The organism is Bradyrhizobium sp. AS23.2 (assembly GCF_001908185.1).
In the GTDB taxonomy this organism is placed as follows: Bacteria; Pseudomonadota; Alphaproteobacteria; order Rhizobiales; family Xanthobacteraceae; genus Bradyrhizobium.
In genome coordinates, this window is record NZ_LGHM01000077.1 from 1 (window position 1) to 48,170 (window position 48,170).

At 62.9% G+C, this 48,170-nt stretch carries 43 protein-coding genes and 4 pseudogenes; 22 read left to right on the plus strand and 25 right to left on the minus strand.

The genetic code is table 11. The annotated features are described in order from the left end of the window. Together AC630_RS17095 and AC630_RS48340 are read right to left on the minus strand one after the other, a co-directional pair. The coding region (locus AC630_RS17095) for a M10 family metallopeptidase C-terminal domain-containing protein (protein ID WP_502691519.1) at positions 1 to 1,118 on the minus strand (1,118 nt) is incomplete at its 3' end. 166 nt (positions 1,119 to 1,284) lie between these two features. Then, positions 1,285 to 1,503, minus strand: a pseudogene (locus tag AC630_RS48340) (zinc metalloprotease); the annotation flags it as partial. A gap of 472 nt (positions 1,504 to 1,975) precedes the next feature. On the opposite strand from AC630_RS48340, the gene AC630_RS17100 reads away from it, so the two are divergent. Together AC630_RS17100 and AC630_RS17105 are read left to right on the plus strand one after the other, a co-directional pair. Beyond that, positions 1,976 to 2,212 carry a hypothetical protein gene (locus AC630_RS17100; RefSeq protein ID WP_349538750.1) on the plus strand — a complete coding sequence of 79 codons (237 nt, stop codon included), beginning with the start codon at positions 1,976 to 1,978 and terminating at the stop codon, positions 2,210 to 2,212. A gap of 145 nt (positions 2,213 to 2,357) precedes the next feature. After that, a complete protein-coding gene (locus tag AC630_RS17105; RefSeq protein ID WP_074119671.1) occupies positions 2,358 to 3,551 on the plus strand; it encodes a CaiB/BaiF CoA transferase family protein in 1,194 nt (397 codons plus the stop codon). A 59-nt stretch (positions 3,552 to 3,610) separates the two neighbouring features. Here the strand turns inward: AC630_RS17105 and AC630_RS17110 are convergent. The 4 genes and pseudogenes from AC630_RS17110 to AC630_RS17125 form a co-directional block, all read right to left on the minus strand. Further along, a pseudogene (locus tag AC630_RS17110) lies at positions 3,611 to 4,434 on the minus strand (LOG family protein). Between the two features lie 229 nt (positions 4,435 to 4,663). Next, complete coding sequence (locus AC630_RS17115; protein ID WP_074119672.1) at positions 4,664 to 6,181, minus strand: tripartite tricarboxylate transporter permease; 1,518 nt, start codon at positions 6,179 to 6,181, stop codon at positions 4,664 to 4,666. Positions 6,182 to 6,192: 11 nt separating this feature from the next. Next, positions 6,193 to 6,735 (minus strand): tripartite tricarboxylate transporter TctB family protein, encoded by a 543-nt coding sequence (locus tag AC630_RS17120; protein ID WP_074119673.1) that lies wholly within the window; start codon positions 6,733 to 6,735, stop codon positions 6,193 to 6,195. Positions 6,736 to 6,922: 187 nt separating this feature from the next. Next, positions 6,923 to 7,909 (minus strand): Bug family tripartite tricarboxylate transporter substrate binding protein, encoded by a 987-nt coding sequence (locus AC630_RS17125; protein WP_074119674.1) that lies wholly within the window; start codon positions 7,907 to 7,909, stop codon positions 6,923 to 6,925. A 514-nt stretch (positions 7,910 to 8,423) separates the two neighbouring features. On the opposite strand from AC630_RS17125, the gene AC630_RS45460 reads away from it, so the two are divergent. The 4 genes from AC630_RS45460 to AC630_RS17140 all read left to right on the plus strand — a co-directional run bounded on the left by AC630_RS45460 (position 8,424) and on the right by AC630_RS17140 (position 11,003). After that, the gene (locus tag AC630_RS45460; RefSeq protein WP_167561226.1) at positions 8,424 to 8,591 is read left to right on the plus strand and encodes a hypothetical protein; all 168 of its coding nucleotides are present in this window, start codon (positions 8,424 to 8,426) and stop codon (positions 8,589 to 8,591) included. 247 nt (positions 8,592 to 8,838) lie between these two features. After that, a complete protein-coding gene (locus AC630_RS17130) occupies positions 8,839 to 9,780 on the plus strand; it encodes a DUF4357 domain-containing protein (RefSeq protein ID WP_143198100.1) in 942 nt (313 codons plus the stop codon). Between the two features lie 12 nt (positions 9,781 to 9,792). Continuing rightward, positions 9,793 to 10,350 (plus strand): hypothetical protein, encoded by a 558-nt coding sequence (locus AC630_RS17135; RefSeq protein ID WP_074119676.1) that lies wholly within the window; start codon positions 9,793 to 9,795, stop codon positions 10,348 to 10,350. Between the two features lie 158 nt (positions 10,351 to 10,508). Further along, positions 10,509 to 11,003: a hypothetical protein gene (locus tag AC630_RS17140; protein WP_074119677.1), complete on the plus strand. Its 495-nt coding sequence runs from the start codon at positions 10,509 to 10,511 to the stop codon at positions 11,001 to 11,003. 402 nt (positions 11,004 to 11,405) lie between these two features. Here AC630_RS17140 and AC630_RS17145 read toward each other — a convergent pair whose 3' ends face one another. Continuing rightward, positions 11,406 to 11,750, minus strand: coding sequence for a hypothetical protein (locus AC630_RS17145; RefSeq protein ID WP_143198101.1), 345 nt, complete (start codon positions 11,748 to 11,750; stop codon positions 11,406 to 11,408). A gap of 94 nt (positions 11,751 to 11,844) precedes the next feature. Beyond that, entirely contained in the window at positions 11,845 to 12,480 is a 636-nt protein-coding gene (locus AC630_RS17150; RefSeq protein WP_074119679.1) for a hypothetical protein, read from the minus strand. Positions 12,481 to 13,194: 714 nt separating this feature from the next. Here AC630_RS17150 and AC630_RS17155 point away from each other — a divergent pair. Then, positions 13,195 to 13,527: pseudogene (locus AC630_RS17155) on the plus strand (IS5/IS1182 family transposase); the annotation flags it as partial. 384 nt (positions 13,528 to 13,911) lie between these two features. On the opposite strand, the gene AC630_RS17160 reads toward AC630_RS17155, so the two are convergent. Continuing rightward, on the minus strand, positions 13,912 to 14,931 hold the full coding sequence (locus tag AC630_RS17160; protein WP_143198102.1) for a plasmid recombination protein: 1,020 nt from the start codon (positions 14,929 to 14,931) through the stop codon (positions 13,912 to 13,914). 901 nt (positions 14,932 to 15,832) lie between these two features. Between AC630_RS17160 and AC630_RS17165 the strand changes: the two genes are divergently transcribed. The 4 genes from AC630_RS17165 to AC630_RS17180 all read left to right on the plus strand — a co-directional run bounded on the left by AC630_RS17165 (position 15,833) and on the right by AC630_RS17180 (position 18,592). Beyond that, positions 15,833 to 16,789 (plus strand): hypothetical protein, encoded by a 957-nt coding sequence (locus AC630_RS17165; RefSeq protein WP_074119681.1) that lies wholly within the window; start codon positions 15,833 to 15,835, stop codon positions 16,787 to 16,789. A 371-nt stretch (positions 16,790 to 17,160) separates the two neighbouring features. Continuing rightward, the gene (locus AC630_RS17170; RefSeq protein WP_074119682.1) at positions 17,161 to 17,700 is read left to right on the plus strand and encodes a MobA/MobL family protein; all 540 of its coding nucleotides are present in this window, start codon (positions 17,161 to 17,163) and stop codon (positions 17,698 to 17,700) included. 217 nt (positions 17,701 to 17,917) lie between these two features. After that, positions 17,918 to 18,169, plus strand: coding sequence for a hypothetical protein (locus tag AC630_RS17175; RefSeq protein WP_074119683.1), 252 nt, complete (start codon positions 17,918 to 17,920; stop codon positions 18,167 to 18,169). A gap of 9 nt (positions 18,170 to 18,178) precedes the next feature. Further along, positions 18,179 to 18,592: a hypothetical protein gene (locus tag AC630_RS17180; RefSeq protein WP_074119684.1), complete on the plus strand. Its 414-nt coding sequence runs from the start codon at positions 18,179 to 18,181 to the stop codon at positions 18,590 to 18,592. Between the two features lie 789 nt (positions 18,593 to 19,381). On the opposite strand, the gene AC630_RS17185 is transcribed toward AC630_RS17180, so the two are convergent. Together AC630_RS17185 and AC630_RS17190 are read right to left on the minus strand one after the other, a co-directional pair. Then, positions 19,382 to 20,179 (minus strand): enoyl-CoA hydratase/isomerase family protein, encoded by a 798-nt coding sequence (locus tag AC630_RS17185; protein WP_074119685.1) that lies wholly within the window; start codon positions 20,177 to 20,179, stop codon positions 19,382 to 19,384. A gap of 48 nt (positions 20,180 to 20,227) precedes the next feature. Then, a complete protein-coding gene (locus AC630_RS17190) occupies positions 20,228 to 21,427 on the minus strand; it encodes a pyridoxal-phosphate-dependent aminotransferase family protein (protein WP_074119686.1) in 1,200 nt (399 codons plus the stop codon). Positions 21,428 to 21,644: 217 nt separating this feature from the next. Here AC630_RS17190 and AC630_RS17195 point away from each other — a divergent pair, with 217 nt between their 5' ends. The 3 genes from AC630_RS17195 (at position 21,645) to AC630_RS17210 (ending at position 26,483) form a co-directional block, all read left to right on the plus strand. Further along, positions 21,645 to 24,653, plus strand: coding sequence for an FAD-binding and (Fe-S)-binding domain-containing protein (locus AC630_RS17195; RefSeq protein ID WP_074119707.1), 3,009 nt, complete (start codon positions 21,645 to 21,647; stop codon positions 24,651 to 24,653). Continuing rightward, the gene (locus tag AC630_RS17200) at positions 24,646 to 25,074 is read left to right on the plus strand and encodes a GlcG/HbpS family heme-binding protein (RefSeq protein WP_074119687.1); all 429 of its coding nucleotides are present in this window, start codon (positions 24,646 to 24,648) and stop codon (positions 25,072 to 25,074) included. The genes AC630_RS17195 and AC630_RS17200 overlap by 8 nt, the downstream gene beginning before the upstream one ends. A gap of 848 nt (positions 25,075 to 25,922) precedes the next feature. Beyond that, on the plus strand, positions 25,923 to 26,483 hold the full coding sequence (locus AC630_RS17210) for a DUF2939 domain-containing protein (RefSeq protein WP_245330425.1): 561 nt from the start codon (positions 25,923 to 25,925) through the stop codon (positions 26,481 to 26,483). A gap of 1,178 nt (positions 26,484 to 27,661) precedes the next feature. On the opposite strand, the gene AC630_RS17215 is transcribed toward AC630_RS17210, so the two are convergent. From AC630_RS17215 to AC630_RS17225, 3 genes are all read right to left on the minus strand, one after another. After that, a complete protein-coding gene (locus AC630_RS17215; RefSeq protein WP_074119690.1) occupies positions 27,662 to 27,892 on the minus strand; it encodes a hypothetical protein in 231 nt (76 codons plus the stop codon). A gap of 455 nt (positions 27,893 to 28,347) precedes the next feature. After that, complete coding sequence (locus AC630_RS17220; RefSeq protein WP_245330426.1) at positions 28,348 to 28,959, minus strand: hypothetical protein; 612 nt, start codon at positions 28,957 to 28,959, stop codon at positions 28,348 to 28,350. A 2-nt stretch (positions 28,960 to 28,961) separates the two neighbouring features. Further along, the gene (locus AC630_RS17225) at positions 28,962 to 29,798 is read right to left on the minus strand and encodes a metallophosphoesterase family protein (protein ID WP_167561227.1); all 837 of its coding nucleotides are present in this window, start codon (positions 29,796 to 29,798) and stop codon (positions 28,962 to 28,964) included. An 87-nt stretch (positions 29,799 to 29,885) separates the two neighbouring features. Here AC630_RS17225 and AC630_RS17230 point away from each other — a divergent pair, with 87 nt between their 5' ends. Further along, a complete protein-coding gene (locus AC630_RS17230) occupies positions 29,886 to 30,119 on the plus strand; it encodes a helix-turn-helix domain-containing protein (RefSeq protein WP_074119692.1) in 234 nt (77 codons plus the stop codon). Between the two features lie 259 nt (positions 30,120 to 30,378). Beyond that, positions 30,379 to 30,537, plus strand: coding sequence for a hypothetical protein (locus AC630_RS45465; RefSeq protein WP_167561228.1), 159 nt, complete (start codon positions 30,379 to 30,381; stop codon positions 30,535 to 30,537). 178 nt (positions 30,538 to 30,715) lie between these two features. Here AC630_RS45465 and AC630_RS17235 read toward each other — a convergent pair whose 3' ends face one another. From AC630_RS17235 to AC630_RS17245, 4 genes are all read right to left on the minus strand, one after another. Continuing rightward, a complete protein-coding gene (locus AC630_RS17235; protein WP_074119693.1) occupies positions 30,716 to 31,348 on the minus strand; it encodes a hypothetical protein in 633 nt (210 codons plus the stop codon). A gap of 12 nt (positions 31,349 to 31,360) precedes the next feature. Beyond that, a complete protein-coding gene (locus AC630_RS45470) occupies positions 31,361 to 31,519 on the minus strand; it encodes a hypothetical protein (protein WP_167561229.1) in 159 nt (52 codons plus the stop codon). Positions 31,520 to 31,672: 153 nt separating this feature from the next. Next, on the minus strand, positions 31,673 to 32,089 hold the full coding sequence (locus tag AC630_RS17240) for a hypothetical protein (RefSeq protein WP_074119694.1): 417 nt from the start codon (positions 32,087 to 32,089) through the stop codon (positions 31,673 to 31,675). Between the two features lie 396 nt (positions 32,090 to 32,485). Further along, on the minus strand, positions 32,486 to 32,929 hold the full coding sequence (locus tag AC630_RS17245; RefSeq protein WP_143198103.1) for a hypothetical protein: 444 nt from the start codon (positions 32,927 to 32,929) through the stop codon (positions 32,486 to 32,488). Positions 32,930 to 33,269: 340 nt separating this feature from the next. Between AC630_RS17245 and AC630_RS17250 the strand changes: the two genes are divergently transcribed. Then, positions 33,270 to 34,229 (plus strand): MobA/MobL family protein, encoded by a 960-nt coding sequence (locus tag AC630_RS17250; RefSeq protein ID WP_074119696.1) that lies wholly within the window; start codon positions 33,270 to 33,272, stop codon positions 34,227 to 34,229. Positions 34,230 to 34,324: 95 nt separating this feature from the next. On the opposite strand, the gene AC630_RS17255 is transcribed toward AC630_RS17250, so the two are convergent. Both AC630_RS17255 and AC630_RS17260 read right to left on the minus strand, forming a co-directional pair. Continuing rightward, a complete protein-coding gene (locus tag AC630_RS17255) occupies positions 34,325 to 35,107 on the minus strand; it encodes an enoyl-CoA hydratase/isomerase family protein (protein WP_074119709.1) in 783 nt (260 codons plus the stop codon). Between the two features lie 134 nt (positions 35,108 to 35,241). Then, positions 35,242 to 37,332 carry a molybdopterin oxidoreductase family protein gene (locus tag AC630_RS17260; protein ID WP_074119697.1) on the minus strand — a complete coding sequence of 697 codons (2,091 nt, stop codon included), beginning with the start codon at positions 37,330 to 37,332 and terminating at the stop codon, positions 35,242 to 35,244. 234 nt (positions 37,333 to 37,566) lie between these two features. On the opposite strand from AC630_RS17260, the gene AC630_RS17265 reads away from it, so the two are divergent. Genes AC630_RS17265 through AC630_RS17280 form a run of 4 tightly spaced genes read left to right on the plus strand, consistent with a single transcriptional unit; the run spans position 37,567 to position 41,848 of the window. Continuing rightward, entirely contained in the window at positions 37,567 to 38,541 is a 975-nt protein-coding gene (locus tag AC630_RS17265; RefSeq protein ID WP_074119710.1) for a tripartite tricarboxylate transporter substrate binding protein, read from the plus strand. A gap of 15 nt (positions 38,542 to 38,556) precedes the next feature. Next, entirely contained in the window at positions 38,557 to 39,027 is a 471-nt protein-coding gene (locus AC630_RS17270) for a (2Fe-2S)-binding protein (RefSeq protein WP_074119698.1), read from the plus strand. Beyond that, positions 39,024 to 41,153 carry a xanthine dehydrogenase family protein molybdopterin-binding subunit gene (locus AC630_RS17275; RefSeq protein ID WP_074119699.1) on the plus strand — a complete coding sequence of 710 codons (2,130 nt, stop codon included), beginning with the start codon at positions 39,024 to 39,026 and terminating at the stop codon, positions 41,151 to 41,153. The genes AC630_RS17270 and AC630_RS17275 overlap by 4 nt, the downstream gene beginning before the upstream one ends. Then, positions 41,150 to 41,848 carry a molybdate ABC transporter substrate-binding protein gene (locus tag AC630_RS17280; protein WP_074119700.1) on the plus strand — a complete coding sequence of 233 codons (699 nt, stop codon included), beginning with the start codon at positions 41,150 to 41,152 and terminating at the stop codon, positions 41,846 to 41,848. Before AC630_RS17275 ends, AC630_RS17280 begins: the two co-directional genes overlap by 4 nt. Before the next feature lie 15 nt (positions 41,849 to 41,863). Here AC630_RS17280 and AC630_RS17285 read toward each other — a convergent pair whose 3' ends face one another. From AC630_RS17285 to AC630_RS17300, 4 genes and pseudogenes are all read right to left on the minus strand, one after another. Further along, a complete protein-coding gene (locus tag AC630_RS17285) occupies positions 41,864 to 42,670 on the minus strand; it encodes an SDR family NAD(P)-dependent oxidoreductase (protein ID WP_074119701.1) in 807 nt (268 codons plus the stop codon). A 79-nt stretch (positions 42,671 to 42,749) separates the two neighbouring features. Next, positions 42,750 to 44,041 (minus strand): annotated as a pseudogene (locus AC630_RS17290) (TRAP transporter large permease). After that, a complete protein-coding gene (locus AC630_RS17295) occupies positions 44,032 to 44,583 on the minus strand; it encodes a TRAP transporter small permease (RefSeq protein WP_074119702.1) in 552 nt (183 codons plus the stop codon). The pseudogene AC630_RS17290 and the gene AC630_RS17295 overlap by 10 nt, the downstream one beginning before the upstream one ends. A gap of 64 nt (positions 44,584 to 44,647) precedes the next feature. Beyond that, positions 44,648 to 45,619 (minus strand): TRAP transporter substrate-binding protein, encoded by a 972-nt coding sequence (locus AC630_RS17300; protein ID WP_074119703.1) that lies wholly within the window; start codon positions 45,617 to 45,619, stop codon positions 44,648 to 44,650. A gap of 565 nt (positions 45,620 to 46,184) precedes the next feature. Here AC630_RS17300 and AC630_RS17305 point away from each other — a divergent pair. Beyond that, positions 46,185 to 46,961, plus strand: a complete 777-nt coding sequence (locus AC630_RS17305; protein WP_074119704.1) for a cyclase family protein — start codon at positions 46,185 to 46,187, stop codon at positions 46,959 to 46,961. 10 nt (positions 46,962 to 46,971) lie between these two features. Here AC630_RS17305 and AC630_RS17310 read toward each other — a convergent pair whose 3' ends face one another. Next, on the minus strand, positions 46,972 to 47,700 hold the full coding sequence (locus AC630_RS17310; RefSeq protein ID WP_074119705.1) for a Crp/Fnr family transcriptional regulator: 729 nt from the start codon (positions 47,698 to 47,700) through the stop codon (positions 46,972 to 46,974). Between the last annotated feature and the right edge of the window lie 470 nt (positions 47,701 to 48,170).

Genomic DNA, 48,170 nt, shown 5'->3' on the forward strand with positions numbered 1-48,170 from the left:
TAGTTAGAGCCGACCTGAGCGAGTGTCGTCGAGCCCGCGGATTCGATCACTGTCGTGGTGACAACCGGACCGATCGTTCCATCCCCGTTGAGGTCCTGATGGAGAATGTTCTCATAGGATTCTAGCGTCGCGCTCGTGCCCGAGACCACCGGCGTCAGACTGGAGACGTAGTTGCCGTTGCTGTCGGTGCTCCACACCACGTACTGGTCGGCGCTGCCATTCTTCCACACCACGTCATAGCCGGACGAGGTCTGCTCGGCGCCGATCGGCACATACGATCCACATTGTCCCAGAACAATCGCCACACCGCCGGACTTCAGAGTTGGCCCGTTGCCGCTGGAAATCAGCTCCAATACATAGTTGTTGCCAGACTGCACTAGTTCGGTTGTGCCGAATGATTCAATGATGAGAGGCGGTATGTAATTCCAACTGGCAACCGTGCCATCGGCAAACTGGAAATACTCAACGTTCGTGACGGTATCGGTACCGTCGGGTGAACCAGCGCGCTGATCGGCAATGGTGAAGATCTGCGTCGTCGAATTGTACGTAACGGCGTAGTTCGCCCGATTGCCCGAATACACCGCCGTATCGATGCCTGGGCCACCGTCGATGGTGTCGTTGCCGCCCCCGCCGGTGATCGTATCGTTGCCGGCGCCGCCCTTCAGCACGTTGTCGATGGCATTGCCGATGATCGTGTCGTTGCCGGAGCCGCCAATGGCGTTGTCGATGTAGGAGCGCGCATCGCCATTGTAGAGATAGGCGTTGTAGACATTGCCCGAGGCGTAATGGCCGTCGCCGAGATAGGCCAGTTGTACAGTGGAGAACACCGACGACGCGCCGGGATTGAGATTGATGCTCAGATTGGTCGTGTAGTTCGACAGGTCGTAGGTATCGACGCCGCCGCCGTCCCAGATCGTCTCGTAGATGCGATTGGCCGAACCGCCGGCGCCGCCCCCCCGGCGCGAGCTGGCCGACGCCGTTGATGAACTCCTGCCCCGTGGTCGGGCTCCAGGTGTAGACCGTATTGCCGCTCTGGGTGTTGTAGTTCGCGCCGTACATCGTCTGCAGCGCGAGGATATCGTTGGCCATGTAGGTTTGCGGAAATCCGTAGGCCTCATTGGTGTAACCGGTCGTCGTCGACGCACCAACATAGCTGCGGTAGCTCATGACGGTGTATTCGCTGTCGTCATGCGCGCTCGGCACGGCGACGTTGGCGGGGCCGCCCGTCTCCTGGCTGTGCTTGAGGCCGACAGCATGGCCGAGCTCGTGCAGCGCAGTCGTGAAATAGTAATTGCCGAGCTTCGCCTGCGTGTAATCGTATTGGGTCCCGAACCAGACGTCGCCGCCGGCCGCATAGTTGCCGGGATAATAGGCGTAGGAGGTCGGATTGGCCGCCGGCGACTGCGCGATCATGATGTCGGCGCCGTTGGTGCCCGCGTACTGGATGTTGGCGTTGGTGTAGCTGTTGATCAGTCCGACCGCATAGTTGATCGCCGCCTGCATCTGGCTTGGCGCCGGGGCGAAGCCCGAGCTGGTCGGCTCGCTGTTGCCGCCGCTGTAGGGATTGGCGTAGTCGCTGATCGCGTCGGGAAAGCTGTAGGTGATCGTGCCGGTCCATTTAGAGCCGGACAGCAGGCCGTCGATCTCGGCGTTGTTGGTGGCACTGACGTTAACAGAGGTAGCCAATGGTCTCTCCGGAGCAACGCATCGCGCGATTCGGGGCGCAGGTGCGCGATTCTAGCTTGGGAGTCATACGTTTGGCTTAAATTTAGCCGACGCGCACATCCCCCTTCCCTAATGCCGTGTTAGCCATCAAATTCCGTAGTCGTAAGGGCCAGGGGCAGACCGCAGGTTCTGCCTGCGGGTATGATTTGTAAGGGAAATGATGAAACTAGGCCCATTCTCGGCCGGTCTATTCGGCCTCCTTGCGGTGCTCGCGGGGCCGGATCATTTGTCCATCGGAGAACAGCTTGTCATGGTCGGGAAAGCCAACGCGGACGACAGTGCCAAGGAAAGCGTCAAGGAAAGCGTCAAGGCGGGACGCGCCCCCTCCATGCCAATGGCCCGCGATCCTTCCGTCGCGGTGGCGGAGGAGTACGAGGCCGCGCGCAGGAAGGGGACGCGGGAGGCGTTCGAGCTCTTCATTGCGCGCCACGGCGATGACCCGCTGGCCGAGCAGGCGCGCGCCGAGCTGAAGCGCCTGTCGCGCTGATCCGGATTGCGCAGCGCAACAAGCCGCGCCAGGCCAGCCCCCGTCAGACTTGCATTTCGACAGGCGGCATCCGCGCCGGCCCAGACTTGCCGCATGACCTTTCGGCACTATGGTAGGCCCGCAATCTGTCCCGGAGCCTATCACGATGCCCTTTCCGCATGCCTCGGAAGCCCTGTCCCGCTTCACCGTGCTCGATCTGACCCGTGTCCGGTCCGGGCCCACCTGCGTGCGGCAGCTCGCGGACTGGGGCGCCAACGTCGTCAAGATCGACGCGCTGACCGAGGACGCCGGGGGCGAGCAGCCGGGCGGGCCGCGGCGGGGGTCGGACTTCCAGAATTTGCACCGCAACAAGCGCGCGATGACGCTGAACCTGAAGGATGAGCGCGGGCTTGCCGTGTTCAAGCGCCTCGCCGCCAGGGCCGACGTCGTGGTCGAGAACTTCCGACCCGACGTGAAGAAGAAGCTCGGCATCGACTATGAGAGCCTGCGCGAGATCAACCCGCGCATCGTCTATGGCAGCATCTCCGGCTTCGGTCAGGACGGCCCCTATCACAAGCGGCCGGGCTTCGATCAGATCGCGCAAGGTATGGGCGGCTTGATGTCGATCACCGGCGCGCCGGGCGAAGGCCCGATGCGGGTCGGTATTCCCGTCGCCGACCTCACCGCGGGCCTGTTCTGCGCCATGGGCATCCTCACCGCGCTGCTCGAGCGCGAAGTCTCCGGCAAAGGCCAGTGGGTGCAGACCTCGCTGCTCCAGGCGCAGATCTTCATGCTCGACTTCCAGGCCGCGCGCTGGCTGATGGAGAAGGAGGTCGCCAAGCAGGCCGGCAACAACCACCCGACCAGCATTCCGACCGGCGTGTTCAAGACCTCGGACAGCTACATCAACATCGCCACCACCGGTGGGCGGATCTGGGAGCGATGCGCGCAGGCGATTGGCGCGCCTGAACTCTACAGCCATCCCGATTATGCGACCGCGCCTTCCCGCTCCAAGAACCGCGACGCGCTCAACGCCGAGATCGAGAAGCGCACCGTGACGAAGTCGACCGAAACCTGGGTCCGTGAACTCAACGAGGCCGGCGTGCCTTGCGGGCCGATCTACGCCATCGACCAGATGTTCGAGGACGCCCAGGTCAAGCATCTCGGCATCGCGCAGGACGTGCCGAACGACGAAGACCGCCATATCCGCCTGGTCGGCCAGCCCGTGACGCTGTCGCGCACGCCCAGCAAGATGGTGGCGCGCCCGCCGGAATTCGGCGAGCAGACGGACGAGGTTTTGAAGGAGTTCGGCTTCGGCGCCGACGAGATTGCCGGGCTCAGGAACGCCAAGGTGGTGTGACCGCTTCGCTCAACGTCTCCAACGAAAAGCTCGGCGCTCGCGCCGGGCTCTGCTTCTTCCTAGCTAACCGAGCTCACGCTGTTGCTCGCAAGCCCGCGGCGCTTCAAGGAAGCCCACCCGTCTTCCGCGGTCTCCGCAAATTCGACGAGGCCGAGATCGGACACGGAAATCATCCCCTCCTCCACAAGAGCCTCGAAGTTGATGATCCTGCGCCAGTAGCTCTCTCCGAAGAGCACGATCGGTGCCGGCGGTGCCTTCCGGGTTTGCTGCAATGTCAGTAGCTCGAACATCTCGTCCAGGGTCCCGAATCCGCCGGGGAAAATGGCCAGGGCGTTTGCGCGCATGGCCAGGTGCATCTTGCGCATTGCGAAGTAGTGAAAGCGGAAACTAAGCTCCGGCGTAATATAGGGGTTGGGCACCTGTTCGTGCGGCAGGGTGATGTTGAAGCCAATCGTTGGTGCACCGACGTCCGACGCCCCTCGGTTGGCAGCCTCCATGATACCGGGGCCTCCGCCGGTAGCGATGACATTGTCGCGCCATCTATTCTTTGGATCGAAAGCGCCGCCGCGCTCGGAAGCGATACGGCCAAATTCCCGCGCGATCCGTAAAATTCCGATCGCTGCCGTAACTTTTCCGCCCTCTCCCTTTCGGCGTCGGTATGCGCCGCTTCACGCGCCGCCGCGGCCTTCTCCGGCGACGGCACACGCGCACTGCCGAAGACGATGATGGTCGAACGAATCCCCCAATCCCGCAGGGCAAGCTCGGCCTTCGCATATTCCAGGGCGAAGCGGATCGACCGCATCTCATCGCGAAGCAGAAACTCGGTATCTTCAACGGCAAGGAGGGTGCTGCGCGAACGATGAGGCGTAGTCTGGTCGTTCATATCGGTATTGTCCTTCGGACTGTACTGGACACGGAACGCGATTCCGGTGGGATCGTCTTCATCGAGTTTACTATCAGAAGATAGCTCCGCGCGACTCCGGTGGGCACGGGGACGGATCTCCAGTCTCGCGCCCGTAGCTCTCAGCGAGAGCTTCGCTGGTTACAGCGTAGTTGCGGTACCGTTCTGGAGAGTACGGCGTCCCCTGGCCGAGGCGATGGTGCGCTTAGTACTAGCGCGGCGCCGGCCTTGCCCGCTGCGTCCATCCGACCCGGGCAAGCAAACCGTCGATGAGAGGCCAAAACAGCAGCGCGATCGCCAGCGTCGTGATCGAGCCGACCAATCCGTTCGACCAGAACACCTTGAGGTCGCCGCCCGAGCCGATCATCGACAGGCGGAAGGCATCCTCGGCGCGGCTGCCGAGCACGAGCGCCAGGGTGAACGGCGCCAGCGGAATGCCGATCTTCTTGAAGACGTAGCCGACGACGCCGAAACCGAGCATCAGCCAGATGTCGAACATCGCGTTCTGGATGGCATAGGCGCCGATCGCGCAGGACACCACGATCATCGGCGCCACCGCGGCGAACGGCACACGCAGGATCGAGGCGAAGATCGGCACCGTCGTCAGCACCAGCACGAGGCCGACGACGTTGCCGAGATACATCGATGCGATCAGGCCCCAGACGAAATCCTTGTGCTCGACGAACAGCAGCGGGCCCGGATTGAGCCCCCACACCATCAGGCCACCGAGCAGGATGGCCGCGGTGCCGGAGCCCGGAATGCCGAGCGCCAGCATCGGCAGCAGCGCCGAGGTGCCGGACGCATGCGCCGCCGTCTCCGGCGCGAACACGCCCTCGATGCGGCCCTTGCCAAAGCTCTCGGGATCCTTGGCGAAGCGCTTGGCGAGGTTGTAGCCCATGAAGGACGCCGCGATCGCTCCGCCCGGCGTGATGCCGAGCCAGCAGCCGATGAAGGAGGAGCGCAGCAGCGTCACCCAGTATTTCGGCAGGTCCCTCCAGACGCCCAGCACGACGCGCAGCGAAATGCTCGCCGCGTGGCCGCGCAGCGCCAGCCGCTCTTCCATCGTCAGCAGTATCTCGCTGATGCCGAACAGGCCGATGACGGCGACGAGGAAGTTGATGCCGCGGAGCAGCTCGGCCGACCCGAAGGTCATGCGCAACTGGCCCGATACGGTATCCATGCCGACGCCGGCGAGCAGGAGTCCCAACGACATCGAGATGACGGTCTTGTGCTTCGCCTCGCGACCGAGGCCGACGAAGGAGCAGAATGTCAGGAGATAAACCGCGAAGAACTCGGGCGGGCCGAACTTCAATGCGAAGGACGAAATCATCGGCGCAAGGAAGGTGATCAGCAGCACCGCGACCAGCGAGCCGATGAAGGAGGAGGTGAACGCTGCGGTCAGCGCCTCCGCCGCCCTGCCCTGCTGCGCCATCGGGTAGCCGTCGAAAGTGGTCGCGACCGACCAGGCTTCGCCGGGAATGTTGAACAGGATCGAAGTGATCGCACCGCCGAACAGCGCCCCCCAGTAGATGCAGGACAGCATCACGATCGCCGAGGTCGGATCCATCGTGAAAGTGAGCGGCAACAAAATCGCCACGCCGTTGGGGCCGCCGAGTCCGGGCAGCACGCCGACGAAGATGCCGAGCACCAGCCCTACCATCATCAGCACCAACGTCTTCCACGTCAGCAGGACGGCGAAGCCGTGAAGCAGGAGACCTAAAGCTTCCATCGCAGATCCGCCTAGTAACCGAAGGCCGCTTCCAGCGGCCCCTTCGGCATAATGACGTCGAAGGCGACGTCGAAAGTAACGAACATGATCGCCGTGAACAGGAAGGCGGTGAGCAGCGACTTCCACAGCGCGATCCTGCCGACGAGGCGCATGAAGCCTGCGATCAAGAGGAAGCTCGCGACATAGAGGCCGAGGAACTGCGTCACCAGGCAGAACAGCAGCGTCGGCACGAACACCGCCATAACGCGGCGCGCTTGCGCACGCGTGACGAAAGTCGAGGCCGCCTCGCGATGTGTGATGAGCGCCGCGACCAGACCGTAGAGGCTGCCGCCGGCAAGGATGACGGAGAGATAGAACGGGAAATAGCCGGGTTCGGGCCCGGTCGAATCCCAGGAAGCGCCGGTGTGCCAGTTGTCGTAGCCGAGCGTGACCGCAAGTGCCAACAGCAGCAGGCAGACGACGATCTCGATCGTACCGGAGCTGACGACGGCGGGCGAGTCGTCTTCGGGAGCGGTCGGATCGTCGACGACGATTTCAAGATCGGTTTGGGACATGGTTAGGGACGAACTGCGTTCAGTTCCCCCCTCTCCCCGCTTGCGGGGAGAGGGGTTGGGGTGAGGGGGGAGTCTCCGCGATGACGGTGAGGATTGGACTCGCGGAGAGAGCCCCGCACCCCAACCCTCCCAGCGCGAGCGAAGCTCGTCGCGCTCCCGTAAGAACGGAGAGACGGAGGAGAGACAGCTACTTCGCGACGAATCCGGCTTCCGTCATCAGCGCCTTGTTCTGCGCGTCGTCCTCCTCGAGGAACTGCACCATGTCCTTGCCGGTGAGGAAGATCGGCTTCAACGCCTGCTTTTCCATGTAGTCCTTGTACTCCGCGGTCTGCGTCACCTTCTGGAACAGGTTGACGTAGAACGCCTGCTGCTCGGGCGTGACCTTGCCGGGCAGGAACATCGCGCGCAGCATCAGATACTGGACGTCGACGCCCTCCTCCTTGCAGGTAGGGATGTCCGCCCAGGACTGCGTGTCCGTCACCTTGCTGGAGTAGGAGATGCGCTCCTTGTCGAACACGCAGAGCGGACGCACCTGGCCTGCGCGCCAGACTTCGAGATTTTCGGATGGATTGTTGACGTTGGATTCGGTGTGGTTGCCGACGAGCTGGGTCGCGGCCTCGCCGCCGGACTTGTAGGGCAGATAGGAGAACTTCGCGCCGGTCTTCTGCTCGAGGAACACGGTCAGCACGTGATCCTCGCGCTTGGAGCCGGTGCCGCCCATCTTGAAGGGCGAGCTGGCGGCCTTCGCGGCCGCGACGAACTCCTTCACCGTCTTGGGACCTGCGCTGTTGTCCCACAGCACGAACTGGTCGAGCGCGATCACCGAAACCGGGGTCAGCTCACGCCAGTTGAACGGAATCTTCGCCGACAGCGGCAACATGTAGATCAGCGAATAGGCGATCAGCACCTTGTTCGGATCGCCCTCGCTGGACTTCATGTACATCAGCGCTTCCGCGCCCGACGCGCCGCCCTTGAGCGAGACGACCATCGGCTGCTTCATCAGATTGTTCTTCTGGATCGCGGCCTGCATCATCCGCGCCATCTGGTCGGAGGCGCCGCCCGCGCCCGCGGCCACCACGATCTCGACGGGTTTGGTCGGTTCCCAGCCGGCAAAGGCCGGCGCCCCCACAAACAACGCCGCTGCAGCGCAAGCGGCGGCCACTGAATTTCGCACAGCCTCTTCCCTTCGCTTCTTGTTAAGCTTGTTGGGGTTGTTGTTGCGGATATCGACAGCAAGTTCAAGTCGATGCGGGTCGCACCTTCTATGACTTTCGACCAACGGAATTGGGCCTGCTACGTGCGGACTGGCTTATGCGCGCGGAAATGAGGAACACCGACCGGGGTGTCAAAATTCCAGGTGCGCAGCAACGGTCTCTGTGAAGCGCGCAGCTCGAAGACTCCCGCGCCGATCGGGACCTGTCTCGTCGCAGGTTCGTCGACTTGCCGTAGATGTTGAACGACCGAGCACTCGTCGGTTCGATCGCAAAGTCGGCTGCACTGTCGGAGACGAAAGTCGGCCCTTGTTAACCACGATCGCAGAACGACGGTCGGCCCCAGTCACACCCTCTGGAACTTTTCGTGAACAAGATGTTATAAGGCGGATGCGCAATATGCGCAAAGGCGGCCGACGGCCGGCGCTACCAACACCGACCGCGGCCTAACCACAACAGACTTCTGAGGAGTCAGTCATGGCTAAGAGCCAGTATTACGCCGATTCGCCGCACTTTTTCCCCTCGTCTTTGATGCTCCCCGTCCGGTCCGATGTGGCCGGGGCCAGCGGCCTCGCGCGCGTGCCCGCAGGTGCGCCCGCGGCATCCCGCACGTCCTTCCGCACCATCACCCCGTCCATCGGCTAACGGCGATCGCAAGGCGCGACACCGTGGGACGGCTAGTCCCCTGGGAGGTCGGGCCGGTAGCCTGCGCGTGCGTTCACGGTTTTTCCGGTTCTCTTTCCGGGGGCGATCTGCCTTTCGGAAGCGACCGGGAGGCGCGCGACCGCGCAAAGCCATGGCGCCTACCGCCTGCGGTCGTTTCGCGCAGGACGGCAAGCTGCCATTCCGGTCCGCCGACGTCGGCCCTTTCGATCGCTCATCAGGAGCGATCATGGATATTAATTCGTCTACTCCTGAGGTCACCCTCATCGTGCAGGAGCCCTCGACGCACACCGTTCACCGCCCCTACGGCGGTATCGAGGGCTTGCGCGAGATACGCGATCCGGCTGGCCTTCTCCTGGTCACCGTCTTCCCGCTCGGCATGGCCGAACGCTACTCGGTGGTCCGCGAGAGCCTCGCCGCCTGCTACGTGCTCGCGAGCCAGGGCGAGGTCTATATCGGCCAAAGCCGGTGGATAGACAACGCGTCCCTCCAGCAGGCCACGGCTTCCGCGCAGGACATAGCGGGCGAGGTCTACCTCATTCACGCTCAGCGCGAAAACTGGCTGTTTCGTACGGCGTTGCCGTACCTCGAAGACCGCCTGACCGAGCTCGCCGAGGAGGCCGGCCTGGTCGAGGTCACCAACTGCGCGAGCGCGCGGACCTGGTCCAGCGAGGACCACGCGATCCTCGGCCGCTTCGTCGGCGAGAGCCTGCGCCTGCTGTTCGATGCCGGCTGCCGGGTCTTTCACACCACGCCGGCGAGCCGGCCCCCCGCCGCGGCCGAAGCCGATCGCGCCATCGTCCCGGCGATCGAAGAGACGGCGGAGATCGACGTGGACGCCGTGCCACACCTTGGCGGTGAGCTCGCGCTTGCCGACGCCGGTCTTTGGGCACGCGGTTACTACGGCGCCGAAGGCTTCGTCGTGTTGGCTGGCTCCGAGGTCCGCGCCGCAATCAACCCCAGCGCCAACGGCCGGTCGATCAGTATGCTCCCCGAGCAGCTCGCGGAGATCATGGTGCCGATTCCCGGCGTGGACAACCGCCTGCGCCTCGGGGCGGCCATCTGTTTCCGCTCGCCGGCCATCGCGGCGAAGTTTCTGACCGGCGCCACGATGGGCAGTACCAACTGGGTGCGCCCGCGCTACGCCGAGCAGATCGTGGTTGCGGAATAGGGAGGAGAGCTCATGTCGAACCTCCCCACGATGCCGGAGCGCAAGCCCCTCGAGGCAGACCGCGGCGATGATGCGGTGCTGGATCCTGCAGCCTCTCCAGTGATGCGCGCGCTGCGCATCGGCAGCTCTCCGCTTGGCTGGTGGCGCATGCTGCCGGCCGACGCATTCCGCGCCGCCGACCATCTCCGCATCGGCACCGCGCTCGATGAGGTCGCAATCGCGCTAGCCAACAGCCGCATCGCGCCGGCGCTTAACGGCGATCCGGATGCGGCGATCGCGCTCGTCCTGTCGCTGATGCCGATCAGAACGCGCTCGCCGGCCGTCGACGTCGCTATGACCGCGGTGTTGCACTGCGCACTCGACGGCGACCTCAGGTGCGCGCTCGTGCTCGGCCATATCATCGATCGCGCCGACCTCGACCCCGTCCACGCCGCCAACCTTTGCGCGTCGTGGTTCGAATTCCATCTGCACCACTCGCCCTCGCGCGTAGGCTTCACCGCCGCCGACAAGGCGGTTCTGAAGGCGCTGCACGCGTTCGACACGTGTGCGCCCGAGGACGCCCACACCTGATACTCAGGATCCTCAGCGACCCTGCCGATGCGATGCCGATCGATCTGCATCGCTCTGATTGTCCCGTGGTTACGAGGCGAAGTCCTGACCGCGGCCCACTGCGCCAGCCCTCAAGGCACCGGCGAAAAAGCATCGAGAGAAGAGGAGAGCAGCTCAATATGCGACAGGTCTACGAACTGAACACCGCCACGCCCATGCGCAGCCATCCCCGGCCATACACCCCGGAGGACCCGAACCCGCTCACCTGGTGGCGGATGCTGCCGCCCCATTTCTTCCGCAACACCGAACGCCTCCTCCTGCGCGCCACGCTAAAGAATCTTGCCATCATCGGCGGCGGGAAGGATGTTGCGGCTGCGCTGGAGGGCGACCCCGCGGCTGCGGTCAAGGTCGCGCTTTCCCTGATTCCGCTGCGCGAACTGACGCTTCCGGCCGACATCAGCATGACTGCTCTCCTGTCCTGTACCCTCAATGGCGATCGCGCATCGGGATTAGTGATGTCCCACATCCTTGGCCGCACCCAGTGGGGAGACCCCGGCACAGAGATGCTGGGTCTTGCCTGGCTCGACCGTCATATCGCCCATCCGATCGAACACTTTGCTGCCATCGAAGCTGCACTTGCGGCGGCCTTTGCTCGGGAGGCCCCCCAAGCATGAGGGGACAGATGTTGCCCGACTCTCCAGTACTACGTGGCCCCGATCAAAGATCAAAGGTCATCACGCTTTGCGGACGATGTCGATCTCGTCATCCTCGCCAACGACACCGCCGAAGGCGCCTCGCGCGCATTCGAACACACGGGATCCTGCTGACGGAAGTGTTCATCGTCGCGGTGATGGGCAACCGAATCGAAGAAGCTGCGTTGTTGGCATCGCGTTGTCGGCATCGAGCATCCCGCTCACCCGATGGCACTTCGACGCCGCAGAGTGGGCATCAAAATGCGAACAACTCAATTTTCTCGCTTGCAGTCGGGAGCAATGCTGCCCGCCGAGCGAGCTATGATCCTGGCTCGGAGCCAATCAACGACAGCGGATCGAACCTGTTCCACCGAACAAATCAATTCACTTCGGAACGATAGGGACGACATCCTGCACATCTCGCGGCTTGTCCGAACGCCCCTGAAAGACAAACACGCCGTTCGTCGCCGTGACGATATCGCTGCAGCGTCTCGTCTCTGAGGACACGCCGACTTGCAACAGCCTCGGCTCGGCATCCTCCGGGATCGGGACGTAGTTCTCAGGACGCAGGCGGCGATCACCAGCAGACGCTTCTGCCGCCCTCAGAGCGAAGTTTTCAGCCCCCTTTTCGCGACGAAAGCTGCGTGAAGTGCCGCCGCCGCGACGGGTAGCGATATCGAACCCGGCAAGGCTACGGAAATCCAAAACGAAACAGCCGAACAATCCCAATTGGGCTTTTGTTCGGCTGTTTCATTGGTATCAGAGACAACGCAAAATCCAGAGGTATTTCGCGCACGAACTTCAGGGACTTGCCGGCCTCCTCCTAGCGAGGCTTTTTGCTAAACTCTTTAGCGAGGAGAGAGCGAAGGCTTTTCATGAAGCGCTGGTCCTGCGATTCGGGCTTGCCACGCAAAGACTGCCACAACGACTCCCTCTGAGGGGGCTCGAGCGCTTGCAAGAACGTAGCGACTGATTGCAAGGATTCCGACTCGGGTGCCGCTTCGTCGGCATCGCTTTGGGTCTCGCTTTTTGTCTCGGTCTTGTCGCGCCGAACGAACGCTTTCACGAACTCGACCGTCAACCGCTCGTTTATCGCGCGCGACAGGATCTCCTTCACGTCCGATTTGTCGACGCTGGGGCGGGCAAGTTCACAGGCAGCGCTCGAGCAGAGATGGCATAAAGCCTCTTGGTCGCTGGGGGTGAGGCCACGATTGAGTTCGGCGAGATTCATGTACATCTCTACTTTCCGCAGCGAATAGCACGTCCTGGCGCCGCACCAAGACAAGAACATTCCGTGTTCCAGCCATTTCTTCGCCTTTAGAAAAGCTTCACCGAAGGCGATTGCAGTCTTCGTATGTCCTTTCGTCCCCGCCTTGATCTCATCCTCGAGCTGACGCAGCTCCTCTTTATGCTCAAGAACGCTGTCGTAGTTGAATTGCGCTTCTTCGCCTGCATTCATCTGTGAGTACTCCTGACTAGGTCTGACACAAACGTTTCACATCGAAAACAATTGCGTCGCACCGAGAACGAGAAGTCAAGAAATCCCAATGCTATGCATCACCGTCCGGCCACCACCGTTCAAATGCGAAAACGTCTTCGCATTTGGCAAGCTGTCCGTAGAGAGCGATCGATTGCACACAACCGTCAAGACGGCGCTTAGAGGCCGTTTATGAGGGATCAGCAGCACTGCTGTGGACTATTTCGCCAGTGAACTCGCAGACGATCAATGCGTGAGTATCCAGGAGAGTAACGAATTTTGACTGGATCTCGGATGTTCGGACGAACTGAGATTGCCAGCCGCTTCCACAGTTTTATTTGGCGTCAGGTCCGGCTTGGTTCGGCAGCAAGTGCTACGAGATCCGATCAGGAGCGGTGGCGGCAAGGCCCGCTTGACAAAGTCCACTGCAATCGAAAGGTCACCCTGTCCGCATAGGCGGTGCAAGTAGCAACTTGCACGATTGCTCGACGCTCCATTTTCAAGGAGCCCGAATGAACTTCAGGTCTGCTCAATGGAGACTCCGGAGTTGAAAGCTGAATCCCCGACGCATGGGAAGCGTGTCTCGGCCGCCGGGCATCCTCCTCGCGCCTGCAGACCTCCATTTTCGGTGCTACCGCGATGGTCGGTCGGCAGATTCAGAGGTGCAAACCATTACCGGCTCGGCAGTACGGCGTGGAGGCCCGCCGCATCCACGTCGACAAGGGGTACCGCGGCCACAACAACCCGCACCGGCTCAGGGTCTGGATCTCGGGAAAGGTCCGTCGCGTCACGGCTTCGATCCGACGCGGGATGAAGCGTCGTGCGGCTGTCGAACCCGTCATCGGCCACGTCAAGGCCGAGCACCGCATGGAGCGCAACCATCTCAAAGGCCGCGTCGGCAACCGCATCAACGCTGCTCTCGCCGGCGCCGGCTACAACTTCGGCCTGCTCCTGAGATGGCTCGCAGAGCTCTTGCGTGTCATCATCCGAGCCTTCATCGAGACCGTCCCGGCTCAAAACATCGCTTGAGCCGGGCGCCGCGTCAGTTCTTCACAGACGACTCAACCAAGATCAGGAAACGCAAGGGATGTGGTCGGAGCAACGGAAGCGAGGGGGCCGCGAGCTGCATCCCCCTCCGCCGGCAGCTGCAATCCATGCCTTGAGGGGCTCACGCCTCGAGCTTTCCATGATATCGCGCAGGAGTCCGAAGCGGCTCCCGTGGTCACGCGAGATGCGTGTGCGGTGCGGGCGCGCGGTAGTTTCTTTCGAACCTGCCGCGCGGCACCCGGCAGTGATTTCGAACGTCGGAAATCCCTGCGGGCCGCCAACGAAGTTCATACCCGTGGCTAGCTGGACCGTTTGCCGCGTCCGGCAGACATGCCGGCGCGTAAGACGAAGGCCAGGAAGGGGGCTCTACATGATCATACCCTGATTGATGCCGAGCGCCCCGAGCGAGGCCTGGAGCGACTTGAGCTGCTCCTCCTGGGCCGCAATGACCGCGTCCTTGGCGGAGAGCTGCATTTCGAGCTTCACCGCCTTCCGGCGCAGAACCGAGATGTGCTCGATGGCCTTCTGCTTCAGCGTCTCAAAGCGCTCAGCCGACTGCTGTGCGGCAACCTTGAGCTTCTTCTGCGCTTCGGCGTCGGCTGCCGCGATGCGGTCATTGACGAACTCCCTGGTCCGCGCCATCACCTCGTTCTTGCAGCTCTCGAGCTTCGCGCGTGCCTCGCCCAGCGCTTCGGCCTGGCGCTGCTGCTGGACCCATTCCTTCCGCGTGAGGCGCTGCCGGCGGGGCCCCAAGCGCGTCAGGCCGCAGCACGCGGAAACCTTGTCATAGTAGTCGCCCTGCAGATCAATCATTGCATCGACATAGGCGGCCCGCTGCCTGCTCGGGCTACCGCCGGCATTCTTGCATTCAGCCGCGGCGCGCTCACCCGGATGGGCGCTCTGGATCTGAAGTCGGCGCGCGTCATCCAGCTTGGGTACCACCACGAAATGAATATGCGGTCGGGGTTCGTCCATATGCTCGACCACGCTCTCCAAATCGTCCCCCCAACGCGCCTTGAGCCAGGCGATCGTCTTGGCGCGCCACCGCGCGTACTCGGCCCGCTTTTCCGGGTCAGCCATGACGTCCGACACCAACTCAGGCCAGCTCGCGACACCGATCACGACGACAGGCGAATCGCATCGCAACTTGCGCCCAATCTTGTCCACGGCCGTGGCGGCGCGCTCGGCTGCGATGGCAATCGCCTCCTCCGGAGCCTTGCCGAGCAGGATGCCCGGCGGTTTCGGATCAGCCACGTGGGGGCAGGCGTGCTGCGCGCGGATCATCTCGTCGCGGATGTCATACATCGACCGCTTGCGCGCCGACGACTTTTTCTGGTGCGCGCCTTGACGACCGTAGCGCTCGATGTGAATGAACTGATAAGCCACAGGTGCTGTCTCCTTTGTCGGAGAAAGCTTCGGGCCCAGGCCTGCAAGTCGGAAGCAGAACTTTTCCAGCATCACTACATCCAGTCGGTTCACTAGATGTATCAAGCGCCCCGATTTCGCCTTGCTCCAAGGCAAGCCATCACTCTGCGATCGGCGTCATTCAAGCCCCGAGATCTGGCCTCTTTGGAGCAGGCGGCAAAGAGAATTGATCGCGGTGAGAGCAGACCAGGATCCAACCGCGCAATCCGGTTCTCGATCCGCCCGCTGGACATCATGCTGTTCGTGGTTGAGCGCGTCGATCACCGCGGCTGTCGATTGCCGGCGCTGGATCACGTGGTGGGGCGTTAACGATGATCGGAGCCACCGCGCCGGCGGCCGTGGACGGTGTGAAGTGGCTTCACCGATAGTTCTCACATTCTTCCACAGCTTTGAAGACGCGATTTTTCGTTGCGAATGGCACGGTGGAATTGCGGTCTCGCGTCCCCGCGGGTAGCGCCTAAACATGGTCAGCGAACGCCTGTGAAAGCCCGAAAACACTGGGTTGGAGCCGCTTCCGCGTGCCAGCCCTAGCTGCATGTTTCAAGGAATTGTTTGCCCCTACGATCGTGACTTGACCGGCCCAGACTGGGTTGGGGGCGCGTTGCGTACTCAACAAGAATGACCCATGGACGGGGTTCGCGTCTGGTCGAAGCGTGGACCGAATGTGAGCTAACCGGTCCAGCTGCGAAGATAATTCATGGAGCTGTTTGTCGATGGGGGCTTCAACGGCTCCCCATCGTCATCACAAGCGTCAGATGCGGGCTTGACCAAAACAACTCCGCGGGACGCGAGACGGGTCGTCCGCGCAGCTTCAAGGATGACCTAGCCGATTGCCTGGCCATCAAAACGGATAGGAGCTCTGATGATTGACAGCACTGAATCAGCACCCCCGCCGGATCAACCCAGCCGACCCAAAACGGGCGCCGAACGGACACGCGCCTGGCGCGCGCGCTTGCCGCAGCGCGAAAATGCGTCGGCTGTCCCGCCCAATGTCCGCGCAGAAATCCGATCCAGCGCTGTCAAGCCCGCCGTTGCGTCAGCCGTCACGGCTAGCGTCACGCCGGCCGTCACGCCGAACGGCACTCGCGACGTCACGGCGAACGGCACGCCCGACGTCACGGCGAACGTCGCGCCCGACGTCACGGCATCACACAGTCGCGTCACGCTCTGGTGGTCGATCAAATCGTACCTCTTGACGGCCGCCGCCTTCGTCCTCGGCGGCGCTGGCACTACGATCAGTGGTTCGTTCGGCCAGTCACTCGGTTCGAGCGATGTCGCCGGAGGTCTGTACTTGGCTGTGGGCGTCGCCGCAGATCTCATTGTCTTCGCTGTGCCCTCAAAATCCGTCCAGCTTTGGCGGGCTCGCCAGCGGGCCGTGGCTAGCGCGTCTTGGATAGTCTGGTTGGTAGCCTTTGTGTATGTCGTCCTAGCCGGCATCGGGTTCGCTTCCGACAACCTCGCGAACGTGAAGCTTGAGCGCGCGTCAATCGCGCGCAATGTGACGAGGGCGGAGGAAGCGTTGCGTGACGCCGAGGCGTCACGCGAGCGGGAATGCAGGAGCGGGGCTGGCCGGTTCTGCCGCGAGCGCGAACAAGACGAGAGGGATCGTCGACGCGAGCGCAATGCCGCGGTGAGCTCGGCCGAAAACAGTGCCGACCCGCAAACCGAAGCGGCCATCAAGATCGTGGCGTGGATCACTGCTGGAAAGCTCAAGCCAACTGCCGACGATTTCAGCATGCTGCGCCTTATTCTCTTGGCGTTGTTTCCTCCCGTGGGAGGCCTCTTGCTAATGATCACTTCGAGCCGGCAAGAGGAATAGCGATGACTGCCCGACAAGATGTACGACAGCCGGCTGCCGCCCGGTCCTAAGTCGAAGGTGGAACTCGACGTGCACGTCCCGCGCCGCGGGGGCCCAGGACCAGTAGGCCAGCGTGTCAGATCACGTTGTCTGGCTACACGCGCCTACCTGCGGCGCACCCGGTCAATGTCTTGCGGAGTGGGCTTGATCTCGACAGATATCGGCGAGCGGGCTGTATGCCGTACTTGACCAGACCTCTGCGCGACCAAGTCTCCCGGTCCTTCCGCTAAAAGTAGGCGGCGCGGATTTCCCTCGAATGACGAGGGAGCAGCCGTCAGCGGCCCCTGAATCGGTCGTCGGGACTTGCAGGCGCGATACGTTCGGGGAATTTCGTGTCGTTTAGCTCGATCTACTATTCGGTTGTACTGTCCAGCAAGGGTTATACGGCGCTCGCGCGGTTCGCCTACCAAACCTGCGCGGCCGCGCACGATCGCTTCGGGCGCGTCGATTACCGGCGCTATGCCGGTTTTCGTGTCGGAGGCGTCGTGCTGCTGCCGACGGGCGCGTCCGCGGGGTTTGCCGAGTGGGAGAATTTTCTCCAGGAGGCCGCTTTCAGGGAAACGCGGCGGAACGCGCACGAAGGCAGAATTCTCGATTTTGCTCTCCCGCGCGCCGTCCCTCGCGCGCTGCTGCTACCCCTCGCAGCGTTTACGCTGCTGCCGTTCGTCGCGCTCGGGATGTCGGTACGGCTCGACGTAGAGTGCGTGACGGCGAGCGACGACGAACCGAACCCGCACGCTCACGCCTGGCTGGCGCAACGCGTGCTGGAGCGTGATGGTTTCGGCCTGAAGGCGCGTAGCTGGAACACGCTGTTCAGGCGTTCAGGCGCGATGGCGGGAGGTACGTGCGCGCCGTGGTTGCGGCCGGGCTGACGCTAGGTTGTGCGATCCTTGGCGTTGAAGCGTATGTCGACCCGCGTCCCAACTATGTGAAGGGAGCCGGCGCTCCGGAGGAGCGCCTCCCGCGGGCGGCGTTTTGCATCCGGAACGAAGGCAGGTAGTCGAGAAGGTCCAACAGCTGAGGGTGGGACGCCAGTTGAGGCGGGATCGCAAGGTGCCTAAGCTTGCTCCCGAGCCGGAGGTTGCGAGCATGACCGTGACGAACGCGGCCATGTATCGTGTCAGTGATCAGGAGGCCGCCAAACTCCGGAAGCGCTTCACGGATGCGGCGCCGGAGGTGGGCTATGAACTGGAAAGCGACATGGATGCGCCATCGGGCTTGCCGACGGTGTCGTTGACCGGGACGTCTGTTGCCTTCGACGGTCGCGCATTCAGGATCGCGGATGCCGGCAGTTCAGAAGATGCTGCGATCGTCACGCGGTTCGTGCGCCAGCTTGACTAGCCGGCTTAGGTGGTCGAAGGAGGCGCGCGGCTCGCCGACCTGATGGCGATCGCGGCCGCCGACGAAGGCGTGTTTATGATCAATCGATCCCCCTCTGCCGCGGCCCGAGACATCATTTCGCGGGCGTTTCTTTCCGAATTCAACGCGGCGATCGCGCGTCATGATCCGCTCGCGGTTTCAGCAAAATTCCTTGCCGACTTCGACGCGAACTTGGCTTGTGCGGGCGTCGACGTGCCCATTGAAGAGGTTTCCCCGCGAGTGGATGCAGCCAGCGAAGACGATTTGCAGTCGGTTTCAGACCTTGTGTGCCCGAATACTGTTCTGGTCCAGCCAGGCAATTTCGCGGAGCCACTTCCGCGTTTCCGCTCCCCGTTACGGGGTCCGTCAATGACGCTCGCGGCGTGGCCGCTAGCGTGGATATGAGGCCGACCGTCGGTTCGCAGTACGAAACGATCGACGAACTGGAAAGCCTGCCTGACGGCTCTTCCTGGAAGAGCGAACCCGATCCAGCTCTGCTGGCGCAAAATGCCCGCCACCTGCAGGCCTATGAAAAGTGGCAGCGCAAAGACTCCAGCACCTTGACGAGAGGTGACATCGACTCTCTGAGCGTCGCAGACGTGCGGCAAAAGATCCGCAGCCGCCTTGATCGGCGGCAAGGATCGTACGGCAAGCGCCGTGCGACCATGCTCACGGCACATCGACCTGCGCCCCTCGGAGGTCTATTTCTTATCGCAGCATCAATCAGGCCTCGCGGCCAACGGATTAGAATAAATAACCTAGCTAGTCCGGCGGCGGGCTCTTCACGTGAAGAACTCGGTGGACACCAGCATGATTTGACGCCGGCCCGCTGCGTTACGGCTGCGGATCGACAGGGATCTTTGACCTCACGCCCTGAGATCGCTCAGAGCATCGGGCAGCTTTGCTTTGCTCTACTGAGTTGGATCATCTCTGGGAACACCGCTGGCCTCAAGGTCGAATGCTCGTCTCTCTCCTGCAAGGCGAGGCGTCACATTCGCAAGACCGCGCAAGCCGAGTGTCGCAGACCGCTATTGGCAGCGTGTCGCGCGACTTGCTGGAAATGCGCCTTCTGTTCCGGCCCACTGATATTGACCTCAAGCAGGTCCCACGCAAAGTCAGATTCCGGTATAGCGTCCGAGCGCCCAGGCTTACGCCTGCGCGATGCTCTGGACGAAGCCAACAGCGAACACCGCGCTATCTGCCCTTCCAGTTCGGCGTCCGCTTATTGAGGAACGCGTCCATGCCCTCGCGAAAATCTTCGCTCATATAAGCCTTGAGGATCAGGTCCTCGCCTTCCTCGCGCGACAGCGTGCGGCGGATGCGGCGCACCGCCTCCTTGGTGGCTTCGAGCGTGAGCGGCGCGTGGCCGGCCACGAGCCTTGCGGTCTCGTCGGCGCGACGCTGAAGCGTCTCGACGTCGGGCACGACCTCGTTGAGCAGGCCGAGAGCCAGCGCTTCCGACGCCTCGACCAGGCGCGCCTTGAAGATCAGGTCCTTGGTACGAGCAGGTCCCACCAGCGAGACAATGCGGCTGATGTTCGACATCGACAGGCAGTTTCCGAGCGTGCGCGCGATCGGAAAGCCGATGCGCGTGGATTCAGTCCCGATACGGAGGTCGCAGCAAGCCGCAATGCCGGCGCCGCCGCCGGTGCAAGCCCCGGCGATCGCCGCGATCACGGGCACGCGGCACTGCTCGAGCGTGCCGAGCACGCGGTCGATGCGGGCCTCGTAGTCGAGCGCATCCTGCGCGGTCTTGAAGGCGCGGAACTGCGAGATGTCGGTGCCGGAGGCGAAGGCCTTGTCGCCGGCGCCGGTCAGGATCAGCGCCTTGATCGAGCGATCGGCGTTGATCTCCTGGCAGATCTCCGCCATGCGGTCATACATGGCGAAGGTCATTGCGTTGCGCGCCTGGGGGCGGTTGAAGGTGATCCGCGCGATGCCGTCCTGGACGGAGTAGAGCAGGTCTTCGTTAGCAGTCGTCGGTGCGTTCATCGCGCGCTCTCTTTGGTTCAGCAGAACATATTCAGGCCACCCGAGCCTTTAAGCCACCTGGGCCTTGGTCATCGGCACCGCGTCGCGTCCCTTCAGAACGTCCATGGCCGCCAGGACGCCGCCGCTCCGGTGCGGGATCTTTGCAAGGTCCAGGCCCATCTCGACGCCGGCGAGCGTGCCCATCAGCATCAGATCGTTGAAATGGCCGATATGACCGATACGAAACACCTTGCCCTTGACCTTGTTCAGCCCGGTGCCGAGCGACATGTCGAAGTTTTCGAGCACCACCTTGCGGAAGGCGTCGGCGTCATGTCCCTCCGGCACGCGCACGCCAGTCAGGGCAGGCGAGTGTGCGGCAGGATCGGCGCACTGCGTCTCCAGGCCCCAGACCTTGACCGCCGCGCGCGTCGCTGCACTGTGGCGCTTGTGACGGGTCCAGACGTTCTCGAGCCCTTCCTCTTCCAGCATCTTGACCGCCTCGCGCAGGCCGTAGAGCAAATTGGTCGCGGGCGTATAGGGGAAGGTGCCGAGCTTGTTGAAGTTGATGACTTCCTGCCAGTCCCAGTAGGAGCGCATGCCGGGGTTCGCCTTGGCCGCAGCGAGTGCCTTCTCCGAGACGGCGTTGAAGCCGAGGCCGGGCGGCAGCATCAGGCCCTTTTGCGAGCCCGCGACCGAGACGTCGATGCCCCAGGCGTCGTGCTCATATTCCATCGAGCCCAAGCCGGAGATGGTGTCGACCATCAGAAGCGCCGGGTGCTTGACGCGGTCGAGGATCTTGCGCACCTCCAGCGGCGGCGTCACGCAGCCGGTCGAGGTCTCGTTGTGCACGACGCAAACCGCGTTGATCGCGTGCTGCTTGTCGGCGGCAAGGCGCTTCTCGATCTCGGCAAGATCGGCGCCATGGCGCCAGTCGCTCGGGATGAAGTTGACGTCGAGCTTGAACTTGTCGGCGATGCCGCGCCACAACACGGCGAACTGGCCGGTCTCGCACATCAGGACCTTGTCGCCGGGCGAGAACACGTTGACCATCGCCGCTTCCCAGGCGCCGGTGCCGGACGAGGGGAAGATGATCACGGGCTGCTTGGTGCGGAACACCCGCTGCATCGAGGCCAGCACCGCGAAACCAAGCTCGGCGAACTCCGGACCACGATGGTCCAGCGTCGGCATGTCCATCGCCCGCAGCACCCGGTCGGGTACGTTGGTCGGTCCTGGAATTTGTAGGAAATGCCTTCCAGTGTGCACGGTCATGGGCGTCCTTCCCGGTCTTTGAAGCTGCCTTTGAAGCTGTCTTGGCTTATAGCTTTGTTGGCCTGAACGAGGGCTCCGGCGAGCCGCTCGCATATCACTATTCGCCGGGCTTGTCCCTCGCCCCGCGGGGTCCGTCAATGCACAAGAAGCAGGGCTCGCCTTGCCAAGGGACGTGACGGTAGGCAAGACGGTGCCGGCGAACAGGCGAGAGCGGATCATGGCGGCGAAAGTGGCCGGAAAAACACTGGAATCGGCCCAAAAGGACAGCCTGGCGGCTCGCTTGGCCCGGGAAATCACCGGCGACGTCCTGTTCGATGCCTTCAGCCGCGGCCGCTACGCCACCGACGCCTCGTTCTACCAGATCATGCCCTATGGCGTGGTGGTGCCGCGCAGCATGGACGAGGCGCTGCGGGCGCTGGCGATCGCCCGGGACGACGGGCGGAAGGTCACCCCGCGCGGCGGCGGCACATCGCAATGCGGCCAGACCGTCAATGACGGGATCGTGGTCGATCTCTCAAAACACCTGAACCGGATCCTGGCGCTCGACGTCGCGGACCGGACCTGCGTGGTCGAGCCCGGCATCGTGCTCGACGATCTCAACCGCCAGCTCAAAAAGCACGGCCTCTGGTTCCCGGTCGACGTCTCCACCGCCTCGCGCGCCACCATCGGCGGGATGGCCGGCAACAATTCCTGCGGCGGCCGTTCGCTGCGCTACGGCACCATGCGTGACAACACGCTCTCGATGGAGGCCGCGCTCGCGGACGGCACGCTGATGCGATTCGGCGAGGTGCCGCGCGATCTCTCCGACTTTGATGCGAGCGACGTCGCGCGGGCCCTATTCCGCGACATGCTCGATCTCGGCGCCCGCGAGGCCGAGGAGATCGCAACGCGCTTTCCGAAGGTGCAGCGCCGGGTCGGCGGCTACAATCTCGATGCGCTGACGCCGCGCAATGTGCGCAACAACATGGCGCATCTGCTCGTCGGCTCCGAGGGCACCCTCGCCTTCACCACCAAGGTCGAGCTGAAGCTGTGGCCCGTCATCCGCAACAAGGCTCTCGGCGTCTGCCATTTCGGCAGCTTCTACGAGGCGATGGACGCAGCCCAGCATCTGGTTAAGCTCAAGCCGATCGCAGTCGAGCTGGTCGATCGCACCATGATCGCGCTCGGCCGCGACATCGCGATGTTCAAGCCGGTCATCTCCGCCGCCATCAAGGGCGATCCGGATGCCGTGCTGGTGGTCGAGTTCGCCGAAGAGGACCAGGCCGACAATCTGGATCGCCTCAGGCAGCTCGGCGAGCTGATGGGTGATCTCGGCTTCGGCTGGAACAACGACAAGCGCAAATGGGGCGGCGTGGTCGAGATTACCGAGCCTGCGCTGCAGAGCGGGATTGCCGATTTCCGCGCCGCCGGCCTCAACGTCATGATGTCGATGAAGCAGGAGGGCAAGCCTGTCTCTTTCGTCGAAGACTGCGCCGTGCCGCTGCCGCATCTCGCCGACTACACTGCGCGGCTGAACGAGGTCTTCGCGAAGCACGGGACCAGCGGCACGATGTATGCACATGCCTCCGAGGGATGCCTGCATGTGCGGCCCGTGCTGAACCTGAAGCTGGAGAAGGACGTCAAGGCGATGCGCGCCATCGCCGAAGAGGCCTTCGCGTTGGTGCGCGAATACAAGGGCTCGCATTCCGGCGAGCATGGCGACGGTCTCGTGCGCTCGGAATTCCACGAGACCATGTTCGGCGAGCGTCTCGTCGCCGACTTCAGGGAGGTGAAGCAGCGCTTCGATCCCGAAGGCGCCCTCAATCCCGGCAAGATCGTCGATGCGCCCAGGATGGACGACCGCTCGCTGTTCCGCTTCCGGCCCGGCTATCGCGTCGGCGAGCTGAAGACGAAGCTCGACTGGTCCGCTTATCCCGGCGCCGGCGGCGGTTTCCAGGGCGCGGTCGAGATGTGCAACAACAACGGCGCCTGCCGCAAGCTCGAGGGCGGCGTGATGTGCCCGTCCTACCGCGCGACGCGCAACGAGAAGGACGTCACGCGCGGCCGCGCCAACACACTGCGGCTCGCCATCTCCGGCCAGCTGGGCCCGAATGCGCTGGCCTCGGACGAGATGATGGAGACGCTGAAACTCTGCGTCTCATGCAAGGCCTGCCGCCACGAATGTCCGACCGGGGTCGACATGGCCAAGATGAAGATCGAGGTGCTCGCCGCGCGCGCTGCCTCGCATGGGCTGACGCTGCGGGACCGCCTGATCGGCTATCTCCCGCGCTATGCCGGCCTCGCGTCGCGCTTCGCGCCGCTGGCTAATTTGCGCAACCGCAGCCCGTTACTGCGGAAGCTGTTCGAGCGCTTTGCCGGCATCAGCGCCCGCCGCGCCCTCCCCGCCTTCCGCAGCGACGTCTTCGTGCCGCCGGCTGGCAGGGTGGGTCCGGAAACCGGCCGTGAAGTCGTGCTGTTCGCCGACACTTTCAACCGCATCTACGAGCGCGAAAACCTCGAAGCCGCACTGCGCGTGCTCGCGGCCGGCGGCTATCGCGTGCATCTGCCAAAGCCGTCTGGCGGCGGTCGTCCGCTGTGCTGCGGCCGCACGTTCCTGTCGGCGGGTCTCGTCGACGAAGCCAGGTTCGAGCTCGACCGGCTCGTGGCCGCCTTCGCGCCTTTCGCCGCGCGTGGCGTGCCGATCGTCGGCCTGGAGCCGAGCTGCCTCCTGACGCTGCGCGACGAGCTCGCCTCGCTCCGCAAGGACGACGACGCCAAGGCGGTCGGCGCCCATGCGCTGACCTTCGAGGAATTCCTGGTGCGCGAGGCCGAGGCCGGCCGGCTGCAGCTGCCGCTGGGCACGGTCGCCGACAAGGCGGTTGTCCACGGCCATTGCCATCAGAAATCGTTCGGCGCGTTCAAGCCGGTCGAGCAGGTGTTGCGCCTCGTCCCCGGCCTGACGGTCGAGACCATCGAGTCAAGCTGCTGCGGCATGGCCGGCGCCTTCGGTTATGGCTTTGAGACCTATGATGCCTCGATCGAGATGGCCGAGCTGTCGCTGCTGCCCGCCGTGCGGCACGCGGACCAGAGTACGCTGGTCGTCGCCGACGGCACCTCCTGCCGCCATCAGATCCACGATGGCACGCAGCGTGAGGCCCTTCACGTCGCACGCGTGCTGGCGATGAGCCTCGATCGCGCCGAGACCGAATCCACTTCTCCCGCTGCAAAGGAACCCAGCCATGGCTGAACTCACGCTCGAAGTCGCCCGCAAGATCCTCGACGCCGCCTTCGCAAAGTCTGCCGAGCTGAAGCTCAAGCCGCTGGTCGTCACCATCTTGGACGGGCGCGGCGTGCTCAAGATCGCTGCTGCGCAGGACGGTACCAGCCTCATGCGCGCAGAGGTCGCGCACGGCAAGGCCTTTGGCGCGCTCGCGATGGGCATGGGCTCGCGCGCCCTGTTCCAGCGCGCACAGGAGCAGGCCTATTTCATCGACGCCGTGAACACCATCGCCAAGGGCGCGCTGGTGCCGGTCCCCGGCGGCGTGCTGATCATGGACGGCACGACGCTGCTCGGGGCCGTCGGCGTCTCCGGCGACATCTCAGACAATGACGAGGCCTGTGCGGTTGCTGGCATCCAGGCGGCAGGGCTGAAGCCGAACGCGGGATAGCGTTCGTAGACGCTAACGGAACTGCTGCGCTCGAGAACATGCGGGCTAAGCAGGCGCTCTGGTCAACTTGCGCCGAGACTTTTCCCTCAGATGGCAAGTCCACACTCAAGGGCGAGGTAGAAGCGGCACGAGCTTGTCGCGGACAGCACGTTTCTACATGCTGCCGTGGCCCTGACGAAAAGCGTGGAACTGAAGTCTGACGACCGACCGGACGGGATCTATGATGCGTTGTGTGCTGTATCGGACCAGCGCCTTATGAGCCACTGTTTTGCCCGAGAGGACCAGAGGAATGGTGACTTCGTCTTGATGGTCGTGCTGGCAGCCGGCAGACGATTCGTAGCGTTTCATGTGCAGGGAGTTCGTCGAGGCAGTTCGTCGACCGCCCGGAACCAAAACAGCGGCGCGCTGGAAGCTAAATTCCTGCCTAGCTTCGAGATGAACCGACTAGCTGGCGAAGCAGCCCTGCCGTAGGCAAATTCGGGATCGTAGCTCGCCGCTGTCGGCGCCATCTCAAACTTCAGCAGGTGCGCTATCCCGGTTGCCCAGGTGTCCCCTCGCCAGAAGTTGGAGAGCCTCTCCATCTCTGGATCTTGCAAAGCTGACATCGCGGCCTCTCGCTCAGTGCGGCGGTTCAATCGTCGGATGTGCGAACGGACCCGACAAATTAAAGTTTGGCAAGATTCAGCATGATAGATCCGCAGACCTGAAAAGCCGGCGTGAATTGGACTGTAGATTGCGATCGGCATCGGCGATCGCGCGATCACCGCCTTATTCAAATCACAAATGGCGATAGCTGCGCACGCAAGTAACAACAAGGTCGCGTTATGCGTTGGTTTTTTGGAGTTCTAGTGGGTCTGTTGGTCGCGGCAGGCGTCTACGTCGGATCGGCGATCGTATCGCTCAATGGTTTGGCGAGTGCAGCCAAGGCAGGAGACGGCGCGGCAGTCCTGGCCCGGACGGATACCACGCGCCTGCGGCGTTCTCTGGTCGATCAAATCGTGTCGGCTTATCTCGCGCAGTTGGGCCAAAACAGGCCCGTGAAGCCGCTTGAGCGTCTTGCCGCGAACACCTATGGCGCAACAATCGCGGACGCCATGATTGCCAAGATGCTGACTGCGGAAAACCTCACCTCGATTCTCAACAAAGGCGAGATCAACGCCGGCGACACTAACGCAACCATGTACCGGCTCAGTGAGATTGATGCGTCCAGCGTGTTCGAAACGCTAAAGCGTATCTCTCCGACCAAGCCTGTCGAGTTCGCAATCAAATTCGGCAACGCGCATAGCGACGGCGGGGTCAGCATGCACTTTGAAGGCAACGGTTGGAAGCTCTCCGGCATCCAGTTGCCGCCAACCGCAGTACAGATGCTCGCCCACAATCTAGCAATGGGCCGACGCGGCAACGGCTAAAACGCTAAGGCGCCCCCTTCAGTTCGTTCCAGGCTCGAAGCGAGCATCCCTGCTGAAGATCACGTTGGGTGATATGCGAGCGCCGGGCTCGCTCTCTCCGCTTGCCTGATCGTACTCAGCATCAGCATTCTCGTCGCCCACGCGCTCGACACTCTTAGGACGTAGGCAAGGCCCGCCAGCGCGAACTGGTCAGCCCCTTGCGTCACTTTATCAGACAATTGGTCCGGCGCTGTAGCACTTGAGGTACAGCACTTGCCGATCGGGTTTCTAAGCTATTCGCGGTCAGCGGAGGCCCAGCATGTCAACCGATCGCGCTCAGAGCCCCAAACGGGACGAAGACCGCACGAAGGTCGCCCCAGATCTTCTCCGAGCGACTCATCCTCATCCGTCCGCTTGAACTTCGTGGAAGCGGCTAAGTCTGTGAATGGCCCCGTTGATCGTTACTTGCCCGGTAAATGGAACTGGGGGCCAACGAGGCCTTCATTCGATTGGTTGAGCACCCACCAATTCACGAATGATCGGCGGCTTGGAACAAAGGAGGGGGCCGCTAAGGTAGATCGAAGCTGGAGGCGGCCGAAGTTATAAGGCCGCCAGTGTGAACCGGCGAGCCTTGTTTCAATCGCCTCGATGCTAACTCTGGCTTAACTCACCAGGGCAGGTAGAGCGCGATAAAGAGAAAGAGTCCCCCAAAAAGAAGTGTCCAGCCGAATGCCGACAGCTGTGGCAATCGCTGAACGAGATCGTTGAGCATCAATCGTCCCCATCGATCCCCACCAGCCCATCAACGCCATGGTAAAACACGGCGCGAGCTACAATCAATACGGAACTCGAAGGGGGTGGTCGGCCCGCCAGCGCGAGCCGGCGGGCCGTCAGCGACATACGCACTATCCGATTTCGGCAGCGCCGTTGTCTCAGCGAACTGGGCCAGACGGTTTATCACAGAGCATCGAATGCCAATCTCAGTTGACCACTCGCTTTCTCAGGCGGCTTCAGCGCCCGGAGCAAGATCAAATCTATTCCCAGACCCGTGACAATGCACCCCACCGTTCCGTTTATCTTCGCGTTCTCGCGCAACACCTTCACGGGCTACTGGTGTCAAATCGAATAGGCACGCATTCATGTAGATCCTAGACCTCTATCGAAGACGGCGTTCCATCTGCAAACAAAGGTCGGCGAAATCAATCGTCGCTCACCCCAGTGGAAGCCAGATTTGCGATCTCCCCGGATGCCCTTGCCAGCAAAGCCCAAACAGACTGGGCGCGTGCGTGGCCCTGAATGACGCATTGGGCGGTACGTTCTGGTGTACCAGCGAGTGGATTGCTCGTCTCGACCGTCTCGATGCGATAGTTTGAGATGTCGGCCAGTTCGGAAATGTTCGCGATCCGCATCGAGGCGATCGTGCGCCGCATGGGCGCAAAAATCCGCCTGGGACGAGATCGATTGTGACAACCAGCATTGCATTCCTCCATCATTGCAAATTGCTAAGTCGGCCAACGGCGACTTCGGCGGGCGCGGACCCAAACGAAGTTAGTGGTACTAATCCTTCCATCCCAACGATCGAGCTAAGGCCCGCGATTCCACATGCAGATCCGGCAAGACCGAGAGGCGCATGTCAGTCCTCGTCAGCCGCGTCCTTCTCGTCGTGCCCGAATAGACTGATGATTTGGCGGATTGGTCCGCTAAGTCGTCGGTAGCAATAGGAACGCCACGCCTGAAGAGCTGCACATTGGGCATCCGTGCCGCATCGGGCCATAGACGCATTCGCCCTACACAGACTAGGCAGCGAATGCCTCGGATCCAAGCGCATACACGGAATGAATATCAATTCCGCATTAGGCTTCGGAAGATCCGTATCGTGGTGTTGCTACTGTTTGAGTCCAAGTGATGCGGGAGAAACATCGGCGAAGCTGTTAGTCCTCGGATTGTATCGTCGACAAGACAAAATCTGAGACTTTCCATCGATCTCTCCTCGAACGATGTGAATGTTCTCGAACCCGGGCTTTATTGGCACTGGTTCACCCTTCGCGTGAAGAGCGCAAGCGGTGGCAAGCCAATCCCCGCGGCGATACAGCCGACCTTCATCACCACAGATCTCGCACGTGCATGCTGAACATGCACAGGCTAGCTCGATTATCTTCTCGACTTTGGCCCTCGCGGGTGCCGAAACGGGCCCTTCCCAATAGACCCGCAAGGTGCCGTGCTTCTCCTTGATCTGCACGATCTTAATAACGTTGCCGTCCTCTTCTTCGAGGGCGTATTGGATCTGTGTACAGAGACGATCCAGGATGCTGAGCCATCCTATTCCACAGTCGGGGAGACCCTCAGCCAACTCTGGGTGCGCCTCCGGCGGCTGAAAAAGTCTGTGGTGTGCCCAAACAAGTTCAGCTCTCCAGTCTTCGGGCGCCGGACACGAAGGCATGCCTTCCTCTCCGAGGTCCCAATTGATACGCGGAAAGTTTCGCTCGTCTTCTGCCATGTTCAAATCTCTATAATCAGATTAGGGTCGAAGTAGCCGCCTTCGATGGGGTTGCAGATCACGCGAGTCCGACCACATTCAACATGGTAAGGCGCGTGAACGTGACCACAGATCCAGAGGTCCGGCCGGATCCCGTCGGGCATCGTCAGGAGAATATCTGATGCGTAGAAGGCAGGCGCCCACCAGGGGAGCCGATGACCGCGATATTCATCAACGCAGGCAGCGAGAGGAGGGTAATGCGTCACTACTACGGTCGGGCCTTCGTGGGTAGAAACCAGCTCGTCAAGGAGTATCGCCTTTTCGCGCGAGTGCTCGGCGACGGCATCATATGGAGTCCAGCTACCTCGCTCCGTTCTGATAGCTCCATACTCGCGAGGAGCAGTTTTTGGATGGCGAGCCGCAGCTCGGGCGCGTGCCGCCCATTGAGTTTCATTGTCGGTGCACCACATCCAGCGGCCAGCTTGCGTCCAATCAGCCCAAAGTGTCAGTCCAACGAAACGTGCGTCGTCAATTTCGCAGACAGGATTCTCGGCGCTTAGAATGGTAACGACCTCTCGACCAGCCTGAACATTCTGTCGATTTGCTTCACCCCGCATCAATTTGATAACGTCGGCAATGGTGTGTCCACCTGTGTTGCTTGTGTAAAAATCGTGGTTGCCGGGAACAATTATCGTAGGCTTTCCCCGTGCGATTTGCGTGACACGCTGAACAGCTTTTTCAGGTTCGCCTTCCCAAATGTCGCCGGCGCAGACCAGTACATCAAAGGATTCCCCGAGGACCGGGATTTCATTCCATCCCCGCCGTTCAAAATGCAAATCCGAAATGCCGAGCACTCTCATGGGGATCGGATCCAGCTTGTTCTGGAATTGCAACATTGAATACTATAGTCTGTAGTCCTTTAGTATTCAAGCGCGGACTATGGCGGGGTGACGAACCCCAACGTAGCCTTCGGAAAACTGATTGCTGATCTAAGGCAATCTGCCCAACTCTCGCAGGAGGAACTTGCGGATCGGGCGGCCATTCATCGGACCTACGTCAGCCAACTAGAACGCGGCCTAAAATCGCCAACGCTTGTCACGCTGCTGAGATTATCAAAAGCGCTTGGGACAACTCCGAGCAAGCTGATGCGGCAGTTGGAGACTGACATCGGTGGATTTTAGTCGAAGTTTTTTACTGATGTGAGTTCTCCGAAATGTCAGTCATAATGAGCCATACGCGCGCACGGCCGCTCGCTCGCTACGGCGCCATGTGGGGAGCGCGGCACGCCTTGCAGGATTCATGGTTAACGAGGTCCGAAGGACGGCCCCTCGGGCGGCGGGTGTTCTGTGACTTGGGACTCTCGATGGGCCGCGCGAAGCCGACGCCTGGGGGCGGCTGGAGCGCCTCGCTGCGAAGCCCGGACGATCGATCACGCAGCCGTTGCAGAATCTCGTCAACGTACTCCAGCGCCCGCCGCTGCCGCTCAGCATAGGCCTGCAGATGCCGGGCATTTTGCGCCAGCTGGTCTGGATCGGGTCTGATCTTCCAGGCATCGCCGTCCGGCAAAGTTTCCAGATCATCGATCGCCTCGGCCGGTGAAGCGGCGGTCGCCTCGCATCCGGGCCAGCGGCCAGGCCGCGCACGTCATTACCCGCCGTCGTGATAATGGGCGCGAACGCGCATGCCGGCTCGGCGGCCTCGCCCGGCCGGGCAGGAGCGGTGTTCGGGAACACAAGGTCTATCGCCGATTGAAGATCGTCCTCGCGTGCTGCATTCCCTAGCGGGCGCGGGGGGCATCGAATGCGCTGGGCGCCTCCAGCACGGCGGTCTCGGCCGGTGCAACGCCGCCGCGCGAGGCCGAGTGGTTCAGGTGGAATTCGAACCAAGAGCCGCACAGCTGATCGGCGCGGCGCGGATCGGGCTCGGCACGATCAAGGACATGAGCGAGCACGAGCGCGCATCTAAGCTCGCCCCTGAGCGCGAGCGATAGCACCGCGGTCATCGCGATGTCGGTCTTGATGCCGCCCCGCCGCGTGATCGGCATCAGCGACAGCACCAGCGCGATCGCGGCATCCGCATCGCCTTGCAGCGCCGGCTCGACCTCGGCGGCATTGATCAACGTTGCGACTTCCGCAAGCGCGGACCGAACCTCGAGGTACTCTGTCGCCCGGAACGCGCCGGCCGGCGCCGAGCGCCACCAGCGCAAAGGCGAGATCTTCAGCAGCGCGCGAACGGCCGGCGAAGAGGTGTCGAGGATCCCGTCGTCGTGGCCATCGCGCGGACGTTCTGAAATTCCCCCGGATGCTTCGGTCGTTCCGATCGACGTGCCGCCCTCGCCATGGTGGCCGGCAAGACTGGCCTCACCATCTTGCCGGGGCCCGCGCCCCGGCATCTTCGTGGAATAGGACATGGCCGAGCCCTCCTATTCCGCGCGCGCGATCAGTTGGAGGGCGCGCGGGCGCACCCACTTGGTCGCGGCGACATGCGCCCCGGTGACGAACTTGGCCGCGACCGCAGCAGAGAAGAAGGGCCACGCGAGCTGAAAGCACAGGCGATCTTTGATGCCGGCGATGGGCGCCACGACGCCCTTGCGAGGAGGTCCGCGCGCAGCCGCTTGATGTTCTTCCTGAGGCTGGGGGTCTCGATGTTGCGCAGCTCAGCTCAGAATCCGCCGTGACCACGAACCCCTCGTGATCGTACTGGCCGCGGGCCCAGATGCCGCAATAGTTGAGTTCTAGCAGGCCGCCTTCGGGCGGGTGTGCCATCGGCAAGTCGATCGCGGCATGGATTGCGGCTCGCGCAGGAAGCTGGCTCGCGAGGTTTGCGTTGAGAATCCGGCAACCCGCGTCGAACAGCAGGCGGCGGCCATCCGCCACCAGCCGTTCCATCGTTGCGACCTGTTCGACAGGCCAAGGCAGAACCCGCGGCTCCATCGTGTTGGCCAGTTGACCAGACCAGCCTCTTTGGCGAGCCCGGTCAGACGGTGCTCCAGGTACGGCCGCGCCGACCACTCCAACGTGTGCGGCTCCTGCTCGTGGAGCAGGAAGGCCTCCGCGGCGAAGGCTTTGGCGGGACCCTCGGCGTGCTCGGCGACGCACTTGAGCGCGCGATTGCTCGCGCCAATATAGGCTTCGCCCTGCCCTGCAATCACGTAGCACGCGGACAGATCGCCTACCGCTCGCGAATGTGGGGCTACCGACTGAGTGATGGGGAATGACGGAGGCCCGGTCCTTCGTCGATGTGGGGGATGACCAGTTCGACGCGGAAATTGCGTTTCTGGGACCGAAATCTATCCCCGGGACGTCGGGCCTCGCCTGCAGACCTTGACGGCGTTCGACCGGTTTTCGATCAGGTCTTAGTGGCTTGGGCTGGCTCTCGCCTTAGCAACGGCAGGAGCTCCGATAATGCGGCTTGAATTGATCACGGCCGTTTACTCTTGCGATATCGGCGCTCATCGCCCCCACCCTTGCCGCCAGGGCGCCTGCGAAGGCACCTTGGCGCCGTCGCGGGCAGCTTCTAGCCGGGACGGCCTACTGGTCGCTGGGAGTTAGGTCGGCTTCGGGCGTCGCGGCAGGGAAAAAGGCGCGGCCGGCAGCCGCGTAACGGCAGGAATGTCCTGCGCGACAGGCGGCACCGCGGCCTCCAATCGCTCCAACTCGGCCGGCGACTGCAACTCGAAGGGAGTGCCGATAAAGGCCGGAGCGCTGCGAGAGCTGAGGAATGGACGCACCTCGTCTCGGATGAGCGCGACAGTGGAGGGCTCCAGCCTTTTCTGTTCGATTAGACGCCATACGGCGCGACCCAGCGTGCTCTCGCGGATGGACCGCTCGCGGACCGATGCTTCATGAAGCTGGCGCTTTGCTTGGACAAGCTCGCGGCGCAACTCAGCGAGCTTCGCTTCCGAACGCGAAACCGCGCTGCGGCTTCGCACGCTTTGCGGTTCGCTCCTCGTGGGGCAGTCGGTCGGGCGGTTGTCGGGAAGATCTGGCATCGTCATGCTCCGCTAATCGAGAAAGTTTGTCGGAGCCCCCCATCATGCGGACGAACCTGCAACGCGCCAGAGCTTTCTTAATCGGAATACCCGAGGCCGGGAAGTTGAGCTTCAAAACCCGCAAAATAACCCGCAATGGCTTCTTCGTTCACAATGGGCAACGAGTGTTTGCATAGCCGCCCGGCCCAGCGCTGCGATCCGTCTCGCCGGTAACTCTTCTGGCGAGCGGCCGCGTCTGTCGGTGAAAGCGTTCCCCACCGGCAAGTTAGCTTTGAGCAGCTTTCCTCTTGCTGGGCTCGAATTTAGGTTGGGGCCCGCTTCATTTATACGTCGGTGCGGAATGGGTGACTATTTGGGACTAAACTTTGGCGTGACCCAACGCAGCAGGGGCCAGTGCGCCATCAAACGCTCTGCGTACCAGTGCCGCGGCACTGCTCGCCTGGGTGATCAATCAATCGTGGACTATTCGGACCGAGATGACCACGTTGGCCATTACGTTCTGGCGCCCGAAGGTGCTCCGGCTTGGGCAACCGATTGCAGACAACTCTGGCAGAGGGCTGCCGCCGCGGAGAAGCGCGCCGACGCGCAGGAAGCACGTACGATCGACGTCTCGTTTCCAAGGGCGTTGGTACGAGAGGACTGGATCGAATTGGCACACCGATTGGGCCGACTTCTTGTCCAGCACGGCATGGTCGTTCAAATTGACGTCCATTGCCCCCTAGCCTCTGACGGATTGCCCAATCCGCACGCCCACATCATGGCGACCATGCGCGAGATCGACGGTAACGGCTTCGCGCGCCTGAAAGCTCGCCATTGGAACAAGCTGTTTCACGGGCAAGCGAGTGCAATGCGCCGCGACTGGGCTAAGATCCTCAACAAATATTGCCGGGAGCGGGGCATCCACTATCACGCCGATCACCGCTCAAATGCCGAGCGAGACCTGCCTCCAGCTGAGATCCGGCTGCCTCGCTGGAATATCCTCCACCACAAGCGCACCGGTCGGAAGACGGAGGCGTTGGAAAAGCGCGACAGCGAACGCGCCGCAAAGGCGGAAATCGCCCGCCTCGAAGCCGAGTGCGAGAAAATTGAGCGTGGGCTCGCCCCCTCGCAGGCAGAGGCCGAGCCCGCACCGTCGACCACCACCCGCTCCACCAAACCGACCAAACCGCAGTTGTCTGTTCCAACTCGCTACATCGCAGCCGCAAACCGCTTTAGCACTCGAACGGAGAAATTCAGCATCACACCAGCGTTGCCGATCCCCGTAGAGGACGATCCACCAACCCCAGTAAACGGACCATAAGATAGCCGACCGCTTCAAGCGGTTTATATCGAACAATACTCTTCGCAATCTAGTGCCACTGACAGAACCACAAAGTGAACCTTGGCACCGAGATATCATTTCCCCGTCCAGGACGGCTTGCGCTTCTCGCTGAAGGCTTTTAGCCCTTCCTTGGCGTCCTCGGTCATCGCGAGCAGCGCGATCTGGCCCTCGGTGTAGGCGATGCTCTCGTCGAAGGACATCGAGGCGATCGCGCGCATCGCATATTTGCCCCTGCGGATGGCGGTCGGGGATTTGTCGACGATGCGGCCGATCAGCCAGTCGACCTTGGCATCTAACTCGGCCGCTGGCACGACGTAATTGAGAAGCCCCGCTCCTTGCGCCGCCTTCGCATCGAACGGCTCACCCGTGAGCGCCCATTCGTTGACGAGGCGCGGCGGAGCGATGGACTGCAACAGGCTCAAGACCTGCATGGGGAACACACCGACCTTGACCTCGGGCAAGCCGAAGATCACGTGATCGGCAGCGACAGCCATGTCGGTCATGCAGAGCAAGCCCATGCCGCCGGCCATACAGACGCCGCCGACGCGCGCGATCGCGGGCTTGGTGGCGTTCTGCGACAGGCGCAACAGATCGGCATAGTCGACGTTCGGCCTGGAATGATCCATCGCGAAAGCCGCGCCGGAATTCTGCAGGTCGGCACCGGCGCAGAACGCCTTGTCGCCCGCGCCCGTCAGTACGATCACGCGGACGTCCTTGTCGTCGTGCGCGTCGCGATAGCCTTTAGTGATGTCGGCGATCACCTCGCCGTTCAGCGCATTGCGCTTCTCCGGCCGGTTGATGGTGATCCAGAACGCCTGCCCGCGCTTCCCGGTGACTACGCTTGTGTTGTCGGTCATGGCACGCTCGCTTCCTTGCTCCAGTTTTGCAGCCATTTGCGGCAGCCCGGGCGGCAGGTGCAAGGGCAATCTGCGGCGAGGCGCCGCTTTAGCGCCTCGACACAAATTCGGAGGCGATCGAAGCGCACCGCGCCTCAGGCCGCAACGGCTTTCCTGATCCAGACCTTGTTGTCGTGGAACGCGGCTCCGCCGATCGGCGCGACGGCTTCGGCTCCCGTCAACATGTTGATGCCGCGGCCGCCGATATGATTCTTGTTCGGGTGCACGGACTCCGCGATCAGCACGCCGCGCCGCACGCCCTCGAACAGCGTTGCAATCAGCGTGGTCTCGCCGCGGGTGTTGCCGAGCGTCACCGCATCGCCATCGGCGATGTCGAGCGCAGCCGCGTCCAGCGGATGGATCATCACGCTCGCCTTGCCCTCGCGGGCCTGCGAGGACGGCGTCTCGTTGAAGGTGGTGTTGAGGAAGCTGCGCGAGGGGCTGGTCGCGAGCCGGAACGGATGGGCCTGGTCAGTGTGCTCGATCACCGCCCAATGGTCCGGCAGCGACGGCATCTTGTCGACATCACCCATCGTCAGGCCGAACGGCGGATGGGCCCAGTCCGCCCTAAAGTGGAATTTCCCGTCGGCATGGGCAAAGCCGTCGAGATAATGCGACGTGCGGAAGTCCGGCTGCAGGTCGCGCCAGATGTCGGCTTCGAGGCCCGCAATATCGCCGTGACCGCTGAGCTTCAGCGTCGCGTCGATCAATTCGCGCGGCGACATCTCGAAGCCCTGATGCTGTGCGCCAAGCCGCGGCGCCAGTGCCTGCAAGACCTCGTGGTTGGAGCGGCATTCGCCGGGCGGGTCGATCAGCTTCGGCCCGACCGAGATGTGCTGATGGCCGCCGCCGTAATAGAGATCGTCATGCTCCATGAACATGGTCGCCGGCAGCACGATGTCGGCCATCTGCGCCGTCTCGGTCATGAACTGCTCGTGCACCACGACGAACAGATCCTCGCGCGCGAAACCCTGGGCTACCCTCGCCTGCTCCGGCGCCACCGTCATCGGATTGGTGTTCTGGATCAGCATCGCCTTGACCGGCCCCTTGCCGTGCAGGGCTTCGGCGTCGCCGGTGAGGATGCGGCCGATCTTCGACTGATCGAGCGCGCGTGTCGTCTTGTCGATTGCGTCGTGACCTTCGATGACGGATTCGTTGAAATGCCACAGCGCGTAATTGTTGAAGAAGGCGCCGCCACCTTCGTACTGCCAAGCTCCCGTCACCGCTGGAATGCAAAGCGCCGCATGCATCTGCGTCGCGCCGTTGCGCGAGCGGGTGAAGCCGTAACCGAGGCGGAGGAAGGTCCGCTTGGTCCCGCCGACCGCTTTGGCAAAGGCCTCGATCTCCGCCACCGGCACGCCGCAAATCGCGGAGGCCCATTCCGGAGTGCGCGTCTTCAGATGCGCCTCGAGCTCATCAGGGCAATCGGTGTATTTGTCCATGTAGGCGCGGTCGGCATAGCCGTCGCGGAACAAGACGTGCATGACGCCGCAGGCGAAGGCGCCGTCGGTGCCCGGCCGCAGGATGATCTTGATGTCAGCCTGCTTCATGGTCTCGTTGTCGTAGATGTCGACCGCCGCGATCTTCGCGCCGCGCTCCTTCCGCGCCCGCGAGGCGTGCGTCATTACGTTGACCTGGGTGTTGACGGGATTGGTACCCCAGATCACCACGAGGTCGGACAGCGCCATCTCGCGCGGGTCGACGCCGGCGATCTTGCCGGTGCCGATCGCAAACCCGATGCGCGCGACATTGGAACAGATCGTCGAATAGAAGCGCGAATATTTCTTCACATGCGTGAGGCGGTTGAGGCCGTCGCGCATCACCAGCCCCATCGTGCCGGCGTAGTAATAGGGCCAGATCGATTCCGCGCCGAACTCGCGCTCGGCCTGATTGAAGCGATGCCCGATCTCGTCCAGCGCCTCGTCCCAAGAGATACGCGCGAACTGCCCGGAACCCTTCGGCCCGATGCGACGCATCGGAAATGTCACCCTTTCAGGATGATGGATGCGCTCTGCATAACGGGCGACCTTGGCGCAGACCACCCCCGCCGTGTAGGTCTGCTTTTTCGAACCGCGGACGCGACCGATGCTGCGGCCTTCGACCACCTCGATATCGAGCGCGCAGGCCGACGGGCAATCGTGCGGACAGGTCGAATGGCGGATTTCGATCTTGGCGTGCTGGTTCATGGACAAATTCGTAACACCAAAATACCAGCCCGCCGAGCGTATTTATCCGGCAATGCCCATGCGATTTGCTCAAACCGCACGCGCCGCCGGTTCCTGCCGCAAGCGCGAAATGCGGCGCGGTCACACCGAAAGCCACCCGATATTCCCTGCCCGCTAGGCTTTGTGAGGCGTCGACAGTCCGCTTCACCTGCCGCTACAGTGCCGGCCAACAAGAACGAGACCAGGGAGGCGGGCATGACAGCCCGAAGATTCGTGCTGGCATTGGCGGGCGGACTGCTTGCTGCATTCTCTGCTGCCCCCGCATTTGCTCAAGATTATCCTGCTCATTCGGTCCGGATCGTGGTTCCTTTCGGGGCTGGCGGGCCGGCTGACGTCGCGGCCCGGCTGATTGGCAACGTGCTCCAGGAGAGCTTTGGCCAGCCCTTCGTGATCGAGAACCGCACCGGCGCTGGCGGTGTCATCGGCACGGTCGAAGCGGCGAAGTCGCCCGCCGACGGCTACACGCTGTTGATGATGTCCAACACCCAGACAGCGAACGAGTCGCTGCTGACCCCGGCGCAGCGCAAATACGAGCTGATGCGCGACCTCGCGCCGATCGCGCCGGTGAACTATTCCGATCTCGTCATCGTGGTGAACCCTGAGGTCTCGGCAAAGACGCTGCAAGAGTTTATCGCGCTCGCCAGGGCGCAGCCGGGCAAGCTGAACTACGCCTCCTCCGGCCAGGGCACGCCCTATCACATGGCCGGCGAGCTGTTCAAAGCCATGGCCGGAATCGACATCATGCACGTTCCCTACCGCAACAGCGGCGAGGCGCGCAGCGGCGTGATCGGCGGGCAGGTGCAGATGATGATCGACGCGGTGCCGGCGATGGCGCCGAATATCGGCGAGAACCAGGTCCGCGCGCTCGCGACCACCGGCAAGCAACGATCCGCGGCGCTGCCGAACGTTCCGACCGCGATCGAGGCAGGCGTAGCAGGCTATGAGGCAACGATCTGGCTGGGACTGATGGCACCGGCCGGCACGCCGAAGCCGATCATCGACAAGCTCAACGCCGCCGTGAACGCGATGGTGAAGCGGCCCGACATCGTCAAGCTCTGGACCGAACAAGGCGCCGTACCCATGTCGATGACACCGGAGGAGTTCGACAAGTTCCTGCGCGGCGACATCGAAAAATGGGCCGACGTCGTCAAGAAGTTCGACAAGTCCTGAGTCAGCAGACAGATCATGCCCACCATTCAATTCCAGCTCAATGGCGCCGCGGCCGCCGTGGATGCCGATCCCGATCAGATGCTGCTCGAGGTGCTGCGCGGCCGGCTCGGCGTCACCAGCCCGCATTTTGGCTGCGGCGCCGGAGAGTGCGGCGCCTGCTACGTCATGGTCGGCGACCGCGTGGTGGCCTCCTGCGACATGCCGATGTGGTCGGTCGCCGGCAAGGACATCGTCACGGTGGAGGGCCTGGGCACGGCGGAGCAGCCACACGCGCTGCAACGTGCCTTCATCTCCGAGCAGGCGATGCAATGCGGCTATTGCGTCTCGGGAATCCTGATCAGCGCGGCGGCGCTGCTGAAGCGCAATCCGTCGCCTACGGAGGCTGAGGTCAGAGCGGCGCTCGATCGCAATCTATGTCGCTGCGGATCGCATAACCGCATGGTTCGCGCCGTGCTGCGGGCGGCCTCGGAGATGGTCGCACCATGACGACGGCCCCTGCCCCGAAACTGCCGGCCAGCCTGGCAGCCAATCCAAAGCTGTCGTCCTGGGTACGGTTCACCGACGAAGACCACGTCGCGATCTCGCCCGGCAAGGTCGAGATTGGCCAGGGCATCGTCACGGCGCTGGCCCAGATCGCCGCGGACGAGCTCGACGTCGAGATCGGCCGGATCGAGATGATCCGCGCCTCGACGGCGACGAGCCCGAACGAGGGCGTCACCTCGGGCAGCCTTTCGGTCCAGCAATCCGGCCGCGCGCTCCGACACGTCTGCGCCGAGGTGCGCCAGCTATTCCTGGCCGCAGCATCGGAACGCCTTGGCGTCGATGCATCGCAGCTCGACGTCGGTGACGGCACGATCTCGGGACCGGGTAATGTCAGAACCAGCTATTGGGAGCTGATCGGCGAGGTCTCGCTCGACCACGACGCCACGGCAGGCGCGACAGCGAAGATCGCCGCCAGGCGCGCCATCGCCGGACATTCGGTGCAGCGCATCGATATTCCGGACAAGGTGTTCGCGCGCCCGCGTTTCATCCACGACCGCACGCTGCCGGACCTCTTGCACGGACGCGTGCTGCGGCCGGATGTCTCGGGCGCCAGATTGATCGCGCTCAATGAGGCGGCTGCGCGCGCCGTCCCCGGCCTCGTCGCGATCGTGCGCGACGGCGGCTTTGGCGGCGTGGTCGCCGACAGCGAGGCGGCGGCGGAAGCCGCGCTGAAAGCCTTACGCAAGGGCGCGGCATGGTCGGGCGGCGAGCCGCTGCCCAATGAAGATGACCTTGCCGGTTTCCTGAAGAGCCAGCTGGTCGAAACGACCATCATCAACACCAGGACGGCGCCGCAGACGCACGGGCACGCTCAAACCCTCCGCCGGCAATATACGCGTCCATACATCGCGCATGCCTCGATCGCACCATCCTGCGCCATGGCGCAATGGGACGACGATCGTGTCCATGTCTGGACGCACAGCCAGGGCGTCTACCTGCTGCGCGCCGATCTCGCGATCGTGCTCAAGCTGCCGGCCGAGAGCATCATTGTCGAGCACATGGAGGGGGCCGGCTGCTACGGACACAATGCGGCCGATGACGTCGCGCTCGATGCCGTGCTGCTGGCGAAAGCAGCCACCGGACGTCCGGTCCGGGTCCAGTGGTCGCGCCACGACGAGATGTCCCATGCGCCGTTCGGTGCAGCGATGGCCATCGAGATCGAGGCCGACCTCGATGCGGACAATGAGATCGTCGGCTGGCGCCATGCGATCTGGAGCAATGGCCACGCAGCGCGGCCGGGGCGCGCCGCGCAGCCCGCGCTGCTTGCTGCGACCGAGATGGCAAATCGGTACCCGCGCATGATCTCGTCCAATCCGCCGGCTGCCAATGGCGGCGGCGGCGACCGCAATTCCGTTCCGCTCTATGACTTTCTGGCCTGGACGATCACGAGCCATCGGCTGCTGACCATGCCGGTGCGCACGTCGGCGCTGCGGACCCTGGGTGCGCAAGGCAACGTGTTCGCCATCGAATCCCTGCTCGACGAGATCGCCGCCCTGCGCGGCGAAGATCCGATCGAGTTCCGCCTGCGGCATCTGCATGACGATAGAGCGAAGGACGTCATCCGGGCCGCGGCGCGACGCGCGCAGTGGAAACCACAGAAGCGATCCGGCATCGGCCACGGCGTCGGCTTCGCCCGCTACAAGAACACGGGCGCCTATTGCGCCGCGATTGCCGAGGTCGAAGGCGCCGATGATATCCGCGTGAAGCGGCTGACGCTTGCCGTCGACGTCGGCGAGGCCATCAATCCGGACGGCGTGGTCAACCAGATCGAGGGCGGCGCGATCCAGGCAACGAGTTGGGTGCTGAAGGAGCGCGTCCGCTTCGACCGGGCTCGCATCACTTCGACCTCCTGGACGGACTATCCGATCCTCACCTTCAGCGACGTGCCGGCGGTGGATGTCGAGATCATCCAGCGGCCAGAGATCGAGCCGGTCGGGGCCGGCGAAGCTGCTCACGGTCCGGTGACGGCGGCGATCGCGAATGCGGTCTTCGATTGCCTCGGCGTGCGCGTGCGCGACCTGCCGATCACGCGCGACAAGATCATCGCAGCCATGGAGCTTGCATCGTGACGACAGTGAACATTCTGAGCGGCGGCGCGGCGCAAGGCCTGGTGCGTGGCCTCAGCGACGCTTTCAAGGCAAAGACCGGCTTCGGCATCGACGGCGAGTTCGGCGCGGTCGGCATCATGGCCGACAAGCTGCGTGCAAGCACGCCGGCCGATCTCGTCATCCTGACCCAGGCGCTCCTTGCAAAGCTCGCCGAGGAGAAGCTCGTGATCCCCTCCTCGATCGCCGATGTCGGCCGGGTCGAGACCGCGCTGGCGGTCCGCTGCCGCGATCCCAGGGTGACGGTGAAGACCGAAGCCGACTTGCGCGAGGTGCTGCGCGGCGCCGACGCGATCTATGTCCCGGACACCAAGGCCTCGACCGCGGGACAACACGTCGCCAAGGTGCTGGACCAGCTCGGGATTGCCTATGAGGTCGCCTCGCGCCTGAAGATCTTCCCGAATGGCGCGACCGCAATGCGGGAGCTTGCGGCGTCCACCGCCACGAGGCCGATCGGGTGCACCCAGGCCACCGAGATCATCGCGACCGACGGCATCGCGCTATCAGGATCGCTGCCGCCGGGATCCGAGCTCGTGACGATGTACACGGCCGGCGTGACCACGCGAGCCGCACATCCGAAAGAGGCGGCCGAGCTGATCGCGCTGCTGACCGGCGCAGATCACAGAGATCTGCGCCAGCGCGTGGGGTTTGCCGGCTAGATGCGGATGGCCGCCCTATTTGTGCAATTGAGTGAGGCCGGTCGGCGGCCCGTCGACCGCCGTCCAGCCGCCGTCGACGAACAGCGTGCTGCCGCTGACGTAGCTCGCGGCGTCCGAGGCGAGATAGGCCACGGCGGTTGCGACCTCGTCGGCGCTGCTCCAGCGGTTGAACACGGTGTGGCCCGCGTAGAGATTATAGATGTCGGGGCGCTGCTTGAACGGGCCGGTCAGCGCGGTCTCGGCGATGCTCGGGGCGATCGCATTGACGCGCACGCCGGAACGGCCGACCTCCGAGGCAAAGCCCTTCACGAGAAGGCCGATGGCGGCCTTGGTCGATCCGTAGACGGCAAGGCCCGGCTCGATGGTGACGGCGCGCACCGACGAACAGGCGATGATGCTGCCGCCCTTCTGCTCCACCATGATGCGGCCGAAGGCCTGGAAGAACCAGACCGTGCCCTTGACGTTGAGCGTGATGACGCGGTCGAGATCCTCCTCGGTGTAATCGAGGATGGTCTTGCGGATATTGAGCCCGGGCGTGGTCACGGCGATGTCGAGCCGCGGGAACTTCTGCATCACGGTTTTGGCGAGCGCATTGACGTCGGCAGCGCTCGCGGCGTCGCACGCAGCGGCCTCGGCCCAGCCGCCCTTGTCACGAATGCCGGCGGCAGTCGCTTCTGCTGCGTCAAGCGCACGATCGGCGCAGACGACGCGAGCACCGAGCCCGGCCAGCGCCTCGGCCGACGACCTGCCGATACCCGAGGCGGCGCCGAGCACCACGGCCGTCTTGCCGGTGAGATCGAAGAGCTTGCGATAGTCGGTCACGGACAGATTCTCCCTGTTGCTGCGACGCAAAGTATCGCAAGGCCGCTTCGCCGGCCAAGTGCCGGCGTATGCACGGCAGCTATCCCTTGTAGCCCATCAGCAGGCGCGGCAGCCAAAGCGAGAAAGCGGGGACGTAGGTCACGAACATGAGCGCTGCGATCAGGGCGGCGTAGAACGGCAGGATGGTGCGCATCACCGCGCCCACCGAGATGCCGCCGATGGCGCAGCCCACGAACTGGGTCGTTCCGACCGGCGGGGTGTTCAGCCCCAGCGCGCAGTTGATCAGCATCAGCATGCCGAACTGTACCGGGTCCATGCCCGCCTTCATCGCTATCGGCAAGAAGATCGGGGTGCAGATGAGGATGGTCGCAGCCATGTCCATGAACGTGCCGAGCAGGAACAGGATGACGTTGATGAGCAGGAAGATGGCCCAGGGTTGCGTGGAGACCTTGCTCATCATGTCGCCGGCGAGGTCGGCCACCTCGTAGAGCCCCATCAGATACTGGAACATGGTGGAGACGCCGATCAGCAGCAGCACCACGCCCGTCGTCTTCACGGCCTTCGCAGCGGCCCGCAGGAAGTTCGTCAAGGTCATGGTACGATAGATGAAGAACGTCAGCAGGATCGTGTAGGTGACCGCGACGGCGGCAGATTCAGTTGCAGTGAAGACACCGGACAGGATGCCCGCCAGGATGATGCCGACGATCAGAAGGCCGGGTAGCGCAGCCGCGAACGAGCGGAACACCTCGGCCCAGCCCGGGAATTTGCCGGCCGGATAACCTCGCTTCACCGCGACCGCGTAAGCGGCAACCAGCATGCACACCATCAGCACGAGCGCCGGCAAGATGCCGGCGGCGATCAACGCGCCGATCGATACCTTGCGCCGCGCGCAAGTGCATAGATGATCATGTTGTGGCTGGTCGGCATCAGCGCTCCCACCAGCGAGGCGTGGGTGGTGACGTTGACGGCGTAGTCGGTGTCGAAACCCTCCTTTTTCATCATCGGGATCATCACCGCTCCCATCGCCGACACGTCGGCCACCGGCGAGCCGGATACGCCGCCGAACAGCGTGCAAGCGACCACGTTCGACATGCCGAGCCCGCCGCGGATGTGTCCAACGAGGTTCTTGGCGAGCTGCACGATCTTGTCGGCGACGCCGCCATGGAGCATCAGCTCACCGCTGAAGACGAAGAACGGTATGGCAAGAAAGGAGAAGATGTTCATCCCCGACATCATCTGCTGGAAGATGACGGCAACCGGCAGGCCTTCGTAGAGGATGGTGCAGATCGCCGAGAGTCCGATCGCGAAGGCGACCGGTACGCCGAGGATCAGGAAGCCGAAGAAGGAGGCGCCGAGAATGATCAATTCCATGACGGGACGACCTCTTCGCCGCGCAGGAGAGCAATGATGTGCTCGATTGAAAAGGAGACGATCAGGACGCCGGAGGCGATCAGCGGAATGTAGCGGACGACCTCAGGCAGGCCGAGATTGGGGATCTTCACGGTTCCGACCGACGCCCCGAGTATCCAGCCGTTGTAGACCATCGCAATGCCGAACGCGGCCACCAGGATGTGGATCACAAGCTCGATTTTCTCTCGCAAGCGATCCGGAAGCATCACCAGCAGACTGTCCATGCCGATGTGTCCGGCATCCCGCACGCCGACGGCGGCGCCGATCAACGTGACATACAGGATCAGAACCAGCGCAAGGTTCTCAGTCCAGGTCGGGCTGGAATTGAGCACGTAACGTCCGAACACCTGGTAGAACACGATGGTGACGATGACGAGCAGGCCGCTCACGGACAGATACATGCCCCAACGAGCGACGACGGCATTGATCCGCGACAGCAAGCCGGTAGACGGGCGTGACGCTGCGGCCTCCGGCTCGTGGCTTGCGACGTGTGGGTCTGACATCCGGGTCTCCCTGCGAGGGCCCGGTGCCGCCGGTCGGCGACGCCGGACCCGACGCCGCGATGTTTTACTTCGTGTCCTGGATACGCTTGACGAGGCTCTGCAGCTTTTCGTCACCAGCGAACTTCGTGTAGACCGGCTTCATCGCATCGACGAATTCCTGCTTGTTGGCGATCGTGATCACCTGAACGCCGGCCGCCTCGACGGTCTTGCGGGAAGCCTGCTCACGTTCGTCCCAGAGCTTGCGCATGACGGGCACGGACTCCTTGGCCGCCTTGCGGATCATCACCTGATCCTCCTTGCTCAGCGTGTCCCAGACCTTCTTGGACATCACGAGAACTTCGGGCGCCAGGGAGTGCTCGGTGACGTTGTAGAACTTGGCCGCCTCGAAATGGCGCGACGACTCGTAGGAGGGCCAGTTGTTCTCGGCAGCGTCCACCAGACCGGTCTTGAGAGCGGTGTAGACCTCGCCATACGGCATCGGCGTCGGGTTGGCTCCGAGGCTCTCGATCATGCCGACCCACAGGTCGGACTGCTGGACGCGAATCTTCAAGCCCTTGAGATCCGCGAGCGACTTGACCGGTGCCTTGACGGTGTAGATGGACCGGGCGCCGCTGTCGTAATAGGCAAGGCCGATCAATCCTGCGGGCTCCATCGCCGCCAGGATCTCATCGCCGATCGGCCCGTCGAGGACCGTGCGCATGTGCTGCGTGTCCCGGAAGACGAAGGGCAGGCACAACGCTATGGTTTCCGGCACGAAGTTGTTCAACGGCGATGCGTTGATCCGCATCATGTCGAGTGCGCCGATCTTGAGTTGCTCGATGGTGTCCTTCTCGGAGCCCAGGGCTCCATTGGGAAACACCTTCACGCCAAGCTTGCCGCCGCTCGCCGTCGCGAGCTGTTTGCCCATGAACTTGACGGCCTCGACGGTTGGATAATCGGCGGGATGGATGTCGGCGGAGCGGAAATCGCGCGCAGTCGCCAAGGGCGCTGAGACCGCCAGCACAGCGGCTGCAATGATACCGGTTAGTGTCTTCATCTGGGCTTTCCTCCTGAGTTAATTATGTTGTCGTTGGGCAGGTGCCGCCGGCCGCCTTGGGTCGCTCCACTCCACTTCAGGTGTGAAGTCAAGTGCTACAACCGCACCACCTTGGTAGGATTGTGCGACGGAGTCGAGCGGATTTGGCTGCTTGATGACAGAACGGAGGTCGATGCCGTGCCCGGGCGGCAACCCCAGTCGGCCAAGGCTGGATGCGAGGTGACGATGCTCGTCGTATCCATGGACGTTCCTCTCGTTTCATGCTCGACCGCTATTGGCTGCGGCTTGGAGGCTCGGACGAGACGGTCGCCCCATCCTTGTGCGAACGCGCTGCGTCAGCGCGATGTCACCAATCTCGTCCCTAGGGCGGGCGGCATTCTGAGTCCAAGCCAATTCCGGCATCGATCAATGCAGGAGTTGCATTGATCGATCTGCCGCTACTCACCACCGCGGGCTGGCCCGGCGTTGCCAGCGCGTCACTCGACGTCACCAGCGCGTCGCTTGACGTCGCCAATGGAGGTCCTTCAAGATGTCAGAAACAAGGGACCATCTCGAGGGAATGCCCATGCCGCGGAAGCTGATCGACATCTCCGTGCCGCTCAGAAACGACGTGACGGCCGATCCGCCGGGCAACCACCCGACGATCCAGTATATCGATCACCAGCAGGGCCTGCCGCGCATGCTGCAATTCTTCGACGGGCTCAAGGCGCAGGACTTGCCGGACGGCCAGGGCTGGGCCGTCGAACAGGTCTCGCTGTCGACTCACAACGGCACGCATCTCGACGCGCCCTGGCATTTCCATCCGACCATGAATCGCGGCGAGCGATCATGGACCATCGACGAGGTGCCGCTGGAATGGTGTTTTCAGCCCGGCGTGAAGCTCGATTTCCGGCATCTGCCCGACGGCTACGTGGCCACCGCCGCCGACGTCGAGAAGGAGTTGAAACGCATCGGGCATACGCTGTCGCCGCTGGAGATCGTGGTCGTGAACACCAGCGCCGGCGCCAAATTCGGCCAGGCCGACTACGTCAATTCAGGCTGCGGCATGGGCTACGAGGCCACCATGTACCTGCTCGAACGCGGCGTGCGCCTGACCGGCACCGACGGCTGGAGCTGGGATGCGCCGTTCGTCTACACCGCAAAGAAATATGCTGAAACAAAAAATGCCGGACTGATCTGGGAAGGCCACAAGGCGGGACGGCACATCGGCTATTGCCACCTCGAGAAGCTGCATAATCTCGACAATCTGCCCTCGACCGGATTCACGGTCTCGTGCTTTCCGGTGAAGATCGAACGTGCCTCAGCGGGCTGGACCCGCGCGGTCGCCATCATCGACAATTAGGTGCGAAGCCTCACTCGCCGTCGAGGCCGCTCTCGGCGAGTTCGCGCAGCGCGTCGATATCCAGCACGACGATCGCGCCATGCTCGAGGCGGACCCAGTTGCGCCCGGCCCAGGCGCGCAATTGCTTGTTGATGCTCTCGCGCGTCATCCCCACCATCTCGCTGATCTCCTGCTGCGTGATGGCGAGCATGCCACTGCCGGAATCGAGCTTGCGTTCTTCGGTGAGACCGAGCAGCGCGCTCGCAAGCCGGCCCGGAAGATTCTGCAGGATCACCTGCTCGACCTGCTGGCTGGTCCAGCGCAGGCGTGCGCAGAGCAGCTCGATGAATTTCATTGCCAGCGCCGGCTGGCTCTTCACGAACGGCAGGAAGTCCCGGCGATCGATGATGTAGAGCTCGCAGTTGGTGTTGGCGGTCGCATCGGCCGAACGGGGCGCACCGTCGAGAACCGCGATCTCGCCAAAGATTTCTCCAGGACCGATGAGATTGAGAATAGCGTTGCGGCCATCGGGCGACGAAGAGGAAATTTTCACTGTCCCCGTGATCACCGCGAACAGGTTGTTGCCGGGATCGCCCTTGGCCGCGATCGTCGCGCCGCGCTTCACCGTGGTGTGTTTGGCGTAACGGCAGAGCTGATCGAGCGCCTCCGGCTCCAGATCCGCGAAGATCGGGTGCTTGCGCAGGACCGATAGTTTGTTGCCCGCCGACTGTCGGGGGTCGCCGGTCTTGTCCTGAGGCACGCCACGGGGCTCCTAAGACTGCGAGGCACTGGAGTTCCTGCGTAGTCAACGTTAGCAGGCTTTTCAACCGGAAAGCATGCCCGACAGGAAAGCAAGCCCGCGGCTTTGGGCAAATACGGCGAAAATGCCGCGGACAGGCTCGAAGTCAGCATCCGAAGGATGCGCCGATCCATTTTGGCCGCTTCAGAGTTGCAGACAGCGCAGGCCGCGATTGCGTTCAGGCGCTACCGATCGGCCAAAAGCTGGCCGGTGATCAGCGCGTCAGATGGGGCTGCGATCCCAGGAGCTTCAGCGCTTGGAATCCCGGTCGAGCCGGCCTGCGCTGGTTTGTCGGTCCGCCCAAGCTAGAGCATGTTGTCTTTTAGCGGAATCTGGATTCCCAGATGGGGCAATTTCTGATTCAAACTCCATGCTGGCGAACGGAGGCCAGCATGGATGACGCGACCGTTTTCGGAAGACATTCGCGAGCG

Excerpts from the sequence above, each read along its gene's own strand:
- AC630_RS17235 (WP_074119693.1), bottom strand. The coding sequence starts at position 31,348 with ATGTCCTATTCCACGAAGATGCCGGGGCGCGGGCCCCGGCAAGATGGT.
- AC630_RS17195 (WP_074119707.1), top strand. The coding sequence starts at position 21,645 with ATGGCGGCGAAAGTGGCCGGAAAAACACTGGAATCGGCCCAAAAGGAC.
- AC630_RS17225 (WP_167561227.1), bottom strand. The coding sequence starts at position 29,798 with ATGAGAGTGCTCGGCATTTCGGATTTGCATTTTGAACGGCGGGGATGG.
- AC630_RS17185 (WP_074119685.1), bottom strand. The coding sequence starts at position 20,179 with ATGAACGCACCGACGACTGCTAACGAAGACCTGCTCTACTCCGTCCAG.
- AC630_RS17260 (WP_074119697.1), bottom strand. The coding sequence starts at position 37,332 with ATGAACCAGCACGCCAAGATCGAAATCCGCCATTCGACCTGTCCGCAC.
- AC630_RS17275 (WP_074119699.1), top strand. The coding sequence starts at position 39,024 with ATGACGACGGCCCCTGCCCCGAAACTGCCGGCCAGCCTGGCAGCCAAT.
- AC630_RS17255 (WP_074119709.1), bottom strand. The coding sequence starts at position 35,107 with ATGACCGACAACACAAGCGTAGTCACCGGGAAGCGCGGGCAGGCGTTC.
- AC630_RS17215 (WP_074119690.1), bottom strand. The coding sequence starts at position 27,892 with ATGCGGCGCACGATCGCCTCGATGCGGATCGCGAACATTTCCGAACTG.
- AC630_RS45460 (WP_167561226.1), top strand. The coding sequence starts at position 8,424 with ATGGCTAAGAGCCAGTATTACGCCGATTCGCCGCACTTTTTCCCCTCG.
- AC630_RS17220 (WP_245330426.1), bottom strand. The coding sequence starts at position 28,959 with ATGGCAGAAGACGAGCGAAACTTTCCGCGTATCAATTGGGACCTCGGA.
- AC630_RS17305 (WP_074119704.1), top strand. The coding sequence starts at position 46,185 with ATGCCGCGGAAGCTGATCGACATCTCCGTGCCGCTCAGAAACGACGTG.
- AC630_RS17140 (WP_074119677.1), top strand. The coding sequence starts at position 10,509 with ATGCGACAGGTCTACGAACTGAACACCGCCACGCCCATGCGCAGCCAT.
- AC630_RS17270 (WP_074119698.1), top strand. The coding sequence starts at position 38,557 with ATGCCCACCATTCAATTCCAGCTCAATGGCGCCGCGGCCGCCGTGGAT.
- AC630_RS17300 (WP_074119703.1), bottom strand. The coding sequence starts at position 45,619 with ATGAAGACACTAACCGGTATCATTGCAGCCGCTGTGCTGGCGGTCTCA.
- AC630_RS17130 (WP_143198100.1), top strand. The coding sequence starts at position 8,839 with ATGGATATTAATTCGTCTACTCCTGAGGTCACCCTCATCGTGCAGGAG.
- AC630_RS17115 (WP_074119672.1), bottom strand. The coding sequence starts at position 6,181 with ATGGAAGCTTTAGGTCTCCTGCTTCACGGCTTCGCCGTCCTGCTGACG.
- AC630_RS17295 (WP_074119702.1), bottom strand. The coding sequence starts at position 44,583 with ATGTCAGACCCACACGTCGCAAGCCACGAGCCGGAGGCCGCAGCGTCA.
- AC630_RS17200 (WP_074119687.1), top strand. The coding sequence starts at position 24,646 with ATGGCTGAACTCACGCTCGAAGTCGCCCGCAAGATCCTCGACGCCGCC.
- AC630_RS17175 (WP_074119683.1), top strand. The coding sequence starts at position 17,918 with ATGACCGTGACGAACGCGGCCATGTATCGTGTCAGTGATCAGGAGGCC.
- AC630_RS17150 (WP_074119679.1), bottom strand. The coding sequence starts at position 12,480 with ATGAATGCAGGCGAAGAAGCGCAATTCAACTACGACAGCGTTCTTGAG.
- AC630_RS17165 (WP_074119681.1), top strand. The coding sequence starts at position 15,833 with ATGATTGACAGCACTGAATCAGCACCCCCGCCGGATCAACCCAGCCGA.
- AC630_RS17100 (WP_349538750.1), top strand. The coding sequence starts at position 1,976 with ATGGTCGGGAAAGCCAACGCGGACGACAGTGCCAAGGAAAGCGTCAAG.
- AC630_RS17250 (WP_074119696.1), top strand. The coding sequence starts at position 33,270 with ATGGGTGACTATTTGGGACTAAACTTTGGCGTGACCCAACGCAGCAGG.
- AC630_RS17265 (WP_074119710.1), top strand. The coding sequence starts at position 37,567 with ATGACAGCCCGAAGATTCGTGCTGGCATTGGCGGGCGGACTGCTTGCT.
- AC630_RS17120 (WP_074119673.1), bottom strand. The coding sequence starts at position 6,735 with ATGTCCCAAACCGATCTTGAAATCGTCGTCGACGATCCGACCGCTCCC.
- AC630_RS17135 (WP_074119676.1), top strand. The coding sequence starts at position 9,793 with ATGTCGAACCTCCCCACGATGCCGGAGCGCAAGCCCCTCGAGGCAGAC.
- AC630_RS17190 (WP_074119686.1), bottom strand. The coding sequence starts at position 21,427 with ATGACCGTGCACACTGGAAGGCATTTCCTACAAATTCCAGGACCGACC.
- AC630_RS17245 (WP_143198103.1), bottom strand. The coding sequence starts at position 32,929 with ATGCCAGATCTTCCCGACAACCGCCCGACCGACTGCCCCACGAGGAGC.
- AC630_RS17105 (WP_074119671.1), top strand. The coding sequence starts at position 2,358 with ATGCCCTTTCCGCATGCCTCGGAAGCCCTGTCCCGCTTCACCGTGCTC.